The following is a 47,982-nucleotide window of genomic DNA, read 5'->3' as shown; positions in this document are numbered from 1 at the left end:
TTGTGATAACTCTTCCCGAGATTCTCGATTTCTTCGAGCTGTTTTCTCGTTTTTCGTTATCCAGCGATTTTCAATCTTAGACCGTGTTCTTCGTGGCTGTCAAATCGGCTGAACCGTTGATTTCCATGAAGTTGTGGTCTGTCCCGATCCTCGACCGGCCCCTTACCGTAGCACTTGTGAGCGCGACAGTCCAGGGTCTGAATTCTCAGTTCGGGGTTGGCCGCCGATGTTCCCGCTTCCGCGGCTGGCGACTCGAGAAACTATACACACACTGTTCGGAGGGTGCCAAATCGGCCGTCCGGCTCTGTCGGATGCGTCCGGTCAGGGGCGACAGTGAGGTGGCCGGAGTGCCGAAGAGGGCCGGAATCTCGCGGTTCTTGCGATGATGCCGACCCTCTTCGGGCTGTGCTGCCGCGCGCTGCCACCGTGCGCAGAGGTGGAGGTCACCGCAGATCTTTCCGTGTGGTGCTGGTCACCTCTGGAGGTCGACCATGGCCATCTTCTTCTTGCCTCTGCGGACCAACAGGTACCGGCCGTGCAGCGCCTGGTCTGGTCCGAAGGTCGCCTCGACGTCACTGACCTTGATGTTGTTCACCGACGCGCCGCCCTCCCCCACCGTGCGGCGAGCATCCGAGTTGGAGGTGGCCAGCTTCGTGGCGACCAGCAGATCCACGATGCCGACGGGGCCGGCTGCACCCAATCCCGGGGCCGCCGTCGGGAGTTCCGCCGTGGCTGAGGCCAAGGTGGACTCGTCGATGCCGGCCAGGTCTCCGCCGCCGAAGATGGCTGCCGATGCGTCGACCACCTTCTGCGTGGCATCTTCGCCGTGCACCAGGGAGGTGACCTCCCAGGCCAGCGTCTTCTGGGCCTCGCGCCGGAACGGCTCAGCCTCGACCTTGGCCGCCAGCTCTTCGATCCGGTCCCGGTGCAGGAAGGTGAAGACCTTGAGCCGGGCGACCACGTCCTCATCCGAGCTGTTGAGCCAGAACTGGTAGAACGTGTACGGCGAGCACAGCTTCGGATCCAACCAGATGGCGTTGCCCTCCGACTTGCCGAACTTGGTGCCGTCCGCATTGGTGATCAGCGGTGTACCGATGGCGTGGGCAGCGACGCCCTCCACCTTGCGGATCAGGTCCGTGCCAGAGGTCAGATTGCCCCACTGGTCCGATCCACCGGTCTGCAGGATGCACCCGTGCTCGCGGTACAGGTTCAGGAAGTCCATCCCCTGCAGCACCTGGTAGGAGAATTCGGTGTAGGAGATGCCCTCGTCCGAGTTCAGCCGTTTGGCGACCGCCTCCTTCTTGATCATGGTGCCCACTCGGTAGTACTTGCCGACCTCCCGCAGGAAGTCCAGTGCACTCATCGGGGCGGTCCAGTCCAGGTTGTTGACCATGCGCGCTGCATTGTCGCCTTCGAAGGAGAGGAAGCGCTCGATCTGGCCGCGCAGGTAGCCGACCCACTCGTTCACCCTCTCCTTGGGGTTGAGCACCCGCTCGGCGGTCTCCTTCGGATCGCCGATCAGACCGGTGGAACCCCCGACCAGCCCCAGAGGACGGTGGCCGGCCAGCTGAAGCCGACGCAGCACCAGGATCTGGACCAGGTTGCCCAGGTGCAGGGACGGGGCGGTGGGATCGAAGCCGCAGTAATACGTGACCGGGTCACCAGCGAGCAGCTCCTCGAGAGCCTGCTCGTCCGTGGAGACATGGACCAGTCCGCGCCACTTGAGCTCCTGCCAGATGTTGGCGAAGGACGGGTCATTGGACTGGGTGGCCAACACCGGGTTCACCGGGCTGGAGGTCGAGGCATCAGAAACGGTGGTCACGAAGCGAACCTATCAGGCGTCCGAGCCGGATTCCGCCTTATGGACGGGGTGTTGCACAGGTGCCTTTGGGCAGAGATCACTCGGTGGGGGTCAGCCCGTCAGGCAGGCCACCTGTGGACAGTACGCGCAAGGTCTGCGTGGCCCGTGTCATGGCCACATAGAGGTCACCGACCAGCCCGCCCGCCTCCTCCACCAGAACGACAGGGTCCACGATCACCACGGCGTCGAACTCCAGCCCCTTGGCCTCAGCCGCAGTGGTGACGACGATGTCCTGCCCCGCTCCCCCGCTGCCTGAGCCCACCCGTTCTCCGTACGTGCTCGTGAGCAGGGTGGCCACCGCGACCTCACGACCACGAGGGACGATCACGGCCAGCAGTCCCCCATCGATGCGTCCCAGGTCCTCCCGAACCCCGTCAGCCAGGCCATTCTCCAGTTCCGACTCCGCCAGGCACCGGATGATCGGCTCCCACTCGCCCTCACGCACCGCCTGTGGAGTGGAGACCCGCAGTCCAGCAGCCTGGGCGACCTGTGCCGCCAGAGTGGTGATCCGCGACGGGGTCCGGTAGTTGACGGTGAGCTCCACCAGCTCGTAGCGGGACCCGGTGAACGGCTCCAACGCTGACCGCCACGAAGCGGCTCCGGCAGCCGACGAGGCCTGAGCGATGTCCCCGACGATCGTGAAGGACTTCATCGGGCAGCGCCGGAACAGCAGGCGCCATTGCATGGGTGAGAGCTCTTGGGCCTCATCCACCACCACATGGCCGTAGGTCCAGGTGCGATCAGTGGAGGCACGTTCGGCCGCCGAGACCCACCGTTCAGTGGCCTGGTTGGCCTCCATCAGCTCTTCAGCGGTGATGGAACCGTCGACGCCGATCTCCTCCAGCGCGGCGTTGACGTTCTGCAGGGTGGCCTCAGCATTGGCCAGGTCCCGCTTGCGCTGAGCCTCCAGCGCGGCCTGGGTCCGCTCAGCGCTGGGGTCCAGATCACCCAACAGCTCGGCGGCCTCGTCCAGCAGCGGCACGTCGGCCTCGGTCCACGGGGCATCCGCGTCACGGATCAGCAGGGACCGTTCGGCCTGCGTCAGCTGCGGTGCCGCGGCGGCCAACAGGTCCGGCCGAGCGAACAAGTCCGAGAGCAGCTTCTGGGGTGTCAGGGGCATCCAGCACAGGTTCAGGGCCACCCGCACATCGCGTGCACTGCGCACGTCCTCGGCCAGATAGGACCGATCAGCCGTATTGCCAGTGCCGGATGAGGCCTCCAGCTCCTCGCGCAGCTGATCGGTCAGTTCGCGCAACAGGATCTTGACAAAGGTGGCCCGGGCCTCGTTGTGCGGCTTGCCGGTGGCGCGGGCTCGGTCCCTGGCGCGCTTGACCTGGTTCGGACGCAGCGTCAGAGGCGTCCCGCCGACCATCATCCGACGCTTGCCCTGGGGCAGGCGCTGCCGACCGGCAACGGCGGCCGCGATGATCTGTGCCATCTCCAACCGCCCCTTGATCTCGGCCACCCGGCGGTCATGCTCGGCCACCGCCTTCACCCCGGGCATCAGCCGACCCAGCGAGGACATGACCACGCCGGTCTCCCCCAGAGACGGCAGCACACGGTCGATGTACCGCATGAAGGACTGCGACGGGCCCACGAGCAGCACGCCGGCCGACTTCAGCCGGTCCCGGTGGGTGTACAGCAGGTACGCGGCCCGGTGCAGTGCCACGGCGGTCTTGCCCGTGCCCGGACCGCCCTGGACCACCAGCACGCCCTTGAGGGGTGACCGGATGATGGCGTCCTGCTCGGACTGGATGGTGGCGACGATGTCACCCATCCGTCCCGTTCGCTTGGCGGTCACGGCAGCCAGCAGGGCCCCGGAGCCGTGGGTCTGATGAGCGCCGTCCTCCAGCAGAGTGGCGTCCAGGATGTCGTCCTCGAGGTCCACGACGGTGCGCCCTCGCAGCATCAGGTGCCGGCGCAGCCGTACGCCCAGGCGCTGGTGCGCGGTGGCCTGATAGAACGCGCCCGCCTCCGGTGCACGCCAGTCCACCATCAGCCGGTGCTGGTCCTCATCGGTCAGACCGATGCGGCCGATGTACCGTTCATCCCCGCTGTCCAGGTCCAATCGGCCGAACACCAGCCGGTCGTCCACCGCATAGAGCTGTGCCAGACGGTCCTCGTAGAGAGAGGCGAAGGCGTCCCGCTCGGACATGTTCTGCAACGACCCCTGCGCGCCAGACTTCCGGACGCGTGCCAGCTGCTGCTCCTTCTCAGCACGCAGCTCGTCCAGCCGGGCGTAGAGCCCGGCGACGTACGCACGCTCATGCTCCAGGTCGTCGTGTTGGACAGGAACCACATCAGTCATGCTCAGCGTGCCCTCGGCTCACCCTCGGTTCGGACGCCGACGCTCCACATCCCCCTCTGCTGGAGAGGTCTTGGACCGCCGGTACGAATGACCATCCATGGTACAGCGACCTCGGTGAACCGGACGTTACGAAGGTCAGCTCTGGACGGTTCCGGGACGGCGCCGCGCAGCTGCCGCCCGGTAGGGAGAGACGCTGGGCTCCCCCGGGTGCCAGAACCGCCAGGGGAACTCGCCGCTCCCTCCCGCACCGGAGACTCCGGTGCGGGGCCCGGTCAAGGTGCCTGGCCGTCGTCGGGAACGGACTCCGCTCAGCCACACTCCGTCCGGGACCGGAACGCCCTCGGTGAGCGAGGGAGCCGGGCCTGAGAGCAGGACGGTGCCGTCGTCCCCGGCGCCCAGGCCCAACGCCTGGGCCAGCCGTGCCGGACCTGAGGCCAGCTTGGGGCCCGGGAGGGCACCACGGCGCCCGACGGCGGCGTCCACTCCCGCGGTCACCTCGCCGGCGCGCAGCAGGACCGCCGAGCTGGTCCCTGGGGTCCCGCAGACGATGTTGGCGCACCAGTGCATGCCGTAGGTGAAGTAGCAGTACAGATGCCCCGCCGGGCCGAACATGGTGGCGTTGCGCGCGGTCTGCCCACGGTAGGCATGTGACCCAGGGTCGCGTTCGCCTTCGTAGGCCTCGACCTCGGTGATCCGGACCGTGACCAGCTGACCGCTGCGGGCCACCGAGAGCGTGGCACCGAGCAGCAGTGGGGCGGCGTGAAGCGCGCCTCGCTCCAGGGTCTGCATCCACTGGGGACGGTCTGCCCCAGCAGCGTCGGCATTCACTGTCCTGCGGGGACCTCACCCAGGAGCGGAGGCGCCGAGGCGTAGTCACGCAGGGGCGCCAGCTGCTGCTGGAGTTCGGCCAGCTGGGCCTGGACTGCTTCCGGCGCGGTGCCGCCCTGCGAGCTGCGCGAGTTCAGCGACCCCTCCGTGGACAGGACCGTGCGGACCTCGGGTGTCAGGTGGGGCGAGATGGCGGAGTAGTCATCGTCGCTGAGGTCCCAGAGCTCCACGCCCCGGGACTCGGCCACCTTGACGGCCTCGCCGGAGAGCTCGTGGGCCTCCCGGAAGGGAACCCCCTGCCGGACCAGCCACTCGGCGATGTCCGTGGCCAGCGCGAAGCCCTGCGGGGCCAGTTCGGCCATCCGTTCGGTGTTGAAGCGCAGGGTGGCGATCATCCCTGACACCGCCGGCAGCAGCAGCTCCAAGGTGTCCGCGGCGTCGAACACCGGCTCCTTGTCCTCCTGCAGGTCCCGGTTGTAGGCCAGCGGCAGTCCCTTGAGGGTGGCCAGCAGCCCGGTGAGATCTCCGATCAGCCGCCCCGCCTTGCCACGCGCCAGTTCCGCCACATCCGGATTCTTCTTCTGCGGCATGATCGAGGATCCCGTGGAGTAGGCATCATCCAGGGTGACGAACGAGGCCTCCTTGGTGGCCCAGAAGATGATCTCCTCGCTGATCCGGGACAGGTCCACCCCGGTCATGGAGGCCACCCAGGCGAACTCTGCGTAGACGTCACGCGAGGCCGTGCCGTCGATCGAGTTCCAGGCCGCCGAGTCGAACCCCAGGTCCGCGGCCACGGCGTTGGGATCCAGGCCCAGCGAGGACCCGGCGAGTGCCCCGGAGCCGTAGGGCGAGACCGCCGCGCGCCGGTCCCAGTCGACGAAGCGCTGCAGGTCCCGCACGAACGCCCAGGCATGCGCCAACAGGTGATGGCTCAGCAGCACGGGCTGGGCGTGCTGGAGGTGGGTGCGTCCGGGCATGGGCGCGTACGGGTGAGCTTCGGCCTGGCCGATCAGGGCATCCACGGTGTCCACCAGTCCGGCGGCGATCAGCCGTGCGTGGTCACGCAGGAACATTCGTCCCAGGGTGGCGATCTGGTCGTTGCGTGACCGCCCTGCACGCAGCTTCCCGCCGAGCTCGGGGCCTGCACGCTCGATCAGTCCCCGTTCCAGGGAGCCATGGACGTCTTCATCGGACTCGGCGGCCACGTAGGCCCCCGAGACCACATCGGCCTCGAGCCGGTCCAGAGCGCGCAGCATCCCGGACAGCTCCTGCTCATCCAGCAGGCCGGCGGCGTGCAGGACCCGGGCGTGGGCCCGCGATCCGGCGATGTCGTACCTGGCCAGGCGCCAGTCGAAGTCCGTGGACTTGCTCAGCGCCGCCAGGGCGTCCGCCGGACCGCCGGCGAACCGACCGCCCCACAGCGAGCCCTCATTCGTACCGTGCCTCGGGGCACTCTGGTGGGTGGCGTCGTCGTGGTTGCTCATGCGGTGCTCTCTCCCGTTCCTGCTCTCCGTGCCTGCTGCCGTGCTGCGTCTGGGCCGCCGGGCTCAGTCCTGCCGGGACAGGGGTGCGACGTCGTCCAGCGACTCCAGGCCCTGCACCCGCTGATCGCGCTCGGTGGCGACCTTGGAGGACAAGCCGAAGATGTCGATGAAGCCACGGGCCGAGGACTGGTCGAAGGCATCGCCGGTGTCGTAGGTGGCCAGGTTGAAGTCGTACAGCGACGTGTCCGAACGGCGTCCCTGGACGGTCGCACGGCCGCCGTGCAGCTCCATGCGGATGTCGCCCGAGACGTACTTCTGGGACTCGTCGATGAACGCATCCAGGTTCTTCTTCAGCGGCGAGAACCACTGGCCGTCGTACACCAGCTCGGTCCAGCGCTGGTCCACGGTCTTCTTGAACCTGGCCTGCTCCCGCTCCAGCGTGATGTTCTCCAGCTCGCGGTGCGCGGCCATCAGGGCCATGGCGCCCGGAGCCTCGTAGATCTCCCGGGACTTGATGCCGACCAGGCGGTCCTCGACGATGTCGATCCGGCCGATCCCCTGCACGCCGGCACGGCGGTTCAGCTCTTCGATGATCTGCAGCGGCGACAGAGAGCGGCCATCCAGTGCCGTGGGCACGCCCTGGTCGAAGGTGATGGTCACCACGTCCGGCGCCGGCGGGAAGGCCGGGTCATCGGTGTAGTCGTACACGTCCTTGGTGGGGCCGTTCCAGATGTCCTCCAGGAATCCGGTCTCCACAGCACGGCCCCAGACGTTCTGGTCGATGGAGAAGGGGTTCTTCTTCGTGGTGGCGATGGGGAGGTTGTTGCGCTCGGCATAGTCGATCGCCTTGTCCCGGGTCAGCGCCAGGTCGCGAACCGGGGCGATGCACTTCAGGTCCGGGCCCAACGTCTGGATGCCGACCTCGAAACGGACCTGGTCGTTGCCCTTCCCGGTGCAGCCGTGGGAGACGGTGGAGGCACCGAACTGGCGTGCGGCGGCGACCAGGTGGCGCACGATCACCGGACGAGAGATCGCCGAGACCAACGGGTACGCGTCCATGTACAGGCCGTTCGCCTTGAGCGTGGGCATGCAGTACTGCTCGGCGAACTCGTCGCGCGCGTCGGCGACATAGGCCTCGACCGCACCGCAGTCCAGTGCGCGCTGACGCACTGTCTCCAGTGACTCACCACCCTGTCCCACGTCCACGGCCACCGCGATGACCTCAGCACCGGTAGCCTCGGCGATCCAGCCGATGGCCACGGAGGTGTCCAGTCCGCCCGAGTAGGCCAGGACGATCCGTTCCTTGGTGGTGGGTGTAGCTGTCATTGCTGCCTCCTGCATACATGGGGCGGGGTGTCCATCCGGTCGGTTCGGCGGTCACCACGGTCTGTCAGAGCGTGTCTATGCAACACTCTACATATTTATGCAGACGGAAGCGACCCCCTGCCCTACGCTGAAGACATGAGCGAGCAGACACCTCCCCCGCTGACCGATGAGCAGATCGAGTTCCTGAACTCCGTCTTCGACATGGCCCGCGACGGGCGCACCGACGAGGTGACCTCCGTCATCGACCAGGGCATCCCCGTGGACCTCACCGACCACAAGGGCGACACCCTGCTCATCCTGGCGACCTACAACGGGCACCCGGACCTGGTGCTCGAGCTGCTGAAGCGCGGAGCGGATGTGCACCGGGTGAACGCTCGCGGGCAGTCCGCGCTGACCTGCGCCGTCTTCGTCCAGGACGAGCGGTCCACCCGCGCCCTCCTGGAGGCAGGTGCCGATCCGGACGCCGGCGCTCAGAGCCCCCGGGCCGTCGTCGAGATGTTCGGTCTGGACGCCATGCGCGCCCTGCTGGACCACCGCCCGGAATCCTCGGAATGACCCACGCCAGCAGTGGTGTGATCCGATTCACAGAAATCTCCCAGCGTCGAAAGATCACGGAACGATTACGGCGAGATCACGCGGATGACACGAAGTGATGCACGTCACTGAACGGCGTACGGCTCGTCGAGTGGCACCGATCCCGCTTGACGTGACCTGCTCGATGTTATTCACTGTTCCCGCACCCGCTTTGTGATCTTTTCGTGATCTAGGGTGTCTGCGGAACTCCCCCACCTGCACCGTCCCCCGGGAGTTCTGCGCCGTGTACTTCTTCACGGACGGCGGACGGTGCTGCACGGACGGCCGGGGACGGCTCGAGCAGAGGTGGGCCGAAACCAACTACGTCTCATGAAGCACACCGCGAACAAGACCATCGTCCGCCGCTCCGCCGCTGGCCTCGCCGGCGTCGCCCTGGCCGGCGCAGGCCTGGCCGCCGTGGCCACCCCCGCCACCGCCGCACCGACCTCCACCTGGGACGCCCTGGCACAGTGCGAGTCCTCCGGCAACTGGTCCATCAACACCGGCAACAGCTACTACGGCGGTCTGCAGTTCTCGCTGTCCACCTGGCGCGCCTTCGGCGGCTCGGGCATGCCGCACCACGCCTCCAAGGCTGAGCAGATCCGCGTTGCCGAGAACACCCTGGCCGGCCAGGGCTGGGGCGCCTGGCCCGCATGCTCGGCCAAGCTGGGCCTGTACGGCAAGCCCGCTCAGACCAAGGTGACCACCGCTCCGATCGAGCGCACCGCACAGGTCAAGAAGACTGCTCCTGTGCAGAAGGCCGCTCCGGTGCAGAAGGCTGCCCCGGTCCAGCAGGCCGCCCCGGTCAAGAAGGCCGTTCCTGTCCAGCAGGCCGCCCCGGTCAAGAAGGCTGCCCCGGTCCAGCAGGCCGCCCCGAAGCGTGCAGCCGTGGTGTCCCCCACCGTGGAGCGCTCCGGTGAGACCATCACCGTCAAGCCCGGCGACACCCTGTCGAAGCTGGCTGAGGCCCACAACATCGAGGGCGGCTGGCAGGTCCTGCACGGTGCCAACAAGGACACCGTGGCCAACCCGCACCTGATCTTCGTCGGCCAGACCCTGCACCTGCCGGCCAACTGATCATCGGCACTGCCGCCGTGCACTGCCGCGCGGCATAGCCACACACCCGGCGCGCCGGATGGGGAGTTCTCCCCATCCGGCGCGTTGTCGTTATCGAGCAGGTTCCCGTTAGGCTGATTCCGACCACCGAACAACACACTGAACATGAAAGTCAGAGGGGATTCATGACCATCACCGCTGTTCGCACCCGCCGCCTGGCCGGCATCACTGCCCTGGGCACCGTCACCGCACTGGCACTGTCCGCCTGCGGCTCCTCCGTGCCCAAGCTCGAGGAGGTCTGGCCGGAGGTGCGCGAGGGCATCCAGAATGCCTCGTCGGTGAAGATCGTGGGTGAGATGGATCAGAACGGCCAGAATGTCAGCCTGGACATGGCCGGACAGACCGACGACTCCTCGTTCGGAGGCAAGGTCACCGCAGACGGCATCTCCATGGAGCTGGTGGGCAACAAGGAGTTCACCTACATCAAGCCGGACGCCGCCTTCTGGGAGCAGCAGGGTGCCGCCGCCATGCAGGAGATGGCCGGCGACAAGTGGATCGAATCCCCTGCTGACATCGGAATGAACATGTCCTCGTTCTACGAGGGCTTCCGTGATGAGAGCCCCGAGGCCGATGAGTTCGCTGACACCGAGTACACCTCGGAGGAGGTCGAGCACAACGGCCAGCAGGTCTACAAGTACACCGGCACCGACAAGGACTCCGGGGATCCGATCGTGGTGATGATCAACAAGGACAACCAGCTCGTCCGCATCGAGAGCCAGGGTGACTCCGAGGACTCCGGCATCGGGGCCATCGACTTCTCCGAGTGGAACGCCGTCGAGCCGTTCGAGATGCCTGCCGATGAGGAGATCTTCTCCATCCCGGGCATGTGATGCTCCGCCGGTCCAGCCGGCACCAGAACCGCCGACGGCGGGCACCCAGCTGGGGTGCCCGCCGTCGTCATGTCTGTGTACTGTGGTCGCCTCACCCGGCCAGTTCCAGGAAGGTCCCGGCCACCGCCGCCCCGCCGTCAGGCGCTCGTGCCACGACCATGATGGTGTCATCACCGGCGATGGTGCCCAGCACATCGCCCATCCGCGCCTGGTCCACCGCGCTGGCCAGGAACTGAGCCGCACCCGGCGGGGTGCGCAGGATGACCAGGTTGGCGCTGGCCTCGGCAGAGATGAGCAGGTCCCGGCACAGGCCAGCCAATCGGGACAGTGCGCTCTCGGAGGTCCGGTAGGTGGAGGACTCCTGGCCCACCGGCCCTTCCGGGGGCACCGCATACACCAGTTGCCCTGCCTCCGAACGTACACGTGAGGCGCCGATCTCCACGAGATCACGCGAGAGCGTCCCCTGGGTCACCGAGACGCCCCGCTCCTGCAGGACCTCCAGCAACTGCCCCTGGCTGTGGATCTCTCCGGAGTCCAGCACTTCACGGATGGCCGCCTGGCGGGCTGTCTTGGTCGAGGGCACGGTCATCGACCGTCACCTGCCTCCGGTGGGACAGCGAGCCCGGAGCGGTACAACAGCCAGGCCATGAGTGCCTTCTGCGCGTGCAGCCGGTTCTCGGCCTCGTCGAACACCACGGACTGCGGGCCGTCGATGACCTCGGCTGCCACCTCCAGTCCGCGGTAGGCGGGCAGGCAGTGCAAGAAGATCGCGTCCGGCGCTGCCAGGGCCATGGCAGCCTCATCGACCGCATAGTGCTTGAAGAGGACCTGGCGCTCTTCCTTCTCCTCTTCCTGCCCCATGGAGATCCAGGTGTCGGTCACGACGACGTCCGCTCCGGTGAGTGCCTCCGTGGAGTCCTCGGTGATCAGCACTGACCCGCCGGTCTCGCCGGCCCGTTCCTGTGCAGCGGACACCACGGACTCGGCGGGCAGGTAGCCAGCCGGCCCGGCGATGCGCACGTGCATCCCGGCAGTCACGCCGGCCAACAGATACGAGTTGGCCATGTTGTTGGCGGCGTCGCCCAGGTACGTCATGGTCAGGCCCTCAGTCCGGCCCTTGTGCTCCCGGATGGTCAGCAGGTCCGCCAGCAGCTGGCAGGGGTGATAGTCATCCGACAGGGCGTTGATGACAGGGACCCGCGCGTGCTGGGCCATCTCCTCCAGGCCCGACTGGGCATAGGTGCGCCAGATGATCAGGGAGACCATCCGCTCCAGGACCCGGGCCGTGTCCGAGATCGTCTCCTTGTGCCCCAGTTGGGACTCACCGGGGTTGACGATCAGCGGCTGCCCACCCAGGTCAGCGATGCCGGCGGCGAAGGACACCCGGGTGCGCGTGGAGGTCTTGTCGAAGAACACGATGCCGGTCTGCGGTCCGGCCAGCGGCCGGTGCAGCCAGCGGTCGGCCTTCATCTGCTCCGCCAGGTCCAACACCTGGGACTGCTCGGCGGGTGTCAGGTCGGTGTCCACCAGGAAGTGGCGGATGGGGGTGCTTCCAGAGTTCGGTGTGGAGTTCACGGTGTCCGGTCCTGTCGGTGAGAGTCGGTCGGGGCGGGCGATGAGGGTGAGCCCGCGAGTGCTTCACGCACCAGCTCCGGCAGCTCCTGGACGAATCGCTCCGCCTCATCGCGGGAGAGGATCAGCGGCGGTGCGAGCCGCAGGGTCTGCGGCCCCGTGGCGTTGAGGATCCAGCCGTGCTCCACGCCGCACCTGACCACGGAAGGTGCCAGGCCGCCGTCGGGAATGCTGTGCCGGTCTGCTGGCACGGCGAGCTCGATGCCGATCAGCAGGCCGTACTGGCGCACCGCGCGGACCTCCGGCAGTACGCGAAGCTGCCCTGCCAGGTGGGCGCCGAGCATCTGCGCATGGGTGAGCAGATGCTCGGCCTCGATGGTCTCGATCACGGCCAGTCCGGCGGCGGTGGCCAGAGGATTGCCGCCGAAGGTGGTCCCGTGCTGGCCGGGGGTGAGCAGCCCGGAGACGTGGGGGCCGAAGCTGATCAGCGCGCCGATCGGGACGCCCCCGCCCAGCCCCTTGGCCAGGGTCATGGCGTCCGGCAGGACCGGGGCATCCTGACCGGTGACGGCCGGGTTCTGATGGGCGAACCAGGTGCCGGTGCGGCCCATGCCTGACTGCACCTCGTCGAAGATCAGCAGTGACCCGTGACGATCGCACAGATCCCGTGCGCCCTGCAGGTAGCCGGCGGGCCATCCGTGCACCCCCGACTCGCCCTGGACCGGCTCGATGACCACGGCGGCCACCGTCTCGTCCATGGCCCGGGTCAGCGCGTCCGGGTCCCCGGCGGGCAGGTGCTCCACGCCGCCCGGCAGGGGCTCGAAGGGCCTGCGGTACTGCTCCTTGAAGGTCAGTGCCAGCGCGCCCATGGTCCGGCCGTGGAAACTGTGCTCCAGCGCCAGGATCCGGGTGCGACGTCCGCTGGGGTCCTCCCCGCCATGCCGCCGGGCCAGCTTGAACACCGCCTCGTTGGCCTCCGTCCCGGAGTTGGCGAAGAACACGGTGGATCCGGCCGGCGCCTGAGCCAGCTCGAGCAGGCGTTCGGCCAGGGCGATCTGCGGCGGCGAGGTGAACAGGTTGGAGATGTGACCCAACGTGCCCAGCTGCTCGGTGACCGCCTGGACCAGCCGAGGGTGGGCATGGCCCAGCACGTTCACGGCGATCCCGGCCAACAGGTCGGTGTAGGCCTGGCCGTCCGCGTCCCAGACGGTGGCGCCCTCGCCCCGGACCAGGACCCGTGAGGGCTGACCGAACACCCCCGTGAGGGACGCCCGGTAGCGGTCCAGCAGGTCGGCCCCCGTGGAGTCCGGGGTGACTGCGTTGACAGCGGTTGAGTCGTTCATGACTGCTCCTCCGGAAGCACCTGGGTGCCCACACCGGCGGTGGTGAAGACCTCCAGCAGCATCGAGTGCGGGGCGCGGCCGTCCACGATGTGGGCCTGCGGGACTCCGCGATCCACGGCGTGCAGACACGCTGACATCTTGGGGATCATCCCGGACTGCAGGGTGGGCAACAGCTCCCGCAGCCGGTCAGCCGTGATGGAGGAGACCAGTGAGTCACGATCCGGCCAGTTCGCATACAGCCCCTCCACGTCCGTGAGCACCACGAGCTTGGACGCTCCGATGGCGGCGGCCAGAGCTGCGGCGGCGGTGTCCGCGTTGACGTTGAGCACCGATCCGGTGGGCTGTCCGTCCGCATCCACCTCCGGGGCCACCGAGGAGACCACGGGGATGCGTCCGTTGTCCACCAGGTCACGGATGGCGGCGGGGTTCACCCCGGTCACCTCGCCCACCAGTCCCAGGTCCACGGCCACCCCGTCCACCTCGGTCCCGGTGCGCTCAGCCTGGAACAGGGCTGCGTCCTCGCCGGAGAGTCCCACGGCGTAGGGTCCGTGGGAGTTGATCAGGCCCACGAGCTCACGCCCGACCTGCCCGGTCAGCACCATCCGCACCACGTCCATGGCCTCCTCGGTGGTGACCCGCAGTCCGCCCTGGAACTCGGAGGCGATGCCCAGTCGGTCCAGCATGGTGTTGATCTGGGGTCCCCCGCCGTGCACCACCACGGGGTGGATGCCGCAGTGGTGCAGGAAGACGATGTCCTCGGCGAAGGCCTGGCGCAGCTCCTCCGAGACCATGGCGTTGCCGCCGTACTTGATCACCATGGTGGTCCCGGCGAACCGCTGGATCCACGGCAGGGCCTCGATCAGGACTTCGGCCTTCGCCGTGGCGCGCGTGTGCTCGATCATGGGTTCCTCTCGCTCAGCTGGAGTAGGCCGAGTTCTCATGCACGTAGTCGTGCGTGAGGTCGTTGGTCCAGATGGTCGCCTCGGCGTCACCGGCGTGCAGGTCGATCTCCACGGTGACCTCGCGCCCGGACAGGTCCACCAGGTTCCGGTCCTCCCCCACTACGGCAGCCCGGCAGACCTGGATCCCGTTGAAGGTCACGTCGATCGCGTAGGCGTCGAAGGGAGCCACGTCCTCCGGGACGGTCCCCACGGCGGAGATGACCCTGCCCCAGTTGGGATCCTGGCCGAACACGGCGGTCTTGAACAGGTTCGAGCGGGACACCGCCCTGGCCACGGCCTCGGCGGCCTCCTCGGTGCTGGCGCTGACCACGCGGATGGTGATCTCGTGCGCAGCGCCTTCAGCGTCCGCGATCAGCTGCCGCGCCAGGTCCTCGCACACGGCACGCAGCCCCTCCTGGAACTCCGCCGGCTCCGGAGCGGTCCCGGAGGCGCCGGAGGACATCAGGACCACGGTGTCGTTGGTGGACATGCAGCCATCCGAGTCCGCGCGGTTCAAGGTGGTCCGCACGGCCTCCCGCAGAGCGGCGTCCAGCTGTTGCGGCGCCACCACGGCGTCGGTGGTGATCACACAGAGCATGGTGGCCATGCCGGGGGCCAGCATGCCGGCACCCTTGGCCATTGCGCCGATCGTGTAGCCCGGCCCCTGGTGCTCGGAGGTCTTCGGCACGGTGTCCGTGGTCATGATGGCCTCGGCCGCGTCCGCCCCACCGTCCGCGCTGAGCTTCCCGACGGCGTCACTCACCCCCGGCAGCAGCCTCTCCATGGGCAGCGGCAGACCGATCAGTCCAGTGGAGCACACCACGACATCCCCCGCGGAGACGCCCAGCTGCTGCGCGGCATGTTCGGCGGTGGCGTGGGTGTCCTGGAAGCCGGGGTGACCGGTGGCCGCGTTGGCTCCTCCGGAGTTGAGCACCACGGCGTCCACGCGCCCGTCGGTGAGCACCTGACGTGACCACAGCACGGGGGCGGCGGCCACCCGGTTGGTGGTGAACACGGCGGCCGCATGGCGGTCCGGACCATCGTTCACGACGACGGCCACATCCGGCTTGCCGGAGTCCTTCAGTCCTGCGGTGGTTCCGGAGGCCCGGAATCCCTGGGGCACGGTGACGCTCATGGTGCGGTTCCTTGCTGGGTCAGCCCGGCCTGCTCTGACAGGCCGAGGGCGATGTTCATGGACTGGATGGCTCCGCCGGCGGTGCCCTTGGTGAGGTTGTCCAGCGCGGCAGTGACGATCACCCGGCCGGCGTGCTCGTCCACGGCCAGCTGCATCACCACGTGGTTTGAGCCGAGCACGGCCTTGGTGGTGGGCCACTGTCCCTCCGGCAGCAGATGGACGAACTCCTCCTGGGCGTAGGCGTCCTGCCAGGCCTGACGGATCGCAACCGGGTCCGTTCCGGGAACGTACCGAGCGGTGGCCGTGGCCAGGATCCCCCGTGCCATCGGCGCCAGGGTGGGGGTGAAGGAGATCGTCACCGGCTGGCCGGCGGCCTGACTCAGGCCCTGCTCGATCTCCGGGGTGTGGCGGTGTCCTCCGCCGACACCGTAAGGGCTCATCCCGCCCATCACCTCACTGCCGAGCAGGTGGGGCTTGACCGACTTGCCGGCCCCGGAGGTGCCGGAGGCGGCCACGATCACCACGTCCTGCGGTTCCAGCACGCCTGCCGAGAACCCCGGCGTCAAGGCCAGCAGGGCCGTCGTCGGGTAGCAGCCGGGGACGGCGATGCGGCGGGCACCGGCCAGCCGTTCGCGCTGGCCCGGCAGCTCCGGCAGGCCATAGGGCCAGGTGCCGGCATGGTCGGTGCCGTAGAACCGCTCCCAGGCCTCGGCGGACTCGAGCCGATGGTCAGCGCCGGCATCGATCACCAGGGTGTCCGGCGAGCGTTCGGCGATCTGGGCGGCCAGGGCGCCGCTGGCTCCGTGGGGCAGGGCCAGGAAGACCACGTCGTGCCCGGCGAGGGCCTCGGCGGTGGTGTCCTGAAGGACACGGTCCGCCAAGGAGTGCAGGTGCGGCTGCAGTGCCCCCAGGCGCTCGCCGGCGTTGGAGTGGGCGGTGATGGCACCGATGGTCACGTCCGGGTGGGCGGTGAGCAGGCGCAGCACCTCACCCCCGGCGTATCCGCTGGCTCCTGAGACGGCGACTGTGATGCTCATGCCGCCATCCTACGGCATTCATGCAGTGGTTGGAATATTTATGCATAGTGAGACCCGGTGGCGACTACAGTGGACCCATGACCGAGAACCTCCCGCAGACCCATCACGCCGTGACGATCGACCAGCCTGGCGGGCCGGACGGACTGACCTGGTCCGAGGTGCCCGCTCCCCAGCCCGGCCCCGGACAGGTCCTGGTGCGCACCGCGGCGGCCGGACTGAACTTCATCGAGACCTACCAGCGCTCCGGGGTGTATGACGTGGACTACCCGTTCACGCCGGGCTCAGAGGGATCGGGCACCGTGGTGGCACTGGGCGAAGGCGTGGAGGGCGTGGAGGTGGGCGACCGGGTGGCCACCGCCGCCGGAACGGGCACCTACGCCGAGCACTTCGTGGCACCGGCCGAGCAGCTGCTGCCCGTTCCGGAGCAGATGGACCTGCAGCAGGCCGCAGCCGTCCCACTGCAGGGCATGACCGCGCACTACCTGTGCCGTTCCACCGTGGAGGTGGGGCCGGACCACACGGTGCTGATCCACGCGGGCGCCGGCGGGGTGGGCCTGCTGCTGACCCAGCTCTGCGTCTCCCTGGGGGCCACCGTCATCACCACTGCCTCGACCGAGGCCAAGCGCGAACTCTCCCGTCAGGCCGGCGCCGCCCACGTGCTGGAGTACGAGGGCTTCGCCGAGAAGGTGCGCGAGCTGACCGATGGCCAGGGTGTGGACGTGGTCTATGACGGCGTCGGCAAGGACACCTTCGACGCCTCACTGGAGTCCCTGCGCGTCCGCGGGACCCTGGTACTGTTCGGAGGCTCCTCCGGCCAGGTGCCGCCGTTCGACCTGCAACGCCTCAACGGGGCCGGCGCCCTCTACGTGACCCGGCCGTCACTGGCGTTCTACACCCGCACTGCCGACGAGACGGCATGGCGGGCCGGGGAGCTGTTCGAGGCGATCGCCGCCGGGACCCTGGACCTGAGGATCGGCGCGCAGCACCCCTTGGCCGAGGCCGGACGGGCCCACGCCGATCTGGAGGAGAGGAAGACCACAGGCAAGGTGCTGCTGGTTCCCTGAGATACTGACAGGTGGAGATCGGACACCGTGCCCGGTCAGCGTGGTCATCGAAAGCAGGACTGACATCGTCGTGAGCGCTCCCCACCTTCCCCAGTTCCCGGCCTCCCACCTCGCCCCACCGGCGCGGACCCTGATCGACATCCTCACCGCCAGCGCCGAACAGCACCCGGAGGCCCCTGCGCTGGATGACGGCGAGACGGTGCTCTCCTACGCCGAGCTGCTGGACGAGGTCAAGGCCACCGCCCGCACGCTGCATCTGCGCGGGCTCGGGGCCGGGGATCGGATCGGCATCAGGATCCGCTCCGGCACGGTGGAGCTCTACGTCTCCATCCTCGCCACCCTGTACGTCGGCGCGGCCTATGTCCCCGTGGACGCCGATGACCCGGACGAGCGGGCCAGGTTGGTGTTCACCGAGGCTCGGGTGGCCGGCGTGCTGGAGAGCGAGGGGAAGATCCGCACGGGCCAGCGCCGTCCCGCTCCCCATCCCTCGCCGCGTCCGCCCGCACCGGAGGACGACGCCTGGATCATCTTCACCTCCGGCTCCACCGGCACCCCCAAGGGCGTGGCGGTGACCCACCGCAACGCGGCTGCATTCGTGGACGCCGAGGCCCGGATCTTCCTCCAACAGGAGCCGTTGGGCCCGGGAGACCGGGTGCTGGCCGGGCTCTCCGTGGCGTTCGACGCCTCCTGTGAGGAGATGTGGCTGGCCTGGCGGCACGGCGCCTGCCTGGTCCCAGCCCCCCGCTCCCTGGTCCGCTCGGGCATGGACCTGGGGCCCTGGCTGGTCTCCCGGTCGGTCAATGTGGTCTCCACCGTCCCCACCCTGGCCGCCCTGTGGCCCCCGGAGGCCCTGGAGAACGTGCGTCTGCTGATCTTCGGCGGCGAAGCCTGCCCTCCGGAGCTCGCCGCGCGCCTGGCCGAGGAGGACCGTGAGCTGTGGAACACCTACGGCCCCACTGAGGCCACCGTGGTGGCCTGCGCGGCCCCGATGGACGGGATCGGACCCATCCGGATCGGGCTGCCTCTGGACGGCTGGGACCTGGCCGTGGTGGACCCGGCCACCGGGATCCCGGTCGAGCAGGGGGCCACCGGCGAGCTGATCATCGGCGGTGTGGGGCTGGCCCGGTACCTGGACCCGGCCAAGGACGCGGAGAAGTACGCCCCGTTCCCCTCCCTGGGGTGGGAGCGGGCCTACCGCTCGGGCGACCTGGTGGTCTATGACCCCGAGGGCCTGCTGTTCGTCGGCCGTGCCGATGAGCAGGTCAAGCTCGGTGGACGCCGGATCGAGCTCGGCGAGGTGGACACCGCCCTGCAGGCCCTGCCCGGGGTGGCCGGCGGTGCCGCGGCGGTGAAGACCACCCCGGCCGGCACCCAGCTGCTGGTGGGCTACCTCGGAGTGCCGGAGGGCTCCCCCGAGCCGGACCTGACGGCGTTGCGGGCCGAGCTGGAGCGCGTGCTGCCGGCCGCGCTGGTGCCGCGCCTGGCCGTCGTCGAGACCCTGCCCACCAAGACGTCCGGCAAGGTGGACCGCGACGCCCTGCCCTGGCCCCTGCCCGGCATGGGCGGGGGTTCCGGCACGGCAGATCCCGACGGCGGCCTGCCCCTTCCCGAGGACACGCCCGGTGGGTGGGTGCTCGCCCAATGGCGCGATGTGCTCGGCGCACCACCGGCAGATCTGGACAGCGACTTCTTCTCCTCCGGCGGCGGCTCACTGGCCGCGGCCCAGCTGGTCTCCCGGCTGCGCACCCGCCACCCCATGGTGACGGTGCGGGACGTGTACGCCCACCCGCGCGCCGGCGCCCTGGTGGAGGCGGTCACGGGCGACACGGCCGACGGGACTGGCCAGCCGCAGGAGCCGGTGGAGCCACGCCCGGTGGTCCGCACCGCTCGCAAGGCCCAGGTGTTCCAGACCCTGATGGGCATTCCGCTGTTCATCCTGGTGGCGATGCGCTGGGTGGTCTATCTCTCCGCCGCGTCCAATCTGGCCGCCGCCTGGGGCATCCTGCCGGAAGCTCCCACGGTCTCCTGGTGGTGGGTGCTGGCCGGGTGGCTGGTCTTCGTCTCCCCTCCCGGTCGGATGCTGCTCTCCGTGGCCGCCGCGCGGCTGCTGCTCAAGGACGTGGGGCCCGGCTCCTATCCGCGCTCGGGGAAGGTCCATCTGCGGCTCTGGCTGGCCCAGCACATCGCCGACCTGGTGGACCCCGTGTCCCTGGGCAGCGCCCTGTGGGTCCCCACCTATGCGCGTCTGCTCGGCGCCCGAATCGGGACCGGAGTGGATCTGCACTCAGTGCCTCCCGTCACGGGTCTGCTGGAGCTGGGCGACCATTCCTCGGTGGAGCCGGAAGTGGACCTGTCCGGCTACTGGATCGACGGCGACGTGGTGCACATCGGGCCCGTCAGCATCGGTGAGGGGGCCGTCGTCGGGTCCCGCTCCACCCTGATGCCCGGCGCCAGCATCGAGGACGGTACCATCATCCAACCCGGCTCCACCGTGACCGGCAAGACCAAGTCCGGCGTGGACTACGCCGGCTCCCCCGTGAAGCGCCGCGGCAAGGCCAAGGCCGAGGGACCGAACATCGCCCCGCCGAAGGCCACTGGCTGGCTGGTGCTCTCCGGACTGGGCTCGGGCGTGCTGGCCCTGCTTCCGGTGCTGGCCGCAGTGCTGGCCGCCCTGGTGGGACTGTGGTCTCTGACCTGGTGGCCGGACTGGTCCGCCGATCCGGCCCTGAGCACCGCCCCGGGCACCCTGTTCGGTTCGGCCTGGCGCCTGCTGCTGGTCTCCCCGCTGATGGCGCTGGTGTGGTTCGGGGCCAATATGGCCTTCACGGTCACTGCAGTCCGGCTGCTCGCGGTGGGGGTCACCCCCGGCTACCACGCCGTGCGGTCCCGGGTGGGCTGGCAGGTCTGGGCCACCGAACGCATCCTGGACACCGCCCGGGACCTGCTCTTCCCGCTCTACGCCGGCCGGTTCACCCCGGTCTGGCTGCGCTGGCTTGGTGCTCGCGTGGGTCAGAACGTGGAGGCCTCCACCGTGATCCTGCAGCCCTCGTTGACCGAGATCGGTGACGGCGCGTTCCTGGCTGATGACACCATGGTCGGCTCCTACTCTCTGGCGGGCGGCTGGATGTACGTGGACGAGGTCAAGGTCGGCAAGCGCTCGTTCGTGGGCAACTCCGGCATGGTCGCGGCCGGACGCAAGGTCTCCAAGAACTCCCTGGTGGCGGTGCTCTCGGCCGCCCCCAAGAAGTCCAAGGCCGGGTCCTCCTGGCTGGGCTCACCCCCGGTGCGCCTGCGCCGGACCGAGGTGGACGCGGACGATGCCCTGACCTACGCCCCGCCGGCCCATCTGAAGCGGGCGCGCACCGCCTGGGAGTGCCTGCGCATGGTGCCCGTGTGGGTCTCCGTGGTGATCGCCCTGGGTGTGGCGCTGGCCCTGGACGGGCTGGCGCAGCTCGGCGGCGGCTCTTCCGGTCCGTCCGGTGACCCCGGCGTCGGTGCGGATCCGGGAGGCTGGTGGCTGGCCGCCCTGCTCGGCGGTGCCGTGCTGATGGTGGCCGGAGCGGTGGCCGCCGGGTCCTCCGTGGTGGCCAAGAAGCTGCTGATGGGACGCATCCAGCCCGGGGAGCACCCGCTGTGGAGCTCGTTCATCTGGCGCAACGAGGTGGTGGACACCTTCATCGAGATGGTCTCTGCACCCTGGTTCGGCCGCGCCGCCTCCGGCACGCCGTCCCTGGTGTGGTGGCTCAGGGCGCTGGGAGCGCAGATCGGCCACGGCGTGTGGTGCGAGTCCTACTGGCTGCCGGAGGCCGATCTGGTCCACCTGGGCGACTCCTCCACGGTCAACCGTGGCTGCGTGGTCCAGACCCACCTCTTCCACGACCGCGTGATGTCCCTGGACACCGTGGTGCTGGAACCGGGTTCCACGCTCGGCCCCAACTCGGTGATCCTGCCGGTCGCCGGGATCGGCGAGTCCGGCACCGTGGGCGCCGGGTCCCTGGTGATGCGCGGCGAGTTCGTCCCGCCCCACTCCTGGTGGATCGGCAACCCGGTAGGACCCTGGAAGGGGCCCAAGGTGAAGGGACGCCAGGCGGCGATCGAACGCCTGGAGAGACGAGAACAGAAGGAGCAGGAGCAACAGGAACAGGTGAGACCATGACTCCCCGCAGCGCCAGCGCCGGCACCACCGCCGGACCCGCCACCCACGGCTCGCACGGCCACTCCCCCGCCCTGCCGGACCCCTACACCCCGGGCAACGGCACACCGGACTACACGGTGCGTCACTATGAGCTGGACGTGGAGGTCAAGCTGGCCGCCAATCGGATCTCCGGGCGGGCCCTGCTGCACGGCACCGTCCAGCACGCCACGCGGCGGATCGAGCTGGATCTGCACACCCCGCTGCGTCCCGGGACGGTCACCGCCCGTTCCTCAGCGGGCACCGTGCGGGTCCAGAAGGCCGTCAAGCGACGGGATCGACTGGTGATCGAGCTCTCCACGGAGCTGCCGGCCGGGACGGACCTGGACCTGGAGATCCCCTACTCCGGCACCCCCACCTTCCGCCGGGGCACCTGGGGTGAGGTCGGCTGGGAGGAGCTGACCGACGGCGTCCTGGTGGCCGCCCAGCCCAACGGCGCCAGCACCTGGTTCCCATGCGTGGACCACCCCTCGGTGAAGTCCACCTACCGCTTCAGCATCACCACCGACGCGGGCTACCTGGCGGTGTGCAACGGGGTTCCGTCCGGTCACCGGCGCCGCTCCTCGCGCGAGCAGTGGGACTGGGAGCTCACCGCTCCGGTCCCGGCGTACCTGGCCACGGTCCAGATCGGCCGGTACCAGCTCACCGAGCTCTCCGCCGGGTCCCGACGACGGCCCCTCACGCCCCAGCGTCAGGTCGCCTCACCGGTGTTCATGGCGGTCAGCCCGGCGCTCAAGCGCCAGGCCCAGGGGGCGCTGGCCCTGCAGAACGAGATGATGGCCTGCTTCGAGCGGCACTACGGTCCCTACCCCTATGAGCGGTACACGGCGGTGGTGACCGATGACGCCTTGGAGATCCCCCTGGAGTCGGCTTCGCTGTCCATCTTCGGGGCCAATCATCTGGACGGGACGTGGGCCTCGGAGCGGCTGATCGCCCACGAACTGGCGCACCAGTGGTTCGGCAATGCCCTGACCGTACGGCAGTGGAAGGACATCTGGCTGCACGAGGGCTTCGCCTGCTACAGCGAATGGGTCTGGAGTGCCGACTCGGCCCATGCCACGCTCCGGGAGCAGGCGCAGACCGCCTGGCGCGGACTGGCCGCCAAGCCCCAGGACCTGGTGCTGACCGACCCCGGTGCCCAGCTGATGTTCGACGATCGGATCTACAAGCGTGGCGCCCTGGCCCTGTACGCTCTGCGGTGCACGGTGGGTGCCGAGCTGTTCGACGCCCTGTTGCGGGCCTGGGTGCAGGAACATCTGCACGGCAGTGTGGACACGGAGATGTTCCTGTCCTTTGCCGAGCGTTTCCTCTCCACGGCAGGCATCCCGGAGGGGCGGGTCCGCGAGGTCATGCACCCCTGGCTGTTCGTGAAGGCCCTGCCCGGCTTCCCGGAGGACCTCAGCCCACGCTGAGCAGGACGACCGCTCCGACCTGGCCTTCCGGCAGCTCCCCACCGGGCCAGTCGGTGCCCAGCACCACCACGGCCTCCGGGTGATCGGGGACCTCGAGTCTGAGTCCGCCCGTGGCAGGGTCGGTCCGGGCCACCGTCAACTCGGAGGGGTCGGCCCGGAATCCGGTGCCCAGTGCCTTGACCACGGCCTCCTTGACGGCCCAGAGGGTGGCGCGGACGGCCGCCTGCTGGCCTTCGGGCAGCCCCGCCACAGCCTGCTGCTCGGCACCGGAGAACCCCACCGAACTCTCCGCCGGGCCCAGTCCGTCTGCAGTGGCGAAGGCTGGGCCGGTGACCACCTCGATGTCCACTCCGATGCGCCAGCCGGTCTGAGCCGCGTCCGGTTCCAGCCACGCCGTGGCCAGCCAGCCACCGGCCCGGCTGAAGCTGACGCAGGGAACCGGTGTGGCGTCGTCGGGAAGGCCGGTGCCGTGGCGCCTGCGCGCCAGGGAGGTCAGCCGCAGCGAGGGGGTGCCGTGCTGGTCGCTGCCGCACTCCGGGCACTGGTGGACCGCGTCCCAGGTGCCCGGGCGGAACCCCCGCGAGACGGCCAGGAAGTCGAGCGCCTCACGGCGCTGGTCCGGGGTGCGGGGGCCGGTCAGGACCACATGCCAGGACGGAGCCCCCGGCGTGGAGGCTCCGTCCTTCTGCTCGTGGCGATGGTGCCGGTCCGCACTCATGCTCAGCGCTGCACGGCTCCGTGGCGCTCGGCGGCCAGTGCCGTGGCGGCGGCACGCGCCTCGGAGGCCTCGTCCGCGGTGAGCGTGCGGTCCGGGGCACGGAAGCGCAGGGTGAAGGCCAGGGACTTGCTGCCCTCGGGCACGCCGGTGCCGGTGTAGACGTCGAACAGGGCGATGTCCTCCAGCAGGTCTCCGGCGCCCTCGCGCAGGGTGGCGAGCACGTCCCCGGCCACGGTGTTCTCCTCCACCACGAGGGCGACGTCCTGGCTGGTGGCGGGATAGGTGGAGATCGGTCCGGCCACCACGACGTCCGCGGCGGCGTCCATCAGGGCGTCCAGGTCCAGCTCCACAGCGACCGTGCGGGCCGGCAGGTCCGAGGTCTCCAGCAGCTTGGGCAGCAGCTCGCCGGCCACGCCGACCGCCGATCCGTCCGCGAGGCGCAGTTCTGCGGTGCGGCCGGGGTGGAACGCCTGATGGGCGCCCTGGGCCACCGTCAGCGGGACACCCAGGATCTGGGCGATGTCCAGCGCGGTGCCCACGGCGTCCTGCCAGTCCCAGCTGCGCGGGGCATGGCCGGCACCGGGGGCAGAGTCGTGTCCGGCGAACACGGCGGCGATCCGGCGCGGCTGGTGCGGGATGCCGGCGTTCAGGTCTGCCAGCACGTCCTCACTCGGGCGCGCCCCCAGCGGCGGGATGGAGGCGCTGCCGAGCTGCTCACTGGGCAGGAAGACCAGCCCGGACTCGTAGAGCGCCAGGTCGCGGAACCCACGGGAGTGGTTGCGGCGCAGGATCTCCAACAGGCCTGGCAGCAGCGAGGTGCGCAGGTAGCCGAACTCAGCGGAGATCGGATTGGCCAGGTGGACCATCCGCTGGGCGGCGCCCTCCTCAGCGGTGGCGGAGCCGAACAGCCGGTTCTGGGCCTCGGAGACGAACGGGTAGGCCAGCACCTCGGTCAGCCCGGCATCGGCCAGGCCCTGCAGGACACGGCGGCGCTGGGACTGCTCGCGGGTCAGCCCACGGCCCGGCGGCGCCACCGGCACCTCAGACGGGATCTGGTCGTAGCCGACCAGACGGGCGATCTCCTCTACCAGGTCCTCGCGGATCTCCAGGTCGGAGCGCCAGGACGGGGCGGTCACGGTGTAGGTGGTCTGCCCGTCAGCATCCTGCCCACGCTCCACGGTGGCACCGAGGTCGGTGAGCACACGCTCGATCTGTTCCTCGGTGTACTCCACCCCGGTCAGGGCGGTGGGGAACCCGGCGGGCAGCTGGACCACAGACGGGTCCGGGCGGGTGCCGACATCGGTCACCCCCGGCTCGGCGGTGCCGCCGGCCAGCTCGACCAGCAGCTGGACCGCACGTTCGGCGGCCTCGTCGGCGATCTCCCAGTCGACCCCGCGCTCGTTGCGCTTGGACGCCTCGGAGGGCAGTTTGTGCCGACGGCGGGTGCGGCCCATGCTCACCGGGTCGAAGTGGGCGGACTCGATCAGCACGGTGGTGGTGGCGTCGGTGACCTCGGTCTCGGCACCTCCCATCACCCCGGCCAGACCGATCGGTCCGCGGTCGTCGGTGATCAGCACGTCCTCGGTGGAGAGGGCACGGTCCTTGCCGTCCAGTGTGGTCAGGCGCTCACCCTCGTGGGCGCGGCGGACCACGATCGGCCCCTGCAGCTTCTCACGGTCATAGAAGTGCAGGGGCTGCCCCAGCTCCCACATGACGTAGTTGGAGATGTCCACCGGCAGGGAGATCGAGCGCATCCCGGCCAGGCGCAGGCGCGCGCTCATCCACGCCGGAGTGGGCGCGGTGGGATCGATCCCGGTGACGGTGCGGGCCACGAACCGGTCACAGCCGGGGACACCGTAGATCGGCGCCTGGTCCTCGAGGCGGACCTCGTGTCCGTCCTGGTTCGCCTCCGGCGGGGACACCAGTGAGGCGGGGTCGGTGAACTCGGTGCCGGTGGCGTGGGCGTACTCGCGGGCCACACCGCGGATGGAGAAGGCGTAGCCGCGGTCGGCGGTGACGTTGATCTCGGCGGCCTCGTCGCGCAGGTGGAGCAGCTCGAGCACGTCGGTGCCGATCTCCGGGTCCAGACCCATCCGGGAGAGCACGATGATCCCGTCATGATCCTCCCCCAGACCCAGCTCACGTGCGGAGGCGATCATGCCCGCGGAGACATGTCCGTAGGTCTTGCGCGGGGAGATCCGGAAGTCACCGGGCAGGACGGCACCGGGCAGGGTGACGATCACCTTGTCCCCCACGGAGAAGTTGTGGGCACCGCAGACGATCCCCTGCACGCCGGAGGGATCGATCCCCTCACCGGTCAGTGTCTGCGGCTGTCCCTCGGGGGCCACGCGGACCTGGCACCAGTTGATGGTCTTGCCGTTGGACTGGGGCTCGGGGACCATCTCCAGCACCTGGCCGACCACGATCGGACCGGACATCTCATCGAGGGGGCGGTGGACCTCCTCTTCTTCGAAGCCGACCGTGACCAGGTCGGCCATGACGTCCTCGGCGGTGGCGTCCGCCGGGACCGGGACGAATTCACGAAGCCATGACAGCGGGATGCGCATGGGTGATCAGATCTCCATTCCGAAGTGCTGGGAGAAGCGGACGTCGCCCTCGATCATGTCTCGCATGTCCGGGACCTCGTTGCGGAACATCAGGGTGCGCTCCACGCCCATGCCGAAGGCGAAGCCGGAGTAGACCTCCGGGTCCAGGCCGGCGGCGCGCAGCTCGTTGGGGTGGACCATGCCGCAGCCGCCCCATTCGATCCAGGCCGGGCCGCCCTTGGCTCCGGGATGCCAGATGTCCATCTCGGCGGAGGGCTCGGTGAAGGGGAAGAAGTTCGGGCGCAGACGGATCTTGGCCTCCGGTCCGAACATCTGCCGGGCGAAGTACTCCAGCGTGCCGCGCAGATGGGCCATGGTCAGCCCCTTGTCCACGGCCAGGCCCTCGAACTGGTGGAACACCGGGGTGTGGGTGGCGTCGAGCTCATCGGTGCGGAAGGTCCGCCCGGGGCAGAGCACATAGACGGGCGCGCCGCGCTCGAGCATGGATCGCATCTGCACCGGGGAGGTGTGGGTGCGCAGGAGCAGGTGGGACTCGGGCGGGTCCACGAAGAACGTGTCCTGCATCTCGCGGGCCGGGTGGTCCGGCTTGAAGTTCAGGGAGTCGAAGTTGAACCACTCGGACTCGACCTCGGGGCCCTCGGCGATCTCCCAGCCCATGCCCACGAAGATGTCCTGCACGCGCTCGCTGAGCAGGGTCAGGGGGTGGCGGGCGCCGACCTGGCGGCGACGCACGGCCTGGGTGACGTCCACGGTCTCCTCGACCAGCATCCGTGCGGCGTGCTCCTCCTCGAGCACCGCGGTACGGGCGGCCAGGGCCTTCTCCATCCGTCCGCGAGCGCCGCCCATGAGCTTGCCGGCCACAGACTTCTGCTCCTTGGGCAGCTTGCCGATTCCCCGGTTGGCCAGGGTCAGCGGGGCCTTCTCCCCGGTGTGCGCCAGCCGTGCGGTCTTGAGCTCCTCGAGGGTGCCGGCGGCCTGGAAGTCGGCCAGTGCACGCTCGACAGCGGCCTGCACCGCGGTCTCGTCAGCCGGTGAGATCTCCTGATCGGGCCTCTGCCCGGGAGCCTGATCCGTGGATTCGGTCATAAGACTGCATGCCCCTGTGGTGGTCTGTACTGGTGTGGGCCCCGCTTCACCAGGGCCTCATCCAGTCTAAGTGCCCTGCCGGACGCGTTTGCCCCGTTGCACACTGCACCCCGAGTCTGCGCGACCCGTATCCTGCTGACATGGACCCGCTTCTCCCTCCCGACGACGGCCGCTCGCCGAAACCTCCCGGCTCGCCTGAGCGAGGGTTGAGGTGGGCTCTGCGCGTGCGCCAGATCTGGAACGCGGCGAACCTGTCCAGCGTGCTGGGCCTGGTGGGCGCCCTGTGCGCCGGGTGCCGGATCGAGCGGGGACCGGACGGCCTGATCCTGGCGCACGGCTACCGGTGGTCGTTTCCAGACGGCGGGGCGTTCACGGTGGGCAATGTGGTGTTCTTCCGCCCGCGCACCCGGATCACGCCGCTGCTGCTGGCCCACGAGGCCCGTCATGCCACCCAGTGGGCGTGGTGCCTGGGACTGCCCTTCCTGCCGCTCTACGGCCTGGCGGTGGCCTGGTCCTTGCTGCGCACCGGGGACACGGCCTCGCGCAATCTCTTCGAGCGGGGTGCCGGCCTGCAGGCAGGCGGTTACGCGGAGCGTCCGGTGCGGTGGCCGAGTCGTGGCCGGCGGTTCCCCGTGGACCGTGAGGGGCCGACCGCTCCGTCGGGTCCGTCCGGAGGTCACCTGGCCTGAGCTCACGAGAGTCCGAACCGGGTCAGTGCAGAGTCCCCTCGGGGGTGTCCAGGTCCGGCGCAGGGTCCAGGGCCTGGAAGGCGGCCACGGCGAGCGCTCGGGCCAGCTGTCCGGCGGGCAGGGTCTGGGTGATGCCGTCCGGGGCGTGCTCTGCGTCCCAGGGCACGTGGATGAAACCGGCACAACGCACATCATGGGCAGGAGCACTGCTCATCAGGTGCGCGAAGACGTGGTTGCAGACGAAGCTGCCGGCGCTCAGGGAGAGCTCCGCAGGGATCCCTTCGCCCTGGATGGACCCCGCCACGCGCTTGACCGGCAGGGTCGAGAACCAGGCGACCGGGCCGTCGTCGACCACCGCCGTGCCAGCGGGCTGATGCCCTGCGTTGTCCGGGATACGTGCGTCCTGCAGGTTCACCGCCACCCGTTCCACGGTGACCGCCGCCCGCCCACCCGCCAGCCCACAGGCGATGACCACCTCAGGCTGATGCCGGCGCAGCGCCTCGTCCAGCACTGGCCCGGAGGCGGCGAACTCGCAGGGCAGCAGTGCTGCGGCTGCGGCCACCCCGCGCTCCCGCAGCAGCGTGGCCGCCTCCTGCGCGGCGGGCCACGAGGGGTTGTGGGCGTCCCCGCCGAAGGGCTCGAACCCGGTGAGCAGGACCTGGACGGGGGCGTCGGCATTCAGCATGGCTCCACGCTACCGGCCGACTCGAGGTTCCTTGCACAGGAGTTCGAACATGTGTTCTAATCAATCCATGCGATGGGAAGCGCAGACTCTGCAGGCCGGGAGCGGCACCGAGCAGGACGGCGGCGGCACTCCAGCCGCGCCAGCCGCACTGCTGCCGCTCTCCGGCCTGCAGCGTTCCATCACCACCCCGGACTTCGCCGGCACCGTCTTCCATGAGGTGGTCGCCAAGTCCGCTCTCAACAAGGTCCCCGAGTCCTCGTCCATGCCCTTCCGGTGGACGGTGAACCCGTACCGGGGCTGCACCCACGCCTGCCGCTACTGCTACGCCCGCGGCACGCACACGTATCTGGACCTGGACGCCGGAGAGGACTTCGATCAGCAGATCGTGGTGAAGGTCAATGCCCCGGAGCTGCTGCGCCGGGAGCTCTCCCGCCCCACCTGGAGGCATGAGCCCGTCGCCCTGGGCACCAACACCGACCCGTATCAGCGCGCTGAAGGCCGCTACCGGCTCATGCCCGGCATCATCTCCGCCCTGGCGGACACCGGAACTCCGTTCTCGCTGCTGACCAAGGGCACCCTGCTCTCGCGGGACATCCCCCTGCTGGCCTCCGCCGCACGGCAGGTGCCCGTCCAGGTCTCCGTGTCCCTGGCCCTGCTGGACCCTGTCCTGGCCCAAGCGGTGGAGCCGGGAACACCTTCACCGGCGGCACGGCTGCGGCTGATCGAGAAACTGGCTTCGGCCGGCGCCGTGGTGACGGTGATGGCCATGCCACTGCTGCCCTGGCTGACGGACAGCGACTCCGCGGTGGACCACCTGATGTCCGCAGTGGCCTCCGCCGGAGCCCAGTCAGCCCTGGCTGGCGCCCTGCACCTGCGCCCGGGAGCACGGGAGTGGTACCTGTCCTGGATCAGCGAGCAGCACCCGCAGCTGCTGGACGGTTACCGCCAGCTGTACCGGCACGGCTCCTACGCCCCTGCGTCATACCGGCGGGCACTGGCTCGGCGCACCGCTCAGATCATCCGGCGGCACGGACTGGACCGGCACGGCGCCCACCGCCTCACCGAACCGGACGGCACGGCCCCGTCTGCAGCATTGACCCGCGAGCAGGATGCGCTGCCCGTCCAGCGCCCTGCCCCGCGAGATGCGGTCGGGGCATCCACGCGTCAGCTCGCCCTGTTCTGAGCGGACATGGCTAGGCCGTGCTGAGCCCCACCTGGTCTAGCAGTGCATCAACGATCGGCCGATCCGCGGGGATCCAGTCCAGTGCGTGCAGGTCCCTGTCCGTCAGATCAGTCCACTCCAACCGGTCATGGTCTTCGAGCGGACGGGGCACACCCGAGGCGATGACCGCCAGGAACACCCGCATCCTCGCCCCGTTGGACAGCAGCCAACCCTCAGGGTCAGGGGCCGCGATCTCGGCCCCCAGCTCCAGCTCCACCCCGAGCTCCTCGCGCACCTCGCGCAGCAGTGCCTCTCGAGGCTCCTCCCCGGCTTCGACCTTGCCCCCGGGGAACTCCCACAGGCCTCTGAGCGACTCCGGAGCACTGCGTCGAGCGGCCAGCAGACGGTGCGGCGCGTCCCACTCGTCCAGGATGGCAGCCCCCACCACGGGCCTCTTCGCCGGAACTGCGGTGGAGGCACCGTCATCGCGAGATGCAGCAGCGGTGGGATTCGTCATATCCCGATCCTAAGGGCGCATGACGGGCCGTAGTCTGGTTCGGTGCCGACCCCCTCCACCACTCGACAGCGCTCCCTCCTGGCTGGCGTCCTCGCCCTGTCGATGGGCGGCTTCGCCATCGGCACCACCGAGTTCGCCATCATGGGCCTGCTGCCCCAGGCCGTGGAGGACTTGGGCGTGGACCTGCCGGCGGGAGGCGTGCTCATCTCCGCCTACGCCCTGGGTGTGGTGGTGGGCGCCCCGCTGCTCGCCGCGGGCATGGCACGCGTGGACCGGCGCACCTCAGCCCTGTGGCTGATGGCGCTGTTCGTGGTCGGCCACGCGATCAGCCTGTGGGCACCCACCTACGAGTCCATGCTGGTGGCCCGCTTCATCTCCGGACTGCCGCACGGCGCCTACTTCTCAGCGGCCGCACTGGCGGCAGCCCACCTGGCCGGTCCTGCGCGGCGCGGTCAGGCCATCGCCTGGGTCATGGCGGGCCTCTCGGTGGCCAATCTGCTCGGCGTCCCCCTAGCCACGTGGCTGGGCCAGGAACTGGGCTGGCGCTCCATGTTCGTGGTCACCGGGATCTTCGGGCTTGCCACGGTCCTGGCCGTCGCCGTCTGCGTCCCGACGATTCCCGCCCCTGAGGGAACCTCGATCCGGCGCGAGCTGGGCGGCATGGCCTCCCCTGCGCTGTGGAAGGCCGTGACCGTGGGGATCGTCGGCTTCGCCGGCATGTTCGCGCTCTACACCTACATCGTTCCGGTCATGGTGGAGGTGGGCGGCATGCCCCTCTCCCTGGCCCCGCTGGTGATGGGCTTCTACGGGGTCGGCATGGTGGTGGGCACCCTGCTGGGCGGCTCCTGGGCCGACCGCTCCGCAGTGCGCACACTGCAGTGGTCGCTGGGCCTGGTCGCGGTCTCGCTGGCCGCCTTCAGCCTGGCCGCCCCCTGGTGGTGGCTCTCCCTGATTCCGCTCATGGCCGCAGCCATCTGCGCCTCCGCCCTGGTGCCCTCGCTCCAGGTCCTGCTGGTCGACTCTGCGCCGCAGTCGCCCCAGCTGGCAGGCGCGCTGAACCACTCAGCCCTGAACCTGGCCAATGCGGCCGGCGCCTGGGTCGGGGCGGCCGTGATCGCAGGCGGAGCAACCCTCCAGGTCCCCGCCGCCGCCGGCGCCGTCCTGGCGTTCCTGGGACTGGCTCTGAGCTGGATCCTGCTGCGGCGTACGAACCGCCTGTCCCCGTGACGTCGGCGCCCCGATCGCGACACGCGCACAGCCGACACGCCGACGATCGCAGCTCGTCCACCCCCGCAGCATTCCACCTCAGGCCCAGAACCCCACTCTGACCTGGGACTTCGCTGACTGCGTCACAGATGAGAACCTCGACGCTCGAGGCATATACTGAGATGTTTGACACGACGCGCCCAGAATCGTGCCCTTCCTGGAAGTTCGCTGATAAGTTGTTCTTCAGCTGGGACTGTCCGCAGGCGCACCTGTGGGCGCAACGGTCCCGCCGCAGTGCGAAGACACCCCTCGTGCTGTACATCCCAATCCAGAAGGGGAAATACCAATGGGCATTATCGGCTGGATCGTTCTTGGTCTCATCGCTGGCGCCATCGCACGTCTGATCCTCCCGGGTCGTCAGGGCGGCGGCTGGCTCGGCGCTCTCGTCACCGGTATCCTCGGTGCACTTCTCGGTGGCTGGATCGCCTCGGCGATCTTCAACATCGATGTCAACAACAGCTTCTTCGAGCTCAGCACCTGGATCTTCGCGATCCTGGGCGGTGTGGTCGTTGCCTTCATCTGGCAGTGGATCTCCTCGCGCTCGGGCAACCGCGCCTGATCAGCTGGACCTGATGCGGTGACCACCGCATAGACCAAGGGCGTCTCCCCATCGGGGAGGCGCCCTTCGTCGTTCGGCCACATCAGGCGACCGAGTGCATCATGCTCCCTGGTGCTGAGCCATCGCCGAACCGTACAGGCACACGGTGGCCGCAGTGCCCACATTCAGGGACTCAGCCGCACCGTACAGGGGCACCGCCACACGATGCGTGGCCAGCTCGCGTTCTGCCTCGTTCAGCCCCTGCGCCTCGTTGCCGAACAGCCAAGCCGAGGGCGCCTCAAGAAGTCCCTGCGGCGCTCGGTCCAGGCGCACCTCGCCGTAGCCGTCTGCGGCCAGCAGCTGCATCCCACGCTCCCCCAGCACCTGCGCGGCCAGCTCCACGTCGACACCTGAGGCCACCGGAAGGTGGAACAGCGAGCCTGCCGTAGAGCGCACCGTCTTGGGGTTGAGCACATCCACCGAACCGCCGGTCAGCAGCACGGCGTCGGCCCCGGCGGCATCGGCGGCACGGATGATGGTCCCGGCGTTGCCCGGATCCTGCACCCGGCACAGCACAGCCACCAGCCGCGCCGTCTCCGGCACCACGTTCTCCACCCGTTCCCTCAGACGATCCGAGGAGGCATGCCGGTCAGCCGAGCGCAGCGCCTGCGGCACTCGGCAGACTGTCACGATCCCCTGGGGACTCACGGCATCGCTCATCGCGGCCAGCACCTCAGCCGAGGCGCGCCGCACCGGTACCCGCCGCGAGGCGACCTGGTCCACCAGGGCCGCCAGGCCGTCGTCGTGCCCATCCCAGGACTCCGAGACGTACACGGACTCCACCACGGACCCGTGCCGCCAGGCCCTGGCTGGCAGCTCGCCCAGGTGCAGCCGCAGCGCCTCGCGGGAGGACTGCGGCCCCTCGGCCAGGAACAGTCCCTCCCGCAGACGCGCCGAGCGCCCCGCCAGGCGTGCGACCCTCTTCACCCGGTCAGCCCGGGGGTTGGTCATCACGTCCTGATCAGGGCGCTCGGTGTGCATGCGATCGCGGGGATCTGCTGGCCGGACCTCACGTCCGGCGGACATCACTTGGCCGGAGCGGCGTTGACGTCCGAGGGCAGGGCCTCACGGGCGGACTTCACCAGAGCGGCGAAGACCGTGGCGTCGGAGACGGCCAGCTCGGCGAGCATGCGGCGGTCCACCTCGATGCCGGCCAGCTTCAGGCCCTGCATGAAACGGTTGTAGGTCATGCCGTTGGCACGAGCCGCAGCGTTGATGCGGGTGATCCACAGGCGGCGGAAGTCGCCCTTGCGCTTGCGGCGGTGCTGGTAGTTGTACACATACGAGTGCAGCAGCTGTTCCTTGGCCTTGCGGTACAGGCGCGAACGCTGACCGCGGTAGCCGGATGCTCGGTCCAGAAGGGTCCGGCGCTTCTTGTGGGCGTTGATCGCCCGCTTCACACGTGCCACGTGCGTACTCCTTTGAAATCGTGCCCTGCTGCGTCAGTGCTTCTGCGTCAGCGGGCTGGCTGGTCTGGATGCGGCCGAGACCGCGGGCGATCAGATGCCCAGCATCCTCTTGATGGTCTTGACGCTGGACTTGGCGACCAGCTGATCGCTGGCCAGACGGCGGGTCAGCGTGGAGGGCTTGTGCTCCAGGTAGTGACGACGGTTGGCCTGCTGACGCATCAGCTTGCCGGAGCCGGTGACGCGGAAGCGCTTCTTGGCACCGCTGTGGGTCTTCATCTTCGGCATGGCTGCCGTTCTCCTTCGTGTCGGCCGGCCTCCGGTGGGAGGCCAGTGCTGTGTGGACCCTGTCCGGACGAGGTCCGGTCACGGTCAGACGGTGTGGGCCGTCTCCGGCCCGAGCTGGTGGACTACTTGCGGCCGCCGGGCTTGGGTGCTCCCGGCTTGGGTGCTCCCGGCTTCGGCGCCGCAGGCTTGGGTGCCGATCCCGGCTTGGGTGCTGCAGGCTTGGCCGTTCCCGACGACGCCGCAGCCGGCTTGGCAGGCGACGCCGCAGCAGGCTTGGCAGACGACGCCGCAGCGGGCTTGGCGGGAGCCTTGGGCGCAGCCTTGGCGGGAGCCTTGGGCGCAGCCTTGGCGGGAGCCTTCGGCGCGACAGGCTGCTCCGTCGGCGCAGCCTCGGTCTGGGGAACCTCAGCCTTCGGCGCTTCTGTCTGGGGTGCCTCTGCCTTCGGCGCCTCGGCCGGGGCTTGCGGCTCCTGGGCCAGCTTCTTCAGCTCCTCCGGCATGGCGTCGGACATCGAGCTGGAGAGCGGCCCCGACGACGTGTCAGCGGCGACCTTGGACTTGGCCTCACGGGCTGCGATCTCCCGACGAGAACCGCCGGAGCGCTCCGGCTTGGACTGGCCCTTGCGTGCTTCACGCATGGCCTCAGCCTTGTTCTTCAGCGGACCGACCACCATGACCATGTTGCGGCCGTCCTGGCGGGGCGTGGACTCCACCGACCCGAGGTCGGCGACGTCCTGCGCGAACTTCTCCAGCAGGCGGATGCCCAGCTCAGGGCGCTGCTGCTCGCGGCCACGGAACTGGATCATGGCCTTGACCTTGTCGCCTGCGCCCAAGAACTTGCGGGCGTGGCCGACCTTGGTCTCGTAGTCATGGGTGTCGATCTTGAGGCGGAAGCGGACTTCCTTCAGCACCGTGTTGGTCTGGTTCTTGCGGGCCTCACGGGCCTTGACCGCAGCCTCGTACTTCCACTTGCCGAAGTCCATGAGCTTGCACACGGGCGGCTTGGCCGCCGGCGCCACCTCAACCAGGTCCAGGTCGGCCTCGGCTGCCAGACGCAGCGCATCCTCGATGCGCACGATCCCCACCTGCTCGCCCTGAGGGCCGACCAGGCGCACCTCGGGCACGCGGATCCGTTCGTTGATTCTTGGCTCGCTAATCGTGCAACTCCTGTACATCGGTGACGGTGGACGGAGGTCGCGGTCCCTGCGCGACTCCTCTGCCTGCACACGAGCCATCAGAAAAGGCCCCCGTGCTGAGCAGACGGAGGCCTCGGCCGACGGCATTGGTGCCGTCAGACCCATCGATCCAGGATCCGCCGAAGCGTACCCTGACCGGTGACCCGGCAACTCGGCCCGGAGAACCGGACATGCTGCTGACGCGGGTGGGAGTGGCCTCCACTTTCAGAGATCAGCCCACATGAGCTAGCCCTCGCCGAGGCGTGGACGTGCACAGTGGACCGATTGGTCTGTGAGAAGCTTACCAGCATGACTGACGCACAGCAGAATCACACGCCAGACGAGGTCCGCGAGGCCGTGGAGGACCGGGTCCGCGACATCCAGGAGGTCCCCGCCGTCGAGGTGATCGTCACCACCGCCGTGCACCTGATGTCCGCCGCCGCCGTCAAGTGCGGACTCTCCGAGGGACCGGACGCCGAGGAGCAGAAGGACCTGGATGAGGCCCGCAAGCTGATCATCGCCCTGGCCGGCCTGGTGACCGCCGCCGCGCCCGAAGTGGGCAGCCAGCACGCTGGCCCGCTGCGTGACGGGCTGCGCAGCCTGCAGCTGGCCTTCCGCGAGGCCTCCCCCTACCCCGACGCCCCCGGCAAGGGGCCGGGCGAGAAGTACACCGGCCCCGTCAACTGATCCATCCGCCCCATCAGCGTTGGGCAGCGCCGGAGAGGTGCTGCCCGACCGGGGCGCTGAAGAGCATCACCAGCACCGCAGCGGCCGGCACCAGGAAGGCCGCCGCGATCAGCCAGTTCCCGGCAGAGAGGTAGCTGACCGAGAGGATCACCGCGAAGAGCTCCACCACGGTGGCCGCCGAGCGGCTCCAGGCCCCACCTCTCCACACGCCGATCGCGACGGCCACGAGCCACACCCCACCCAGGGCCACCAGCACCACGAGGAAGATCTGGCCGCCCAGGTTCAGAGCCACTCCCGTGCCCAGGTCACGGGCGAACCGCACCGCCGTCCACAGCACGGCGGCCGCCTGCAGGAACAGCACGAGGACGGCCGCCACCACCAGCGGGTGACGCGATCCCACAGCAGGGGTCGAAGCGGGCACAACAGGTCCTTTCGCTGGTGCGGCGGTCAACGTTGAGGGCTTGTCACAGTTCGCGCATGTGACCAATCCCTCAGCTCAAAGCGCACTTTGGACACATCGGACCCTTGTGGTGCCGGGCAGACCGTGGAAAACTAACTCGAGATTGTTCTGCGGGGGTCGTCGCTCGGCCCCCTTTCTGTTGCCATCGGCTGAACAGGGAACCCCGGGTGTCCCGCACGGTCCTTCCACCAGAGGGGACCGTGACCTCGTTCGGCCAGTATAGAGCCGCCGCACCTCTGGTGCAGCGGCTGTGAAGGAGTGAACCGACAGCATGGATTGGCGTAGCCGCGCAGCCTGCCTGGACAAGGACCCGGAGCTGTTCTTCCCGGTGGGGAACACGGGGCCGGCCCTGCTCCAGATCGAGGAGGCGAAGGCCGTGTGCCGCACCTGCGAGGTCATCGACACCTGCCTGCAGTGGGCCATCGAGTCCGGCCAGGACTCGGGTGTGTGGGGAGGCATGAGCGAGGACGAACGTCGCGCACTGAAGCGCCGCGCCGCTCGCGCCCGCCGCGCTTCCTGATCTCCAGCTCACCGACCAGATCTGATCGTCCCCGGTCCCCCTCGTTCCGCGAGGGAGGCCGGGGACGACGGCGTTCAGGGATCGGTTCAGCTCAGGGCCGCATCCACGGGCAGATCCAGCGTGACCTCAGTGCCACCGCCGGCACGAGGCGCCCAGTCGATGGTGCCCTGCAGGTCGACCTCCACCAGGGTGTGCACGATCTTCAGCCCGAGGCCCGTGCCGCTTCCTGGCATCCCTCCGTCCTTGACGGCCGGTGCCGGTCCTGTGCCGCCGGAATCCCACAGCACCACCCGCAGTGTCTCGTTCCCTCCCACCTGGCGGCGTTCCGCACGCAGGCCGATCTCGCCAGGAGCCCCGGCCAGTCCGTGCTCGATCGCGTTGGCGGCCAGTTCGTTGATCACCAGCGCCAGCGGGGTGGCCAGGTCACTGTGCAGCTGGCCGAATCCTCCGTCGAAGCGTGTGTGGACCTCCGCCTGAGGCTGGTCACCTGAGATCTCCACCGCCAACCGGAACTGGCGTCCGATCAGGGCATCCATGTCCACCTGCTGATCCAGCCCCTGGGACAGGGTCTCGTGGACCAGGGCGATCGTTCCCACCCGTCGCATCGCCTGCTCGAGTCCCTGTCGAGCCTCGGGCGAACTCATCCTCCGGGACTGCATGCGCAGCAGTGCCGCCACCGTCTGCAGGTTGTTCTTCACCCGGTGGTGGATCTCCCGGATCGTGGCGTCCTTGCTGACCAGCTGCTGCTCCCGGCGGCGCAGCTCGGTGACATCGCGCAGCAGCACGATCGCTCCCGCGCGCCCCTGTTCATCCCGCAACGGCACGGAGCGCAGCGTGACATTAACCGACCGGATCTCCACATCGGCGCGGGCAGTGGCCTTGCCCGTCAGCACGAGGGGCAACGACTCGTCCAGGGGCCGACGCTGGTCCTGGAGATCGGTGACGATGCGGGCCAGCGACTTCCCCTCCAGCGAGTCGTCATACCCCAATCGCCTGAAGGCTGAGACCGCATTGGGTGTGGCGAATTCGACCACCCCCTGGGTGTCCAGCCTCAGCAGTCCGTCACCCACCCGCGGCATCCCTCGGTGGCTGCTGCCCACATGGTTCTGCGGATCCGGCCAGTGCCCTCTGGCCGCCATGCCCAGCAGATCATTGGCGCTGCGGCGATAGGTCAGCTCCAACCGCGACGGGGTCCGGTGGCCGGTCAGGTCCTGATGCACCGTGATCACCGCGATGGTCCGACCGCGGTGCTGCACGGGCCAGACCGAGACGCGCATGGCACTGTCCGGGGCGAAGGCACTGGGCGCCGTCCACTGCGGTTCGCCCGTGGACCACGCCTGGTCCACCAGGGACCGGAGGTCGGCACGCACCCGGCTGCCCACGATGTCCCGGTGCAGCGAGGTCTGCGAGGTCAGGGGACGGGCCTGGGCCAAGGCCAGGAAGCTTCGGTCACCGGAGCCTGCAGGGGATGATGCCGCGTCCACGGGGAACCACAGGACCAGATCGGCGAAGGCCAGATCCGCCACCAGCTGCCAGTCCCCCACCACCAGGTGGAGCCATTCGACGTCACCGTCCTGCAGGGCGGGATGCCCCACCAGGGGTTCGGTGTGCAACGCCATGGGCCCAGCCTACCCGCGGCGACCTGAGCGTCCGTGGGTAGAGCTGGGCCCGTCGAGAAGGGTCAGTCGCGCCCACTCTGGCGTGAGGTGATGGCGCGCATCTGGCGCAGGGCCACCGTCATGGTGGCGATGTCGTCCTCTGCATCGGAACGCTCCATCTCCTCCAGGAAACCGCGCGCCCGTGCCAGGCGAGACTCATTGTTCCGGTACCAGGCATCCAACCGAGCCGTGGCGTCAGCGGTGCCGGCCGTCGTCGTGGTCTGCTCCTCCGGATCCGTGTCCAGGACCGCGGCGACGACGTCCACCAGCAGGGCGTAGAGGTCCTCCCGCAGGGCGGCGCGGGCCAGGGCCTGCCACCGGTCCTCCCGGGAGAGGGCCGTGATGCGCTCGAGCAGGTCATCGATGCCGAAGCGGTCGTAGAGGTTGAAGTAGACCTCGGCGACCTCCTGCAGCTCGTGCCCGGACTGCCGGGCCAGAAGCACCACATCCAGCAGACCGTAGGACTCGAACTGACCGGCCCGTCGACGCGCAAGCGGTTCGGGCAGCCCGTCCTCCAGGGCCTCCTGATACCAGGACTGGAACCGTTCGGCGTCCTGACCTGTCAGCAGATCCGAGAGCCGCTCGGTCATCGCCTGGACGTGCTCGGCGAACACCTCGACCTCGTCCCCGATCCGGGTGAGATCAGCACGGTGATGGATGAACCAGCGCACCGCGCGGTCCAGCAGTCGACGAGCGTCCAGGTGCGTGCGGGCCTTGACCTCGCCCGCCACAGTGGCCGGGACCTCGCGCATCTGGTCGGTGAACCCGCCGATGTCGAAGATCTCCTTGACCGCGGCGTAGGCCGCCACGATCTGCTCCACGGGCGCACTGGTCTCCTCTCCCGCACGGAACACGAAGGTGATGCCGGCGGTGTTGACCACGTCATTGGCCACCAGCGTGGCGATGATCTGGCGACGCAGCGGATGCTGGCTGATGGTCTCGGCGAACCGCTCGCGCAGCGGTTCCGGGAAGTACTGCTGCAGCCGGGACTCGAACCACGGGTCATCGGGCAGATCCGTCTCGAGGAGCTGTTCGGAGAGGTTGATCTTGGCGTAGGCAGCCAACACCGCCAGCTCGGGCGTCGTCAGGTTCGTCCCCTCCTGCTGGCGCTGGGCCAGGACCGACTCGCCGGGCAGGAACTCCAGGTCCCGGTCCAACCCGGCGTGCTGGACCAGCCAGTCCATGTGCCGCTCGAAGCTGGGCAGCCACTCGGCCACTCGCTGGGCGTCATTGCGCAACAGAATGTTCTGATCGATGTTGGTCTCCAGGACCAGGTGCGCGACCTCGTCGGTCATCGACTCCAGCAGCTCGGTGCGCTCCTGCGCGGGGAGCTGGCCGGTCTCGACCAGCTGATCCACCAGGATCTTGATGTTGACCTCATGGTCCGAGCAGTCCACCCCGGCGGAGTTGTCGATGGCATCGGTGTTGAGCAGCACGCCGTTCAGCGCGGCCTCGATCCGTCCACGCTGGGTCATGCCCAGGTTGCCGCCCTCGCCCACCACGGTGGCCCGCAGTTCGCCGCCGTCGACCCGCACCGCGTTGTTGACCCGATCCCCGACCTCGGCGTGGGACTCCTCGGCCGCCTTGATGTAGGTGCCGATGCCGCCGTTGTAGAGCAGATCCACATCGGCCCGCAGGATCGCCTGCACCAGCTCGTTCGGCGCCAGGGAGTCCGTCCCGTCCGGCAGACCCAGCAGGGTGCGGATCTGATCGGTCAGCCGGATCGACTTGGCCTGGCGGTCGAAGACCCCGCCACCCTCGCTGATCAGCGACTCGTCGTAGTCCGACCATGAGGATCGGGGAAGCTCGAAGAGCCGCTTCCGCTCAGCGAAGGACGTGGACGGGTCCGGATCGGGGTCGATGAAGACGTGCAGATGGTTGAAGGCCGCCACCAGACGGATGTGCTCAGAGCGCAGCATGCCGTTGCCGAAGACGTCCCCGGACATGTCACCGATGCCCACCACGGTGAAGTCCTCCGACTGGGTGTCTCGGCCCAAGGAGGCGAAGTGGCTCTTGACCGACTCCCAGGCGCCCCGGGCGGTGATGCCCATCGCCTTGTGGTCGTATCCGACCGACCCGCCGGAGGCGAAGGCGTCCCCGAGCCAGTGTCCGTAGTCGGCGGAGATCTCATTGGCGATGTCCGAGAACGAGGCCGTGCCCTTGTCCGCGGCAACCACCAGGTAGGCGTCAGGACCATCATGACGGATCACCTGATCACGCGTGGTGTACTCCGTGCCGGAGGCCGTGATGCGCTGGTTGTCGGTGATGTCCAGCAGGCCGCGGATGAAGGTGCGGTAGGCCTCTTGGCCGGCCTCCATCCAGGCGCCGCGGTCCGCCGCAGGATCCGGCAGACGCTTGGCGAAGAACCCACCCTTGGCGCCGGTGGGGACGATCACCGCGTTCTTGACCTGCTGGGCCTTGACCAGTCCCAGCACCTCGGTGCGGAAGTCCTCTCGGCGGTCCGACCACCGCAGTCCTCCGCGGGCGACGGATCCGAAGCGCAGGTGCGTGCCTTCCACCTCCGGGGAGTAGACCCAGATCTCGTGGGCGGGTCGTGGCTCCGGGGCGAAGGGGATCCGCTGTGGTGCGAGCTTGACGCTGAGCCGCTCATGCCCCTGGTAGAAGTTGGTGCGCTCGGTGGCGGAGATGACGGTCAAGAACGCCCGCAGCACGCGGTCCGCGTCCAAGGTGGGCACCTTCTCCAAGGCCAGTTCCACCGCCTCCCGGCGACGTTCCGCCTCGGCGATCCGGGCCTCCCCGGCGACAGGGCCGTCGTCGTCGGCCTGGTCCAGGTGTGGGTCGAACCGTGCCTGGAAGTACCCGACCAGTCCGGAGGTCACCTCCGGGTTACCGGCCAGGGCGGCAGCCATGAACCCGAAGGAGTTGGCCACTCCCAGCTGACGCAGGTACTTGGCATAGCCGCGCAGCATGGCCACCATCCGCACCGGCAGCCCCACGCTGAGGATCAACCGATCGAAGGCATCCGACTCCGTGGCGTCGATGGCCACCGAGGTGACGGCATCGGCCAGCAGATCGGAGACCTGCTCGGGATCCTGCCCATGCGGGAAGCGCAGACCGAGATCGTAGAGGTAGAAGCGCCGGCCGTCGTCGGGCGTGATCTCGTAGGGCCGTTCGTCCAGCACCTCCAGCCCGAGGTTCTGCAGGACCGGCAGGATCTCGGTGAGGGTCCTCGGACGATCGGAGTAGAGCTTCAGCCGGGCCGTACGAGCCTCGTCCTCCTCCGGCGCGCTCGGGTCCAGATGCACATCCGGTGTGCCGTCACCGGGCAGGGCGTTGAACCGGGTGATGTCCTGGAGGGCGTCGTCGATCTCGTAGGCGACCCGGTACTCGGCCGGGAACGCCTCATCCCAGAGCTTGGCCTGCTCCAGTCCGGAGTCCTCGCCGAAGGCGACCACAGCCTGCTGGTCCACGCCCTCCTTCCAGGACCGGACCGTGTTGACCAGACGGGCCTCCAGGGAGGCCGCATCCACGGCCGGCCCCATCTCACGGTGTCTGGGCATGCGGATACGGAACGTCAGCCGGGCCAGGACGGATTCGGTCAGGCGCACCTGGAAGTCGATCGACTCCCCCTCCAGCGCCTCCATCAGCAGGTCCTGGATCCGGCCGCGGACCGAGGTGTTGTAGCGGTCTCGGGGCAGGAAGACCAGGGCGTTCATGAACCGGCCGAACACATCGGGGCGCAGGAACAGACGGGTCCGACGCCGTTCCTGGAGCTGCAGGATCTGCCGACAGATGTCCCAGAGCTCCTCGACACCGATCTGGAACATCTCATCGCGCGGATACGTCTCGAGGATCTGCTGCAGCTCGGCACCGGAGTGCGAGTCCTGAGGGAAGCCGGCCAGCTCCATCACGGCCTGAACCTTGTCCCGCACCAGCGGGATGTCCCCGACCGGGGTGGTGTAGGCCCTGGCGTCCCACAGCCCGAGGAATCGGTGCTCGCCGGTGACCTTGCCGTTCTCGCCGTAGGTCTTGACGGCCACATAGTCCAGGTAGACCGGTCGATGGATCCGAGAGCGCGAGTTCGCCTTGGTGATCACCAAGGGTGAGGGGGCCTCGATCTGATTGCGTCCGGCAGTGGACAGGGGTGCTGGCGGGCGGTGGTCCTCGGCGCGCAGGATGCCCAGTCCGGTCCCTTCGACCGGCACCAGGACCTGTCCGTTGTCCCCGTGCTGCAGCGTGTACTGGCGGTAGCCGGTGAACGTGAAGTGCCCGGCCTGCATCCACTCCAGCAGCTCGGCGCTGGCACGCACGCCCTTGACGTTCTGCGGAGCGTTCTGGACCAGGGTGTGCGCGGCAGTGATGGACGAGGCCCGCATGGAGTCCCAGTCCTTCACCGCTGCGCGGACATCGTGCAGCGCACGGGAGATGCCCTCGGTCAGCTCCCGCGCCTGCTCGTCGGTGAGCGCGTCCGTGGTCTGGATCCCGATCCACGACTCCACCCCGGCACGCTGTCCGGAGGAGGCCATCAGGGGGCCGAGGTCGGTGAGCGAGGCGGTGGTGTCGCCGCTGGCCATCCCCTGACGCGAGGGGACGGCATGGACCGCTCGGAGGGTTCCACCGTCGGTGTCGCGGTGGGCGATGACGACAGGATGGGCCACCAGGTCGATGGAGTGTCCCTGCCGGGTGAGTTCACCGATCACCGAGTCCACCAGGAAGGGCATGTCCTCGTTGACGATCTGCACCAGACCGCGGGACCGACTGGAGCTCACCCGCACGGCGGCCTCACCGTGAGGACGTTCTGCGGCCAGCTCCAGCTGACCCTCCACCAGGGCGCGACGCAGGTCGTCGTCGACCTCGGCCAGGTCGGTGTCCGAGACGTGTTGGAAGTAGGCCTCCGTCAGAGCGGTCAGTCCTCGCGAGGAAGATGCGGGCTGATCGGTCCACAGGGGTGTCGATGCTGACATGTCGGGTGGTGACCTCTTCCATAGCAACACGAAGCCCGGACTCAGCGGTGGCTTCTGCCCGGGTGAGGCGCCGTTGCCTCTGGGGGACACACTATCGACCGGCCCCCAGGGGTGCGAACTGACAGATGCACAGTGCCGAGGGTGTGTCGGTGGGCAGACGTCCAGCCTCAGGCCGGGGTGGCCCAGCGGCTCAGAGCCTTGCGCAGCGCACTGTTCGGGGCAGCCTCGGCGAGCACTTGTCCGCCCAGCAGGGCACGGTCCAGGGACTTCCGGTCCCAGGGCAGGAACCCGGCGATCTCGCGCTCCGGTCCGAACCGCTCCCAGACCGCCTGGACCTGGGCCTGAGGGGTGACTCCGGAGGAATCGGCACGGATCTGGTTGAGCACCACCTCGATCACCGCTGTGGTGCCCGTGGACTCCAGTTCGTCCAGCCCTCGGATCAGGCGGGGCAGGCCGACCGGGTCACCGGTGCCGACCGCCAGGATGCGGTCGGCGGCCATGACGCCCACGCGGGTCGCGGCGTTGCGCTGAGGGGCCGGGACGTCGAAGCTGAGCTCCTCGTCCTCTTCCAGACAGAATCCGACGTCGACCACGATCTCCTGCCATTCCTGCCTGGCGATCTCCAGGACGGTCTCCACGGCAGGACGGCGCAGCTCCGGCCACCGGTCTGCTCGGGTCAGGCCCGTCAGCACGTCCAGTGCTCCCCCGGCCACGCGTGCTGTAGCGGCTGCGCGACGCAGGGACGCCCCACTCAGTGTTCCCTGGTCTGCGGCATGGCAGGCCCGGGCGATGCCTGCGGTCTCCTCCAGCAGACCCAGGTGCACGGCCGCCGCGGACGCGTAGGTGTCCAGATCGATCAGCAGTGCGGACCGTCCCTCCATCACCATCTCCACGGCCAGGTTCACCGCCACCGTGGTGCGTCCCGGGCTGCCGGCCGGACCCCAGACCGTGGTGATGCGAGGGCCGCTCCCCTCCCCGCCCTGGGTCTCCGTTCCGTCCGGTCCAGCGCTCTCGGTCGACTCAGCGTTGGAGGAACGGCGACGGTTCAGCAGGCGTCGCCAGACTGTGCTGCGCCCGTCCCCCGGGCCGGAATGGCTCTGATCTGCATCAGCCAGGGACTCTTGGCCGTCGCCGTCGCCCCTTCCCGGCGCCGCGGTCGACTCCCTGACTGCCTGACTGACAGACGCCGTCTGGCTGGTGCCGCCCGAGAAGAGGCCGGCAGGTCCCACGCTCAGCCGTTCACACGACGAGGAGGCCTCCTCTGTCGCCCCGTGATCATCGTTGACGAGGGCCTGGTCCGACTCCTCGTCTGCCACCGGATCGGAGGACAGCTGCCGTTCCAGATGTGCGATCTCCCGGGAGACGCTCGAGTCCCTTGCCGTGGCCGGTCGCCAACGAGCCGATCCCGTGGCGCGGGTCTGCTCCACCGACTCGATGACGAGATCGGCCACCTCCTGGGCAGGCGCGTCGGAGGCCAACACCGGCACCCCCAAGCCCGCCAGCCGGTCACGTTCGGCTGGGCTCGGGGCCAGGGCCACCACCGCTATCGGACGATGTGTTCCGGCGTCCAGGCTCTCCAGGAAGGTCAGGGTCAGCAGGTCGACATCGCCAGCCACGAGCACGGCCTCGGCCAGTCCGGCACGCGCGACCGAGACGAGCTCAGCCAAGGACTCACAGCGCCGGATGACCGTCACCGGACCCCGCAGCTGCTCCAACGCCGTGACATGGTCGTGTTCCGGCGACACCGTCGTCGCGACAGGGACGTGGCGCATCAGCCCGCCGTCCCTGCGCCCACGGAGGGCACCACGCTGATCTTCGCACCGTTGGCCTTGGCCTCCAGCACGGTGGGCAGCTGCTCCGGGCCCAGCAGGATCTGCACGACGGTGGTGGTGCTGGCTCCGAATGCTCCACTGGACTCGCCGACCTCGGCCAGTTCAGCGGACTCCGCCACCAGCACCGGCGTGGAGTACTCCTGGTTCTGGACCGCCTCTGCGATCCACAGATCCACCCGATCGCCAGGCTCCACACCCGCTGGCAGAGGGTCCTGCAGCGAGACGGCGACCGGCTGACGTCCGGCCGGGTCGACCTCGGCCACCGTCTCCGAGGGCAGCAGTTCACCGCGTCGCACTGCTCCCTGGACCACCGAGCCGACGGGAGCGGGCTCGTCAGCATGGAGGTACAGACCCGCGGCGTCACCCAGTTGCGCCTGGACCACGGTGAGCTGGTCCTGGGTGATCTCCCGCCCCGGGACCAGGTCCTGGGAGGCGACCCAGTATCCCTCTGAATGGTCGACTGACCTGACCAGCATCACCACGCCGACCACAGAGAGCACCACCAGGAGAATTCCGGCCGCCAGGCGCGGGTCCTTCCAGCTCGGTCTGCGCAGTCGCGGCGTCTCGTCGTTCTTCGCCTCCATGGGCACCTCCTCGTCGTCAGCCCATGGAGCAGGGATCCCTACCCGCCCATGCGCAGCTTCGACCATGTCGTCAAGTGGACTTCACGCCCCCTCAGGACGCCGGTCCAGCCTAATCAGTTCCGAGGTGGGAATGCGGCCCCGCAGGCTTGACTGTGGACAACGCGGCGGCGACGGGCCGCGCAGATGCGAGAATGGAACCATCAGATACGACCTGGGGACCGGCACCCGGGCTCACTGCCACTGCACGATGGAGGACCGATGCCCCGCTTCCTCACCCTGACCGATGTCGCCGAGACCCTGCAGATCTCCATGGCCCAGACCCGGGCTCTCGTCCGCAGCGGTGAACTCCCGGCGATCCAGATCGGCGGGCGCGGACAATGGCGCGTGGATCAGGTGCGCTTCGACGAGTTCATCGAGCAGAAGCACCATGAGCAGCAGGACAAGGCGCGGTCCCGTGCTGCCGAGAAGTCCCCGGTCGATCAGAGCTCGGACGCCTGAGCTGACCGGACGTAGCCGATGGCATCGAAAGCTACGACGCACACACCGCGCACAGCCTGCCGTCGACGCAGTTCGTCGCGGGCGTGCAGGGCCACGTCGAGGTGGTCTGCACCCACACGGTCGATCGTGCCCTCAGTGAGCTGACGTCCGTCCTGCCCCACGATCGCCAGCGGCACCCTGGCCCGTGCCATGGTGCGGTACACCGCCCCGATTCCCAGGGCCCGGGCGCTGGCCGACCGTTCCGGTGCCACCATCGGGAGACGGTGATCGACGCTCCGGATCGAGGCCAGGGGCACCAGGACGCCACCGGCGTGATCCGTCCCTCCGACCCACGCTGGCCCCACAGTGGAGACCTGGACCTCCACCCTCAGATCCCCTCCCAGGCGCAGCACGAGCCGGTGCCCCACGGCACCTCTCAGTCGATCGACCAGGTGCACCGACGCCGCCTCCCCACGGGTGAGCTCGGCCGCCTCTGCTTCAGTCTCCCGCCAGGCAGCCTGGGCCAGCTGTGCCTCCAGATCTGCGAACAGTCCATCCCACCTCATGACCTCGATCCTAGAGACACCTGGGCCACCTGGCCTGTCGATCTGCCCGGAGAGCCGACTCTGCGGCGCGAATCTCGGATCTGCCCTGCTCACACCCTTTGATGTCATTTAGTGTCAGTTGATGTTGTCTCGTATCTTTTGCAGTCTCTTGACACTGGTTGCTGTGCACTGATAGCAATGGTGCAGGACATGCCGTACGGGACGGCATGACGAGGGAGTGACGATGATGACCGATCACACAGCACGACTTCGGGCGGAGGACGTGGTCCTCACTGTGCTCTGCACGCTGTCAGGGCCGTTGTTCTGGTGGGCTGGAGTCGGCCTCACGGCAGGGGCCCGCACCGCCAGCCCGCTCCACACGGTGGAGCAGTGGCTGGCAGGAGGACTGGCTGCGCTCGGTGCGCTCATCGCCCTGTGGTGGATCGTGGCTGTGGCCGGCGCCCTGCTCGCCGCGGGGGGCACTCGGGCGCGCAGCTCCGTCCTGGCGTCCTGGGGCCGTCGACTCTCCCCGGCGTTCCTGCGGCGCGTGGCGGCGGTCGCCCTGGGTGTCCAGGTGGCCACGGCTGGCGGCGCCTGGGCCGCACCCAGCCTCGACACGGGCGGCACGGATCGGGCGGCAGCCGTCAATGTCCGCGAGACGCCTCAGTCAGACTGGGCCGAGCAGCCCACGCCGAGGTGGACGCATCAGGTCGCTTCGATGCCTGTCTTGGTCTCTGCAGAGGGCTCGGACGCCCCGAGGCCTCATGGGCCTGACGATTCCGTGGAGCATCCGTCACCGGGTTGGGCCCCTGCCCCTCCGCAAACGCGCCCCCTGGGATCCACGACCCGCGCCACCGCGGACGCCCCCACGGTCACCGTCCGGCAGGGCGACTGCCTCTGGGACATCGCCGCCGAAGAGCTGGGTCCTCATGCCACGGACCTGGAGATCGACCGTCGGTGGAGGGCGTGGCACCGGGCCAACCTCGAGACCATCGGTCCAGACCCCCATCATCTGGTCCCCGGGACCGTGCTGACCAGCCCGGCGTGGACCTGACCGCCGATGCATCCAGGGATGCCGACCATGACGACCGATGACCCACACGACGACCGCCCCG

40 protein-coding genes are annotated in these 47,982 nt (G+C 69.0%); 14 read left to right on the top strand and 26 right to left on the bottom strand.

Features of this window, described 5'->3' with window-relative positions; genetic code table 11:
* Positions 1-472: 472 nt before the first annotated feature.
* From tyrS to ACEXHE_RS07110, 5 genes are all read right to left on the bottom strand, one after another.
* Positions 473-1,822, bottom strand: a complete 1,350-nt coding sequence (gene tyrS, locus ACEXHE_RS07130; protein ID WP_374785236.1) for a tyrosine--tRNA ligase — start codon at positions 1,820-1,822, stop codon at positions 473-475.
* A gap of 76 nt (positions 1,823-1,898) precedes the next feature.
* Positions 1,899-4,169: a HelD family protein gene (locus ACEXHE_RS07125; RefSeq protein ID WP_374785235.1), complete on the bottom strand. Its 2,271-nt coding sequence runs from the start codon at positions 4,167-4,169 to the stop codon at positions 1,899-1,901.
* Positions 4,170-4,304: 135 nt separating this feature from the next.
* Positions 4,305-4,958, bottom strand: a complete 654-nt coding sequence (locus ACEXHE_RS07120) for a DNA-3-methyladenine glycosylase (RefSeq protein WP_277245996.1) — start codon at positions 4,956-4,958, stop codon at positions 4,305-4,307.
* A 35-nt stretch (positions 4,959-4,993) separates the two neighbouring features.
* Entirely contained in the window at positions 4,994-6,481 is a 1,488-nt protein-coding gene (gene argH, locus ACEXHE_RS07115; protein WP_374785234.1) for an argininosuccinate lyase, read from the bottom strand.
* A gap of 63 nt (positions 6,482-6,544) precedes the next feature.
* Positions 6,545-7,807 carry an argininosuccinate synthase gene (locus tag ACEXHE_RS07110; protein ID WP_091693710.1) on the bottom strand — a complete coding sequence of 421 codons (1,263 nt, stop codon included), beginning with the start codon at positions 7,805-7,807 and terminating at the stop codon, positions 6,545-6,547.
* A gap of 135 nt (positions 7,808-7,942) precedes the next feature.
* Here ACEXHE_RS07110 and ACEXHE_RS07105 point away from each other — a divergent pair, with 135 nt between their 5' ends.
* From ACEXHE_RS07105 to ACEXHE_RS07095, 3 genes are all read left to right on the top strand, one after another.
* Positions 7,943-8,362: an ankyrin repeat domain-containing protein gene (locus tag ACEXHE_RS07105; protein ID WP_356967625.1), complete on the top strand. Its 420-nt coding sequence runs from the start codon at positions 7,943-7,945 to the stop codon at positions 8,360-8,362.
* A 348-nt stretch (positions 8,363-8,710) separates the two neighbouring features.
* Positions 8,711-9,457 carry a resuscitation-promoting factor Rpf gene (gene rpf, locus ACEXHE_RS07100; protein ID WP_374785233.1) on the top strand — a complete coding sequence of 249 codons (747 nt, stop codon included), beginning with the start codon at positions 8,711-8,713 and terminating at the stop codon, positions 9,455-9,457.
* Between the two features lie 164 nt (positions 9,458-9,621).
* Positions 9,622-10,326, top strand: coding sequence for a hypothetical protein (locus ACEXHE_RS07095; protein WP_277245262.1), 705 nt, complete (start codon positions 9,622-9,624; stop codon positions 10,324-10,326).
* A 91-nt stretch (positions 10,327-10,417) separates the two neighbouring features.
* On the opposite strand, the gene ACEXHE_RS07090 is transcribed toward ACEXHE_RS07095, so the two are convergent.
* Genes ACEXHE_RS07090 through argC form a run of 6 tightly spaced genes read right to left on the bottom strand, consistent with a single transcriptional unit; the run spans position 10,418 to position 16,354 of the window.
* Positions 10,418-10,915, bottom strand: a complete 498-nt coding sequence (locus tag ACEXHE_RS07090) for an arginine repressor (RefSeq protein ID WP_374785232.1) — start codon at positions 10,913-10,915, stop codon at positions 10,418-10,420.
* Positions 10,912-11,901 (bottom strand): ornithine carbamoyltransferase, encoded by a 990-nt coding sequence (gene argF, locus ACEXHE_RS07085; RefSeq protein ID WP_374785231.1) that lies wholly within the window; start codon positions 11,899-11,901, stop codon positions 10,912-10,914. The genes ACEXHE_RS07090 and argF overlap by 4 nt, the downstream gene beginning before the upstream one ends.
* A complete protein-coding gene (locus ACEXHE_RS07080) occupies positions 11,898-13,241 on the bottom strand; it encodes an acetylornithine transaminase (protein WP_374785230.1) in 1,344 nt (447 codons plus the stop codon). The genes argF and ACEXHE_RS07080 overlap by 4 nt, the downstream gene beginning before the upstream one ends.
* Positions 13,238-14,143 (bottom strand): acetylglutamate kinase, encoded by a 906-nt coding sequence (argB, locus tag ACEXHE_RS07075; RefSeq protein ID WP_277245259.1) that lies wholly within the window; start codon positions 14,141-14,143, stop codon positions 13,238-13,240. Before argB ends, ACEXHE_RS07080 begins: the two co-directional genes overlap by 4 nt.
* A 13-nt stretch (positions 14,144-14,156) precedes the next feature.
* Positions 14,157-15,317: a bifunctional glutamate N-acetyltransferase/amino-acid acetyltransferase ArgJ gene (gene argJ, locus ACEXHE_RS07070; protein WP_374785229.1), complete on the bottom strand. Its 1,161-nt coding sequence runs from the start codon at positions 15,315-15,317 to the stop codon at positions 14,157-14,159.
* On the bottom strand, positions 15,314-16,354 hold the full coding sequence (argC, locus tag ACEXHE_RS07065) for an N-acetyl-gamma-glutamyl-phosphate reductase (protein ID WP_374785228.1): 1,041 nt from the start codon (positions 16,352-16,354) through the stop codon (positions 15,314-15,316). Before argC ends, argJ begins: the two co-directional genes overlap by 4 nt.
* Before the next feature lie 77 nt (positions 16,355-16,431).
* On the opposite strand from argC, the gene ACEXHE_RS07060 reads away from it, so the two are divergent.
* The 3 genes from ACEXHE_RS07060 (at position 16,432) to ACEXHE_RS07050 (ending at position 23,022) form a co-directional block, all read left to right on the top strand.
* Positions 16,432-17,418 (top strand): quinone oxidoreductase, encoded by a 987-nt coding sequence (locus tag ACEXHE_RS07060; protein ID WP_374785227.1) that lies wholly within the window; start codon positions 16,432-16,434, stop codon positions 17,416-17,418.
* 70 nt (positions 17,419-17,488) lie between these two features.
* Positions 17,489-21,574, top strand: a complete 4,086-nt coding sequence (locus ACEXHE_RS07055) for a Pls/PosA family non-ribosomal peptide synthetase (RefSeq protein WP_374785226.1) — start codon at positions 17,489-17,491, stop codon at positions 21,572-21,574.
* The gene (locus ACEXHE_RS07050) at positions 21,571-23,022 is read left to right on the top strand and encodes a M1 family metallopeptidase (RefSeq protein WP_374785225.1); all 1,452 of its coding nucleotides are present in this window, start codon (positions 21,571-21,573) and stop codon (positions 23,020-23,022) included. The genes ACEXHE_RS07055 and ACEXHE_RS07050 overlap by 4 nt, the downstream gene beginning before the upstream one ends.
* Here ACEXHE_RS07050 and ACEXHE_RS07045 read toward each other — a convergent pair.
* Genes ACEXHE_RS07045 through pheS form a run of 3 tightly spaced genes read right to left on the bottom strand, consistent with a single transcriptional unit; the run spans position 23,009 to position 27,393 of the window.
* Positions 23,009-23,740: a 4'-phosphopantetheinyl transferase superfamily protein gene (locus ACEXHE_RS07045; protein ID WP_091693670.1), complete on the bottom strand. Its 732-nt coding sequence runs from the start codon at positions 23,738-23,740 to the stop codon at positions 23,009-23,011. The two genes, ACEXHE_RS07050 and ACEXHE_RS07045, sit on opposite strands and share 14 nt — an antisense overlap.
* Positions 23,741-23,742: 2 nt before the next feature.
* The gene (gene pheT / locus ACEXHE_RS07040; RefSeq protein WP_374785224.1) at positions 23,743-26,307 is read right to left on the bottom strand and encodes a phenylalanine--tRNA ligase subunit beta; all 2,565 of its coding nucleotides are present in this window, start codon (positions 26,305-26,307) and stop codon (positions 23,743-23,745) included.
* Positions 26,308-26,313: 6 nt separating this feature from the next.
* Entirely contained in the window at positions 26,314-27,393 is a 1,080-nt protein-coding gene (pheS, locus tag ACEXHE_RS07035) for a phenylalanine--tRNA ligase subunit alpha (protein ID WP_091693663.1), read from the bottom strand.
* Between the two features lie 224 nt (positions 27,394-27,617).
* Here pheS and ACEXHE_RS07030 point away from each other — a divergent pair, with 224 nt between their 5' ends.
* Positions 27,618-28,082 carry a hypothetical protein gene (locus ACEXHE_RS07030; protein WP_342715177.1) on the top strand — a complete coding sequence of 155 codons (465 nt, stop codon included), beginning with the start codon at positions 27,618-27,620 and terminating at the stop codon, positions 28,080-28,082.
* Positions 28,083-28,104: 22 nt separating this feature from the next.
* Here ACEXHE_RS07030 and ACEXHE_RS07025 read toward each other — a convergent pair whose 3' ends face one another.
* Positions 28,105-28,767, bottom strand: coding sequence for a pyroglutamyl-peptidase I (locus ACEXHE_RS07025; RefSeq protein ID WP_374785223.1), 663 nt, complete (start codon positions 28,765-28,767; stop codon positions 28,105-28,107).
* 67 nt (positions 28,768-28,834) lie between these two features.
* Between ACEXHE_RS07025 and ACEXHE_RS07020 the strand changes: the two genes are divergently transcribed.
* A complete protein-coding gene (locus tag ACEXHE_RS07020; RefSeq protein ID WP_091693653.1) occupies positions 28,835-29,950 on the top strand; it encodes an Rv2578c family radical SAM protein in 1,116 nt (371 codons plus the stop codon).
* Positions 29,951-29,960: 10 nt separating this feature from the next.
* Here ACEXHE_RS07020 and ACEXHE_RS07015 read toward each other — a convergent pair whose 3' ends face one another.
* Positions 29,961-30,446, bottom strand: coding sequence for a (deoxy)nucleoside triphosphate pyrophosphohydrolase (locus ACEXHE_RS07015; RefSeq protein WP_374785222.1), 486 nt, complete (start codon positions 30,444-30,446; stop codon positions 29,961-29,963).
* Between the two features lie 42 nt (positions 30,447-30,488).
* Here ACEXHE_RS07015 and ACEXHE_RS07010 point away from each other — a divergent pair, with 42 nt between their 5' ends.
* Positions 30,489-31,673 (top strand): MFS transporter, encoded by a 1,185-nt coding sequence (locus tag ACEXHE_RS07010; RefSeq protein ID WP_374785221.1) that lies wholly within the window; start codon positions 30,489-30,491, stop codon positions 31,671-31,673.
* Between the two features lie 325 nt (positions 31,674-31,998).
* Positions 31,999-32,271 carry a GlsB/YeaQ/YmgE family stress response membrane protein gene (locus ACEXHE_RS07005; RefSeq protein WP_374785220.1) on the top strand — a complete coding sequence of 91 codons (273 nt, stop codon included), beginning with the start codon at positions 31,999-32,001 and terminating at the stop codon, positions 32,269-32,271.
* A gap of 99 nt (positions 32,272-32,370) precedes the next feature.
* On the opposite strand, the gene ACEXHE_RS07000 is transcribed toward ACEXHE_RS07005, so the two are convergent.
* From ACEXHE_RS07000 to infC, 4 genes are all read right to left on the bottom strand, one after another.
* Positions 32,371-33,261: a TrmH family RNA methyltransferase gene (locus ACEXHE_RS07000; RefSeq protein WP_374785219.1), complete on the bottom strand. Its 891-nt coding sequence runs from the start codon at positions 33,259-33,261 to the stop codon at positions 32,371-32,373.
* A 74-nt stretch (positions 33,262-33,335) separates the two neighbouring features.
* Positions 33,336-33,719: a 50S ribosomal protein L20 gene (rplT, locus tag ACEXHE_RS06995; RefSeq protein ID WP_091693641.1), complete on the bottom strand. Its 384-nt coding sequence runs from the start codon at positions 33,717-33,719 to the stop codon at positions 33,336-33,338.
* A gap of 90 nt (positions 33,720-33,809) precedes the next feature.
* Positions 33,810-34,004, bottom strand: a complete 195-nt coding sequence (rpmI, locus tag ACEXHE_RS06990; protein ID WP_091693638.1) for a 50S ribosomal protein L35 — start codon at positions 34,002-34,004, stop codon at positions 33,810-33,812.
* Between the two features lie 122 nt (positions 34,005-34,126).
* Complete coding sequence (gene infC, locus ACEXHE_RS06985; protein ID WP_374785218.1) at positions 34,127-35,128, bottom strand: translation initiation factor IF-3; 1,002 nt, start codon at positions 35,126-35,128, stop codon at positions 34,127-34,129.
* 360 nt (positions 35,129-35,488) lie between these two features.
* On the opposite strand from infC, the gene ACEXHE_RS06980 reads away from it, so the two are divergent.
* Positions 35,489-35,866, top strand: coding sequence for a DUF1844 domain-containing protein (locus tag ACEXHE_RS06980; protein WP_091693631.1), 378 nt, complete (start codon positions 35,489-35,491; stop codon positions 35,864-35,866).
* Between the two features lie 13 nt (positions 35,867-35,879).
* On the opposite strand, the gene ACEXHE_RS06975 is transcribed toward ACEXHE_RS06980, so the two are convergent.
* Positions 35,880-36,287, bottom strand: a complete 408-nt coding sequence (locus ACEXHE_RS06975; RefSeq protein WP_260061923.1) for a hypothetical protein — start codon at positions 36,285-36,287, stop codon at positions 35,880-35,882.
* 310 nt (positions 36,288-36,597) lie between these two features.
* On the opposite strand from ACEXHE_RS06975, the gene ACEXHE_RS06970 reads away from it, so the two are divergent.
* The gene (locus ACEXHE_RS06970; protein ID WP_091693624.1) at positions 36,598-36,846 is read left to right on the top strand and encodes a WhiB family transcriptional regulator; all 249 of its coding nucleotides are present in this window, start codon (positions 36,598-36,600) and stop codon (positions 36,844-36,846) included.
* An 86-nt stretch (positions 36,847-36,932) separates the two neighbouring features.
* Here the strand turns inward: ACEXHE_RS06970 and ACEXHE_RS06965 are convergent, their stop codons facing one another.
* From ACEXHE_RS06965 to ACEXHE_RS06950, 4 genes are all read right to left on the bottom strand, one after another.
* Entirely contained in the window at positions 36,933-38,465 is a 1,533-nt protein-coding gene (locus ACEXHE_RS06965) for a sensor histidine kinase (RefSeq protein WP_374785217.1), read from the bottom strand.
* A 62-nt stretch (positions 38,466-38,527) separates the two neighbouring features.
* On the bottom strand, positions 38,528-43,429 hold the full coding sequence (locus tag ACEXHE_RS06960; RefSeq protein ID WP_374785216.1) for an NAD-glutamate dehydrogenase: 4,902 nt from the start codon (positions 43,427-43,429) through the stop codon (positions 38,528-38,530).
* 167 nt (positions 43,430-43,596) lie between these two features.
* Positions 43,597-45,201 carry a CpaE family protein gene (locus tag ACEXHE_RS06955; protein ID WP_374785215.1) on the bottom strand — a complete coding sequence of 535 codons (1,605 nt, stop codon included), beginning with the start codon at positions 45,199-45,201 and terminating at the stop codon, positions 43,597-43,599.
* On the bottom strand, positions 45,201-45,845 hold the full coding sequence (locus ACEXHE_RS06950; protein ID WP_374785214.1) for a flagellar biosynthesis protein FlgA: 645 nt from the start codon (positions 45,843-45,845) through the stop codon (positions 45,201-45,203). Before ACEXHE_RS06950 ends, ACEXHE_RS06955 begins: the two co-directional genes overlap by 1 nt.
* A gap of 258 nt (positions 45,846-46,103) precedes the next feature.
* Between ACEXHE_RS06950 and ACEXHE_RS06945 the strand changes: the two genes are divergently transcribed.
* Positions 46,104-46,343, top strand: a complete 240-nt coding sequence (locus tag ACEXHE_RS06945; protein WP_356967672.1) for a helix-turn-helix domain-containing protein — start codon at positions 46,104-46,106, stop codon at positions 46,341-46,343.
* Here ACEXHE_RS06945 and ACEXHE_RS06940 read toward each other — a convergent pair.
* Positions 46,325-46,888, bottom strand: a complete 564-nt coding sequence (locus tag ACEXHE_RS06940; protein WP_091693602.1) for a hypothetical protein — start codon at positions 46,886-46,888, stop codon at positions 46,325-46,327. The genes ACEXHE_RS06945 and ACEXHE_RS06940 overlap by 19 nt on opposite strands.
* Positions 46,889-47,114: 226 nt before the next feature.
* On the opposite strand from ACEXHE_RS06940, the gene ACEXHE_RS06935 reads away from it, so the two are divergent.
* Positions 47,115-47,921, top strand: coding sequence for a LysM peptidoglycan-binding domain-containing protein (locus ACEXHE_RS06935; protein ID WP_374785213.1), 807 nt, complete (start codon positions 47,115-47,117; stop codon positions 47,919-47,921).
* Positions 47,922-47,982 lie beyond the last annotated feature (61 nt).

Source organism: Micrococcus sp. IITD107 (genome assembly GCF_041927415.1).
Classification (GTDB): domain Bacteria; phylum Actinomycetota; class Actinomycetes; order Actinomycetales; family Micrococcaceae; genus Citricoccus; species Citricoccus terreus.
This window is presented reverse-complemented; position numbering and strand designations above follow the sequence as displayed.

Coding starts and splice junctions, on each gene's coding strand:
- ACEXHE_RS07125 (WP_374785235.1), bottom strand. CDS start 4,169: ATGACTGATGTGGTTCCTGTCCAACACGACGACCTGGAGCATGAGCGT.
- ACEXHE_RS07120 (WP_277245996.1), bottom strand. CDS start 4,958: ATGCAGACCCTGGAGCGAGGCGCGCTTCACGCCGCCCCACTGCTGCTC.
- argH (WP_374785234.1), bottom strand. CDS start 6,481: ATGAGCAACCACGACGACGCCACCCACCAGAGTGCCCCGAGGCACGGT.
- ACEXHE_RS07110 (WP_091693710.1), bottom strand. CDS start 7,807: ATGACAGCTACACCCACCACCAAGGAACGGATCGTCCTGGCCTACTCG.
- ACEXHE_RS07105 (WP_356967625.1), top strand. CDS start 7,943: ATGAGCGAGCAGACACCTCCCCCGCTGACCGATGAGCAGATCGAGTTC.
- rpf (WP_374785233.1), top strand. CDS start 8,711: ATGAAGCACACCGCGAACAAGACCATCGTCCGCCGCTCCGCCGCTGGC.
- ACEXHE_RS07095 (WP_277245262.1), top strand. CDS start 9,622: ATGACCATCACCGCTGTTCGCACCCGCCGCCTGGCCGGCATCACTGCC.
- ACEXHE_RS07090 (WP_374785232.1), bottom strand. CDS start 10,915: ATGACCGTGCCCTCGACCAAGACAGCCCGCCAGGCGGCCATCCGTGAA.
- ACEXHE_RS07080 (WP_374785230.1), bottom strand. CDS start 13,241: ATGAACGACTCAACCGCTGTCAACGCAGTCACCCCGGACTCCACGGGG.
- argB (WP_277245259.1), bottom strand. CDS start 14,143: ATGATCGAGCACACGCGCGCCACGGCGAAGGCCGAAGTCCTGATCGAG.
- argJ (WP_374785229.1), bottom strand. CDS start 15,317: ATGAGCGTCACCGTGCCCCAGGGATTCCGGGCCTCCGGAACCACCGCA.
- argC (WP_374785228.1), bottom strand. CDS start 16,354: ATGAGCATCACAGTCGCCGTCTCAGGAGCCAGCGGATACGCCGGGGGT.
- ACEXHE_RS07060 (WP_374785227.1), top strand. CDS start 16,432: ATGACCGAGAACCTCCCGCAGACCCATCACGCCGTGACGATCGACCAG.
- ACEXHE_RS07050 (WP_374785225.1), top strand. CDS start 21,571: ATGACTCCCCGCAGCGCCAGCGCCGGCACCACCGCCGGACCCGCCACC.
- ACEXHE_RS07045 (WP_091693670.1), bottom strand. CDS start 23,740: ATGAGTGCGGACCGGCACCATCGCCACGAGCAGAAGGACGGAGCCTCC.
- pheT (WP_374785224.1), bottom strand. CDS start 26,307: ATGCGCATCCCGCTGTCATGGCTTCGTGAATTCGTCCCGGTCCCGGCG.
- pheS (WP_091693663.1), bottom strand. CDS start 27,393: ATGACCGAATCCACGGATCAGGCTCCCGGGCAGAGGCCCGATCAGGAG.
- ACEXHE_RS07025 (WP_374785223.1), bottom strand. CDS start 28,767: ATGCTGAATGCCGACGCCCCCGTCCAGGTCCTGCTCACCGGGTTCGAG.
- ACEXHE_RS07020 (WP_091693653.1), top strand. CDS start 28,835: ATGCGATGGGAAGCGCAGACTCTGCAGGCCGGGAGCGGCACCGAGCAG.
- ACEXHE_RS07015 (WP_374785222.1), bottom strand. CDS start 30,446: ATGACGAATCCCACCGCTGCTGCATCTCGCGATGACGGTGCCTCCACC.
- ACEXHE_RS07005 (WP_374785220.1), top strand. CDS start 31,999: ATGGGCATTATCGGCTGGATCGTTCTTGGTCTCATCGCTGGCGCCATC.
- ACEXHE_RS07000 (WP_374785219.1), bottom strand. CDS start 33,261: ATGACCAACCCCCGGGCTGACCGGGTGAAGAGGGTCGCACGCCTGGCG.
- rpmI (WP_091693638.1), bottom strand. CDS start 34,004: ATGCCGAAGATGAAGACCCACAGCGGTGCCAAGAAGCGCTTCCGCGTC.
- ACEXHE_RS06980 (WP_091693631.1), top strand. CDS start 35,489: ATGACTGACGCACAGCAGAATCACACGCCAGACGAGGTCCGCGAGGCC.
- ACEXHE_RS06970 (WP_091693624.1), top strand. CDS start 36,598: ATGGATTGGCGTAGCCGCGCAGCCTGCCTGGACAAGGACCCGGAGCTG.
- ACEXHE_RS06965 (WP_374785217.1), bottom strand. CDS start 38,465: ATGGCGTTGCACACCGAACCCCTGGTGGGGCATCCCGCCCTGCAGGAC.
- ACEXHE_RS06960 (WP_374785216.1), bottom strand. CDS start 43,429: ATGTCAGCATCGACACCCCTGTGGACCGATCAGCCCGCATCTTCCTCG.
- ACEXHE_RS06955 (WP_374785215.1), bottom strand. CDS start 45,201: ATGCGCCACGTCCCTGTCGCGACGACGGTGTCGCCGGAACACGACCAT.
- ACEXHE_RS06950 (WP_374785214.1), bottom strand. CDS start 45,845: ATGGAGGCGAAGAACGACGAGACGCCGCGACTGCGCAGACCGAGCTGG.
- ACEXHE_RS06945 (WP_356967672.1), top strand. CDS start 46,104: ATGCCCCGCTTCCTCACCCTGACCGATGTCGCCGAGACCCTGCAGATC.
- ACEXHE_RS06940 (WP_091693602.1), bottom strand. CDS start 46,888: ATGAGGTGGGATGGACTGTTCGCAGATCTGGAGGCACAGCTGGCCCAG.
- ACEXHE_RS06935 (WP_374785213.1), top strand. CDS start 47,115: ATGACCGATCACACAGCACGACTTCGGGCGGAGGACGTGGTCCTCACT.